Source organism: Paractinoplanes polyasparticus (genome assembly GCF_019710575.1).
In the GTDB taxonomy this organism is placed as follows: Bacteria; Actinomycetota; Actinomycetes; order Mycobacteriales; family Micromonosporaceae; genus Actinoplanes; species Actinoplanes polyasparticus.
Genome location: NZ_JAHWFK010000006.1, coordinates 56483 through 114153, shown reverse-complemented (window position 1 = coordinate 114153; position 57671 = coordinate 56483). Strand labels below are relative to the sequence as shown.

Sequence of the window (57671 nt, the reverse complement as noted above, 5' to 3'; positions counted from 1 at the left end):
GGCGGCGTACCGACGCCAGGAATCGGACAGCCGGGCGCAGCGCGAACAAGCGCGAATCGCGTCAATCCTGTCGGAGGAGTCATCGGCGGCGGTACCGCAGCTCATGGCAGCTCGAGCGGACGCAGTTCCGCCAATGGCGTCGGACAGCCATACGGCCAGGTCGGTAGCCGCAGAAGTGATCACCGCAGCCCGACGGACCCTGCACGCTGGGATCCCGATAACCCCTGGGAAACGGCCGAAGGGGTAGACCCGATTGTTCTTCCGTCGCAACAACGCCGCATCGACCCGGGACCGGCGATCGGACTCAGTTGACTACTTTCCGCAGCTTATCCATAACTGCAGGCATCTTCATCCTGGCAGTTACGGCAGCACCACCCAGCATCGCACACGCTGACGGCGTTCGTGACAGTCAGTGGTACTTGCGCTCGTTGAAAATAGCTCAAGCCCAAGCAATTTCGACCGGCTCGGGCGTAGTGGTCGCCATTGTGGATTCGGGATCCTATCCCCATCCGGACCTCAGGCGGAATTTACTTGATGGAACCGACGAGACGACTGCCAGTCCCGGAAGCGGAAAGATCGACGATTTTGGCCACGGCACAGCCATGGCCTCGCTCGTTGGTGGGCATGGGAAGTCTTCAGGAAGCGGCCTCCAAGGTATCGCGCCATCGTCGAAATTGTTGCCTATCCGGATTACAAGGTCGGGCAAGAATCTCGACCCTGCCCCGATGGCCAAGGGAATCAAATGGGCCACCGAGCACGGCGCCAAGGTCATCAACGTTTCTTCTAGCGTTGGCCCTGCATTTGCCCTACAAGATTCGGTACGCGCCGCACTCACAAATGACATCGTCGTCGTTGCAGCCGCCGCTAATGCGTCATCCGAAACATTGATAGGCTATCCTGGCGCTATAGATGGTGTGCTAACGGTTGGATCCACCGGGCGCGACGGGAAGCATTCCGAAGTATCAGCTCCTGATCCAAAGGTACAGATATGTGCGCCTGGTGTAGATATCGTTACCGCGCTTCCGAAAGCCACGTACCGAAGGTCCAATGGGACGTCTAATTCGACCGCAATAGTGTCCGGCGCTGCCGCACTTATTCGGTCGAAGTTTCCCGAGCTATCCGCAAGGGAGGTAGTTCATCGACTGACCTCCACCGCGGACGATATTGGGCCGCCGGGCCGGGATGATGAATGCGGGTTTGGGCGGCTCAATATTGTTAAGGCGTTGACTGCTGACGTTCCGCCGCTTGAGGGTGGGGGCAATTCAGCGCCCGGCTCCGGTTCGCCGGCTAGCAGCGCGCCCGGTGTCATTCGGCCTGAGGTTGTTGCTCCCAGTACTGGGGCTCGGGCTGATTCGGAACCGTCGGGTGGCGGCTCGGCCTTGGTGTTCGGCGGGGTTGCGGCCGTTCTTGCCGTGGTTGGAGCGCTTACCGCAGTGGGGTTACGGCGTCGGCGGCGACGGTAGGAGCGCGACGCATTATTGCTGTGCCGGTCTCGTTTGGGGACTGAACGCCGGGTTGTGTGCTCCTTCGCACGGTTGGGGCTTGTAGCCTCTTGAGCGTGGAGAAGGACATTGTGTATCGGTTGATTCTTGCTTCGGCCAGTCCGGCTCGGCGAGGGTTGCTCAGTGCGGCCGGGATCGAGGCTGACGTCATGGTCAGCGGCGTGGATGAGTCGACCGTTGAGGCTGCGGATGCGCACTCGCTCTGTCTTGCGCTGGCGCGCATGAAGGCGCGCACCATTGCCGCTCAGTTGAACGCCGACCCGGGGGTTGTCGTGCTCGGGTGTGATTCCGTGCTGGCGTTCGAGGGTGAGATTTTCGGCAAGCCGGCCAACGGCGAAGAGGCCACCGCGCGTTGGAAGCGGATGCGTGGGCGGGCCGGCGTGCTGCACACCGGGCATCACGTGACCAGCCTTGTCACCGGCAAGCAGGCCGAAGCGGTCGGCACCACCACCGTGCACTTCGCCGATATCAGCGATGAGGAAATCGCCGCCTATGTGGCCAGCGGGGAACCGCTGCACGTGGCCGGGTCGTTCACGTTGGACGGCCGCGGGGGCGCCTTCGTCGAGCGTATCGAAGGCGACCCCGGGAACGTCATCGGGCTGTCGCTGCCCCTGCTCCGGAACCTGTTGGCCGAGATGGGCGTGCCCTACATCGCCCTCTGGAAGAAGTAGGGGTCAACGGACGCTTCGGGCGAACTCCCTTGCCGCCCAGCCCACCGCCACGACGGCCAGCACGGCCATGATGAGCAGGCCCTGCCAGACATCCGGCGCTCCCAGATCGCCGCGGAACAACGCCCTCGTGCCGTTGACCGCCCAGGAGAACGGGTTCCAGTCGGCGACGCCCTGGAGCCAGCCGGGGGCGTACGTCAACGGCAGCAGGATGCCGCTGAGCAGCAGCACCGGCTGGGCGACCGTGTTCATCAGCGGGGCCAGCGCATCTTCGCTCTTGACCACGAGAGCCACGCCGTACGAAAGCGCGGACGTCATCAGCGAGATCAGGGCCAGCATCAGGTAGGCCAGCAGCAGGTTGGGCACGAAGACCCGCAGGTCGAACACCAGCGCCAGCAGCGTGATGATGACGGCCTGGGCGATCAGCGACACCACGTCGCGCAGTGAGCGGCCCAGCAGCAGCGCCAGGCGGCTGACGGGGGTCACCCGGGACCGTTCGATGACGCCGGCCCGCAACTCGGCGATGAGGCCGAAACCCTGGAACAGGCCGCCGAAGATGGCCAGGAGCACGAGCAGACCGGGTACGAAGATCTCGTACGCCTCGGCGTTGGTCGGCACCTGCAGGGCCGGCTTGAGGAGTGGGGCGAAAAGCAGCAGGTACATCACCGGCTGGAAGACGCCGACGAGAATCCAGACCGGGTTGCGCAGCAGCAACTGCATCTGGCGGTTGAAGATCAGTGAGGTGTCGCGCAGCAGCTTCATTTCTCAGCTCTCCCGCAGCGATCGGCCGGTCTTGGTGAGGAACACGTCGTCGAGGCTGGGCCGGTGCAACTCGACGGTGCCGAGTGGGACGCCGGCCGCGTCGAGGGCGCGCAGGATCTGCGGGATCGCCACGGCGCCGTCCTCGACGTAGAGGCGCACGTTGTCCTCGTACGTCTCGGTCTTGTAGGAAGTCAGGGCCTGGACCGCCGCCGGGACAGCGTCGACCGGGAGGCCGACCCGCACGACGTCGCCCGAGATCTCGCGTTTGAGTTCGGCCGGCGTGCCGGAGGCGACGATCTCGCCGTTGTCCATGATGGAGATGCGGTCGCAGAGCGCGTCGGCCTCATCCAGGTAGTGGGTCGTGATGAAGACGGTCATGCCCTCCGCGCGCAGCCGTCTGATCTCGTCCCACATGTGGGCCCGGCTCTGCGGGTCGAGTCCGGTGGTCGGCTCGTCGAGGAAGACGACCTTGGGCTCGTGGATGATGCCGAGCGCGATGTCGACCCGCCGCCGCTGGCCCCCGGAGTAGGTCTTGCACTTGCGGTCGGCGTACTCGGTCAGCTGGAACCCCTCGAGGACGCGCGCGGCCCGGGCGAGCGCATCACTCTTGGAGGCGCCGTAGAGGCGTGCCTGGAGAACCAGTTCCTCGCGGGCGGTGGAATCATCCCAGGTGCTGCCACCCTGGGCGACATAGCCGATGCGACGGCGCACCTCGCCCGGATCGGCGCGCAGGTCGGCGCCGGCGATCGTGGCCGAGCCGTCGTCGGGCACGATCAGCGTGGCCAGCATGCGCAGCGTAGTGGTCTTGCCGGCCCCGTTGGGACCGAGGAAGCCGAAAATCTCGCCCTCGGCGACGGTGAGGTCGACACCGCGTACGGCCTCGACCGTCTTTTTCTCGCGCCCCTGGCGCGACACGAACGACTTGCGTAGCCCGCGCGTCTCAATCATGCAGGGGAGCCTACGACCGTCAAGTTTTACTAGTCAAACTTGATTTCGGCGTCGGCAGCGGTCTCCCGCGCCTCGTTCAGGGTCTGCCAGGCGTCCCCCATCGTCTCGATGCGGCGGGCCGTGCGCTCGCACCAGGCGATCTCGGCCTCGGCCATCGCGATGCTGCGCTCCCACATCCACGCCACGAAAGCCGGTTTGTTGTCGGCCCAGTCGGCCTTGGTCGCAGCCTCGAGCTGCTGCACGCCTGCCCGCAGCTGGTTTGCCCGGTTTCGCAGCGCCGCCGCGGACTCCTCGCGGGGAAGCGCGGGCAGAAAGGAGAACGCGGCCATGAAGGGATCGGGCCCCGGCGTCAGGTTCCACCAGCCGTTCCTCAACAGCGCCTGGAACTCCGCTTTGCCCTTGTCGGTGGTTTCGTACGTCGTACGCGCGGGACGGCCACCCACCTGCTCGGTGGCGACCTCCCGCAACAACCCCTCATCGGTCAACTTGCGCAGACCGTGATAGATCGACCCCGGTTGGACGTTGGCCCATTTGTCGGCGCTCCAGCTCAGCAGCTCACGCCTTACGTCATAGCCGTGCACCGGCTCCAGCCACTGCACCAGGCCGAGGATCATCATGCGGGTCGCGGACACTCCGTCAGCGTAAAACTGTCGGCCGCTGCGGCTAGGCTCAGCCCGTGCGCAAGGTATTGATCGCCAACCGTGGCGAGATCGCCGTCCGGGTCATCCGGGCCTGTCAGGACGCCGGACTGACCAGCGTCGCCGTCTACGCCGACAGCGACCGTGACGCGCTGGCCGCCCGGCTCGCCGACGAGGCGTACGCGCTGGTGGGCGAGACCGCGGCCGAGACCTACCTGAGCATCGGCAAGCTGCTCGAGGTCGCCGCGCGCAGCGGCGCCGACGCGGTCCATCCGGGCTACGGTTTCCTCTCCGAGAATGCCGATTTCGCCCAGGCGGTGCTCGACGCGGGGCTGACCTGGATCGGCCCGACCCCGCAGGCGATCCGCGACCTGGGCGACAAGGTCACCGCCCGGCACATCGCCCAGCGGGCCGGCGCGCCGCTGGTGCCGGGCACGGCCGAGCCGGTGGCCGACGCGACCGAGATCGTGGCGTTCGCCGAGCAGCACGGTCTGCCCGTGGCCATCAAGGCGGCGTTCGGCGGCGGCGGGCGCGGGCTCAAGGTCGCGCGCACGATCGACGAGATCCCGGCCCTGTTCGAGAGCGCGACGCGCGAGGCGGTGGCGGCGTTCGGGCGGGGCGAATGCTTCGTCGAGCGCTATCTCGACCGCCCGCGGCACGTCGAGGCACAGGTGCTGGCCGACACGCACGGCACGGTCATCGTGGTCGGCACGCGTGACTGCTCCCTGCAACGGCGGCATCAGAAGCTCGTCGAGGAGGCGCCGGCCCCGTTCCTGAGCGACCAGCAGCGAGCGTCCATTCACGAGAGCGCGAAGGCGATCTGCCGCGAGGCCGGCTATCACGGTGCGGGCACGGTCGAATACCTGGTCGGCCAGGACGGCACGATCTCCTTCCTCGAGGTCAACACCCGCCTCCAGGTCGAGCACCCGGTCAGCGAGGAAACGGCCGGAATTGATCTCGTACGCGAGCAGTTCCGCATCGCCGCGGGCGAGCCGCTGCGGTTCACGAGCGATCCGGTCCCGCGCGGCCACTCCATCGAGTTCCGCATCAACGGCGAAGACCCGGGCCGCAACTTCCTGCCGGCCCCCGGCGCGGTCGAGGCGCTGGTGTGGCCGCTCGGCCCCGGTGTCCGGGTCGACGCGGGGGTCGAGGCCGGCAGCGTCGTCGGCGGAAACTTCGACTCCCTACTAGCCAAGATCATCGTTTCCGGCCGTACGCGGGAAGAGGCCCTGGAACGCTCGCGCCGGGTTCTCGACGAAACAGTCATCACCGGGCTGGCCACGGTGCTGCCGTTCCACCGCGCAGTGGTGCGCGACCCCGCCTTCACGTCCGAGCCGTTCACCGTCCACACCCGATGGATCGAGACGGAGTGGGAAGGCGGCATCGAACCTTTCACCGCGAGCGGCGAGGCCGCGCCGGGCGCCGAAGAGCGCGAGACGGTCGTCGTCGAGGTCGGCGGCAAGCGCCTCGAGGTCAAGCTGCCGTCGAAACTGCTGCGCGCCGGCCCGGGCCCAGCCGCGGCCGCGCGACCGGCTCCGCGCCGCGGCGGCGGGGGCGCCCAGACCCAGGCGAGCGGCGCGGCACTGACCGCCCCGATGCAGGGCACAGTCGTCAAGGTGGCCGTAGCCGACGGCGACAACGTGTCCGAAGGCGACGTGATCGTGGTCGTCGAGGCCATGAAGATGGAGCAGCCGCTCACCGCCCACCAGGCCGGCACGGTGTCCGGCCTGTCGGTAAAGGTCGGAGAGTCCGTCACCGCCGGCTCAGTGGTGTGCAACATCGAGTGACCGCAAGCGGCACGGCAGTGTGGCAGCGACCGCCACGGCAGTGTGGCGGCGACCGGCGCCGGAAAAGCGGCCCCAAGGTGAGCCGGTAGCGGAGCTTCCCTCACGGCAAGCGCGACAGAAGCGGCCCCGTTGGTGGGCCGGTGGCAGAGCTTTCGTCGCCGCGGGACGCCACAGGAGCGGCTCCCCTCGCGCGCCACTGGCGAAGCCTTTCGCGGCCCTCGACGCCAACGAATGGCCTCCGCTCATGAGCCACTGGCGAAGCCTTTGTCGCCACCACAGGAACGGCACTCCTCGCGAGGCACTGGCAAAGCCTGTCGTCGCGGTCGGCGCGACAGGAGGAGCCCAAGGCGGGAGCCGGTCGGCGCCACAGCAGTGACGCCAGGCAGCGAACCGGCCAGCGCCACAGCGACAGCCCCAGACGGCGAACCGGCCACCGCCACAGCGACAACCCCAGACGGCGAACCGGCCAACGCCATACCAGCAGACCCACACGGTGAGCCGGCCGGCGCTACAGCAGCAGCCCCAGACGAGGGAGCCGGCCACCACTCCGGCAGCGGGCTCAGGTGGTGGCCAGCCAGTAGCGGAGCTTTTCGTCGCGGCGGGCGGCCGGGATGCCGCCGTTGCGTTCGATGGTTCGGCGGGATGGCTGGTTGTCGAAGTCGCAGGTTATGAGCACCTTGGGAAGGCCCAGAGCGGCCGCCACCGGCCGTGCCGCGGCCAGCATGGCGGTGGCGTGGCCCTGGCGGCGGGCCGAGGGGCGTACGTCGTAACCGATGTGACCGTTGCGTTCGCCGGCGGGACCGGGCGCGAGGCGGTGGCGGATGTTGAGGCGGCCCAGGTAGACCTCGCCCTCGAGCCACCACAGCACCGTCGTCGGCACGTAGCCAGGCGGCCGGGGTGTCTCTTCCCGGCGCTGCGCAAGCAGGAAGCCGACAAAGTCCGCGAAGCCCGCCGGGCTCGACCAGGTCGACGCGTACGCGCGGAGGTCGGCTCCGATGTTGCTGAAGTCATCCGGACCGCCGCGGCCCTCGGCCACGTATTCGTCCATCGCGGCCAGGAACGACGGCCGGGCATCGACTGTGGGCGGGACCAGCGCAGGCACGCGCACCAGCGTAGGTGAGGCAGGGGTGGGCCGCCCGTACGGGACCTACGGACGGCCCACCGGCCGGCACACCGAGAACGGGGGACCCGGAGTTCCGGCAACTTCACGGTACGCCCGCCGCGCTTCGGCGAAAAATCGCTCGGACAAATGGGGACCGAACGCCCTTACGAGACGGCAGCGTCCCGAAAATGACAGGCACCGCAGGCATCGAGGCCTTACCGTGTCAGGCATCACCGACGACCGGGTCTGATCAGGGAGCATGCTGAACACAGCACATTCTCAGGTGACTCCACGGACAATGTCGTGGGCCCCGATACAAAGCCGCGAGGTGGCGAGACCGATGACCGAACTGTTGACCATGATGGCAACACCGGCATGGGCGTACCTTGCTCTTTTCGGCTTCCTCGCCATCGACGCGCTGATCCCGGTGGTGCCGATCCAGGCGATCATGATCACATCCGGCGCGCTGACTGTCTACGGCAATCTGGATCTTGCTCTGGTCATCCTGGTCGGGGCGCTGGGCATGTTCACCGGCGACGCCATCGCGTTCGTTCTCGGCCGCAGCAGCGCTGACCGGGGCACGGGCCGGCTGGCCGCCTTACGCGCCCGCTACGCCCCCCGGCACGACGACGAAGCCAAAGACCCTTCCCGTACGAAGCTGGCGGCCGCCCGCTTCACCCGCGGCCTCCGCCGGCCGGGCCCGCTCGTCCTGCTGCTCTGCCGGTTCGTGCCGGGCGGGCGCATGGCGGCCGGCTTCCACGCCGGCCGGCGCGGCTACCCGGTCAAGCTCTTCGTCCTGTACGACGGCGCCGCCGCGATCGCCTGGGGTTCGTACGGCGGCCTGGTCGGCCACATCGGCGGCACGGCGATCACCCAGTCGGCCTGGCGGCTGTTCGCCATCGCCGCCACCGCCGCCGTCGTCTTCGGCACCGCCGGCTGGATCCTGGCCCTCTTCGGGGGCCGCAAGGACGAGGCTCGTCAGCTCGCCGTCGCGGCCGAGCAGGCGGCGGCCCTCGACCTCGAGCGGGCTCTCGCCGCCGGGGCCGGGGCCGCCGATTTCCACCAGGCCGCCGAGCCGGACGCTACTGCAGCTCGTGCTGCATCAGCTGACGCGCCGCTTCCGCGATCGACCCCGACAACGACGGGTAGATAGTGATCGTGTGGGCCAGCTGGTCCACGGTCAGGTTGTTCTCGATCGCCATCGTGATCGGCAGGATCAGCTCGCTCGCCTTGGGCGCGACCACCACCCCGCCCACGATCTGACCGGTCGCGGGGCGGCAGAAGAGCTTCACGAAACCGTCGTGCAGGTCGGCCATCTTGGCCCGCGCGTTGCCGGTCAGCGGCAGCATCACCTGGCGCGCCGGCACCCGGCCCGCGTCCACGTCGTTCTGTGAGACGCCCACGGTGGCCAGCTCGGGGTCGGTGAAGACGTTGGCCGAGACCGTACGCAACCGCAGCGGCGCCACCGCCTCGCCCATCGCGTGCCAGATGGCGATGCGGCCCTGCATGGCGGCCACGCTGGCCAGCGGCAGCACCCCGGTGCAGTCGCCGGCGGCGTAGATGCCGGGCACGTTGGTGCGCGACACCCGGTCGACGGTCACATAGCCGCCGTTGCCGACCTGCACGCCGTACTCCTCGAGCCCGAGCGCCGCCGTGTTGGGCACCGCGCCGACCGCGATGAGCGCGTGCGAGCCCTCGACGACCTGGCCGTCGCCCAGCGTGACCTGCACCCCGGAGCCGGTGTTGACCACGGACTTGCCGCGGGACTGGCTGAGAATGGACATGCCGCGCTCGCGGAAGACCCGCTCGATCGCCATCGCGGCGTCGGCGTCCTCGTGCGGCATCACCCGCTCGCGGCTCGAGACCAGGGTGACCTGCACGCCCATGGCCAGGTAGGCGCTGGCGAACTCGGCGCCGGTCACACCCGAGCCGATCACGATGAGGTGGGACGGCAGCTCGGTGAGGTCGTAGAGCTGACGCCAGTCGAGGATGCGCTCACCGTCGGGCTGGGCGGTCGCCAGCACCCGGGGCGTGGCGCCCGTCGCCAGCAGCACAGTGGTGGCCTCCACCGCGTACGTATCCCCGTCGTGAGGCGTGACGAGCACCTGGTGGGTGTGGCCGAGAGTGTCCTCCCCCAGCCGGGCCCGGCCGTGCACCACGTCGACCCCGGCCTTGATCAGCTTGGCGTGGATGTCAGCCGACTGGGCCAGGGCGAGCTTCTTGACCCGCGCGTTGACCGCCACCGCGTCGACCGACACGCCCTCGAGCCCGGCCGAACGGATGCCGAAGCGCTCGTTGTGCCGGTACCCCGTCATGACCTCGGAGCTCGCGATGAAGGTCTTGGAGGGCACACAGTCGGTCAGCACGCAGGCGCCGCCCGGGCCCTCCGCTTCGACGAGGGTGACGTCCGCGTCGAGTTGCGCGGCGACCAGGGCCGCCTCGTACCCGCCCGGTCCCCCACCGATGATCACGATCCGGCTCACAGCGTTCCAACCCTCTTCCCGCATGGCAGTTGTGCCGACACGCACTCCTTGTATTCTCCACGACCGCCCTGTCCGGCTATCGTCATCGCCGTGCGTCATTACGCCGCGTATGGCTCAAACCTCGACCCGGCCCGCATGCGGGCCTACTGTCCGCACTCGCCCATGGTGGGCGTGGGGTGGATAGAAGGCTGGCGCCTGACCTTTGCCGGTGAGGGGGAAATCGGCAGCGAGGGCGCCGTCACGACGATCGTCGAGTCGCCCGGCGACCGCGTCTTCGTGTCGCTCTACGACGTCCACCCGTGGGATGCGTCACAACTCGACGAGGTCGAGGGGGTGACTGCGGGCGCATACCAAAAGGTCACCGTGCGTGTATCGACGCTCGAGGGCGAGTTCAGCGCCTGGGTCTACGTCTTCGCCGGCTACGAGGGCGGCCTGCCCACGGCGTGGTACCTGAGCGAGATCGCCACCGCGGCCGAGAAGGCGGGCGCCCCCGACGACTACGTCGAGGAGCTGCGCCGCCGCCCCACCGGCCCCTCGTCACCCGAGGTCTAAATCCACTTCTGATAGATGTTGGCCTCGTACAGCGGCTTCATGCCGACGGCGAGGTAGAGCCGGGCGGCCCTCGTCGGGTTCGCCATGTCGACGCCCAGCCCCGCCTTGTCGCGTCCCTTCGCGGCGTAGGCGGCAAAGGCGCGGCGCAGCAGAGCCTCGCCCAGACCCTTCTTCCGGTACGACCCCAGCACCGCGAGCCGCTTGACCCAGCCCTCACCGGAGTCCTCGTCGCTGTCGTACGACGACTCGAGCACGCCCGCGACCACGCCGTCCACCTCGGCCACGAACCACTCGTCGAAGACCGGCGCCGGATCGTCGGCGACCTGTTTGCGCCAGTTCTCGTAAGAGGTGCTGCGGTGATCGGAGTCGAGGAACGCCTGCTCGATGACGTGGTGAAACGCGCGCAGGTCGACCTCGTCGCCGGGCCTGACCGTCCGGATCGTGACGCCCGCCGGCGGCTCGGGCGCCACCGCTGACACGCCGGCCAGCGACATCTGCATGCGGGCGTTCAGCTTGAGGAAGGCGAACCCGTGCTCGGTCAGCAGATCGATGTACGCGGTCTCGGTCGGCACGGCGCCGGCCCGCACCTCGTACGTCCCGTGGCCGAATTCGATCTTGCGCTCGGCGACCCGGGCCAGCATGAGCTCGAGCAGCGGGCGCATCGCCGGCACCCCGTCCCCCGGCCACACGTACACCTCGATGAAGTCGCGGTTCTCGCCGGTCGCGTTGCCCGGATAGGCCCAGCCGACGATCCGCCCGCCCGCGTCGCAGGCGACCCAGACGTCGCGCGCCAGGTCGGTGTTGGGCTCGGTGAGCGCCTCACGCACCTCTTCGGCGGTGTAGTCGGGATAGCCGACAGCGGCGATGTCGCTGGCGTGCACCAGCTTCAGGATCGCGGGCGAGTCGTCGAGGGTGGGCCGGCGCACGATCCAGCCGTCGGGAAGCTCAGTCACCCCGGCATCGGATCACGACCCGTGCCCGCCGGGCGAGCCGTTATTGCGCGAGGCGGTGCCGCAGCGATTCCAGCAGGCCGATGAGTTCGATGCGCTCACCCAGGTCGAGGGCCGCGTAGGCCTGACCGGCCATCGCGTCGGCCACCGACTCGGCCCAGATCAGGCGCCGGACGATCGGGCCCGCCGGCGGATAGGGCGGCTGCCAGCCGAAAGCGACCGCGCCGGTCTCGCCCTCGGGGCCGGCGATGATCGCCTGGAGCGGCGTGAGGCCCCCGGCCCGTACGGCCACCAGCTGCACGCCGAGGCGGTGCTCATGCAGCAGGTGCAGCAGCACCGCGGCCTGCGCGCCCGGCGCCTGGTCGGGCACCGGCATGGCCCGCCAGGCGGCGAACAGCGGAAGCCCCGCGTAGTCGACCGCGGTGACCACCCGGCGGGTCAGCTCGTGCAGGCGGGCCAGCCGGGGGAACCCGCCGAGCTGCTCGGCGCCCCAGGTGCACAGCTCGTGCAGGTGCCAGGTGGCCACCTCCATGGGCGCGGAGGTCTTCGCGGTCGCCTCCCAGCCGTCGATGACCGCCTCGGGCGCGATCATGCCGATCGACGCGGCAACAGTTTCGGGACGGACATCGCCGAGCGCACCGGCGCGCGCGGACACGTGATAGGCCCAGCCGGACAGGCCCAAGAGGCGGGCCCGGCGAAGCGTCTGAGGCGACTCCGCGAAGGCGCCCACTATCGTCGCGAGTCCCGTCTTGGCAGTGGCGGCAGCCTGTTCGGGTGTCACCCGCCCGATTCTGCTCCCCCGGGCACGTTCTGGAAAATATTCTTTCCGTTCCGCCGGACGATCCGGATCAATTCGACAAGTCCGATTCGAGGTCTTCCAAGGCCGCCTGAACGTCGCCGACCTGGCGGCGAGCCGCGGCCGCTTCCCGTTCGGCGAGGCGACGGGCCTGCTTGCGGCGAGCCACGTCGGCCTGCGCCTCAGTACGACGGCGCTCCAATTCGGCCAGTTCGGCGTCGAGATCCTCTACAACGTGACCAGCATCACGTTCCGCCGCCTCGGCCTTCTCGAGCTGGGTGTCGGCCCGCTTCTCGGCCGACTGCGCGTTGCTCAACTCGCGGCGCAGTTCCCGGCGGCGCTGCTCCAGCTCCCGCTTACGTCTTTCCTCGGCTGCCCGCTCGCGGGCCGACTGCTGCGGGAACTCGACGACCTCGCCGCCCTCGTCCTCCTCCTCGTCGTGGTCCTCGGCGTCGTCACTGTCGACATCGGCCTCATCGGTGACCAGGCGCAGCCGGGGCCGCGGCACCTCGCCGAAGCCCGCGTAGGTGGCGGCGCGGATCAGCCGGCCGGTGCGCACCTGGGCGGCGATCTCGGGCTCGGCCAGCGCGGCCGTCAGCGTCGCCTCGACCTCCCCGAGCGGCACCTTGACCGACCTGTCCTCGCCCCGGGCCAGCTTGCCGGCCGCCGCGACCAGGGCCGAGACCACCTGACGGCGCTGGGCCGTGAGCTCGCGCAGAGCCGAGCCGTCCAGACCACGCTGGGCGTCGCGCAGCGCGGTGGAGAGCTCGACCAGTTCCTCGATCAGGTCGGGCCGGCGCAGGGCGAGCAGGTTGACCACCCAGGCGGCCACGGTCGGCTTCTTGAGGGCGGCCAGGCGTTTGGCGGTCGCCTTGTCGCCGGCCTGGCGGGCCTGCTCGATCGCGGCCGTGCGGGCCGCGACGAAGCCCTCCGGCGGGGACTCGTACAGCCGCTGGATCAGTTCGTCGGTGGCGCTGGGCACGTCAGGCGATGCTAGTGCCCGGCGCGACGTGCGCGTACTTCGTGCCACCGAGTCGTTCGAGATGTCCGTCCGACACCTTGGCCCCGGTCTCGGTGAGCAGGTAGTCGTGCAGCGCGTAGGCCCGCCCCGGCTTGACGGCGCGGATGAAATCGATGGACTCGGAAAGCTTCATCCAAGGAGCATTCAACGGCGCGAAAAGCGTGTCCACCGTCGTGTCCTCCGGCACGGTGAACGAGTCACCGGGGTGGTAGAGATTCGTGGACCCGTCGCCGATCAGGTAGCCCACGTTCGCGATGCGCGGGATGTCGGGGTGAATGACCGCGTGCTGACCGCCGTACACCCGGACCTGATAGCCGGCGGCCTCGAACGTGCCGCCCGGCTCGACCGCGGTGGCCACGTCGGCGAAGCGCGGGTGCTGCTCCAGCACGTCGGCGTGCGCGAAAAGCCGCAGACCGGGCTGCTTCCCGTTCGCCTCGCCCAGCGCGTCGGGGTCGAGGTGGTCGAAATGCTCGTGGGTGATGAGCACCGCGTCGGCGCCGTCGAGCGCCGCCCGCTCACTGAACGTGCCCGGGTCGACGACGAGAACGCCCGCGCCCTCGACCCGCAGACAGGAATGGGTGAACTTCGTGATGCGCACGGGATCCCTCCGCTGCCGATTCGTAACCGCTCATCTCGCAGTCTGCCGGAACCGGAACGGCTCCGCCGCACGTCCCAGGGGCACACCGAAACTCCGATGGGGAGAAAGCATGCGCGCATTTCGCACGCGAATGACATATCTGCTGGGAACATTCCTTCTGAGCGGCGTCCTGCTCGCCGGCTGCGGGTCCGACGACACGGCGCAGAATTCGTCGGCCGGCGCTCCGGCCATGGACGAGGGCGCGGCCCTACCGGCCGAGGGTGAGGTGGAGACCCAGGCCGGCAAGGGCGCCGACACCGCGGCCAAGGCGCCGGACCTGCGGGTCGAACAGCGCTCGATCATCTATCGGGGCACGGTGACCGTACGGGTCGAGAACGTGGACGCCGCGGCCGGCCAGGCCGGGGGCATCGCCAAGACAGCCGGCGGCTTCGTCAGCGGCGACAACCGCAGCAGCGGCTCCGGGGCCGACACGGCGACGATGGAGCTGCGCATCCCGGCCGAGAAGTTCGACGCCGCCGTCGCCCAGCTGGCCGAGCTGGGCACCGAGGAGCAGCGCCAGATCAGCACCGAGGACGTGACCGAGCAGACCATCGACCTCGATGCCCGGATCACCGTGCAACAGGCCCGGGTCGACAGCGGACGCAAGCTGCTGGCCCAGGCCAAGTCGCTGAACGACCTGGTCATGCTCGAACGCGAGGTGGCCACCCGCGAGGCCGACCTGGCGTCCCTGCAGGCCAAGAAGCGGAACCTGGCCGACCTGACCGCGCTCTCGACGATCACCGTGACGCTGCTCGACCCGCAGGCCGAGGCGATCGCCGACGACGACCCGCCGGGCTTCCTGGGTGGGCTGGGCGCCGGCTGGGACGCGCTGCTGGCGTCGCTGCGGGTGCTGCTGACCGTGCTGGGCGCGCTGCTGCCGTGGCTGATCGCGTTCGGCCTGCCGATCTGGGGCGTCATCTACGCCGTGAAGCGCTACAACCGCACCCGCCGCGCCTCGCATGGGGGCACCCCGGCCTACGTCGTGCCCGGCGCCCAGCTGCCGCACCCGCCCGCGGCGCAGACACCGGTCTCGGCGCCACCAGCCCAGCAGCCGCCGTCGGAGACGCCGTAAGAAATGACGGGATCCCGCGAGTGCGGGATCCCGTCGCCGTTCTCGGTGCCGGTCAGAAAGCCGCGGTGGCCAGGGCGGCCAGGGCGGTGTGGACCATGACGCGGACGCCGTAGCCGATGGAGCGCTCGTCCACGTCGAAGTCGCCCTGGTGCAGGTCGTGCTTGGCGTCCGAGCCCGGCGCCCCGGTGCCCAGCCGGATCATCGCGCCCGGCACCTGGTCGAGGTAGAAGGCGAAGTCCTCGCCGCCCATGCTGATCTCGGCCTCGACCACCCGCTCGGCGCCCAGCGCGGCGCCGGCCGCACCCGCGATCACCGCGGCGGCCATCCGGTCGTTGATCACCGGCGGGACACCGCGGTGATAGCCCACCTCGACCTGCGCCCCGGTCGGCGCGACCACGTCCTTGATCAACTGGGTCACCAGCTCGGGCGCCGTCCGCCAGGCGTCCCGGCTCAGGATGCGCACGGTGCCACGCGCCACGCCCTCGCCCGGGATCGCGTTGAACGCTTCGCCCGCGTGCACCGCGCCCCACACCATCGACAGGCCGGCCCGCGGGTCGACGCGGCGGCCCAGCAGGGCGGGCACGTCCACGATGACCTTGCCCAGCGCGTACACCAGGTCGGCCGTCAGGTGCGGCCGGGCGGTGTGCCCGCCGGGACCGCTCAGCTTGATGTCGACCGTGTCGGCGGCCGCGGTGAACGGGCCGGAGCGCACCCCGATCAGCCCGGCCGGCAACTGCGGGTAGCAGTGCAGCGCGAAGATCGCGGCCACGTCCTTGAGAGCACCGGCGGCGATCAGCTTGGGCGCGCCGGACGGAACCGTCTCCTCGGCGCACTGGAAGATCAGCCGGACCCGGCCCGGGAGCTGGCCGCTCTGGGCGAGCTGCTGCAACGCCAGGCCGAGGCCGAGCATCACGGTGGTGTGCACGTCGTGGCCGCAGGCGTGCGCGACGTTGGGGACCGTGGACTTGTAGGGCACGTCCTTGAGGTCCTGCAGCGGCAGCGCGTCGAGGTCGGCCCGGAACGCGATGACCCGGTCACCCTCGCCGATGTCGCAGATCAGACCGTTGCCCTCGGGCAGCATCTGCGGCGAGAGCCCGGCCACGGCGAGCTCGCGAGCGACCAGGGCCGCCGTCTCGAACTCGTGATAGGACGGCTCGGGGTGGGCGTGGATGTGCCGACGAATCGCTACGAGCTCCGCGCCACGGGTGGCGAGCCAGCGGTCGAGCCGGCCGGGCAGGGGCTCGGCACCGGGCAGCGGCCCGGGCCACTCCGCATGGGCCCCTTCGGGCTCCGTCAGAGTAGTAGTCACGTCGGATTCCGTACTCTCGAAGTTTTGTCAGGTTTTTGCGACGCGCGACAGCTTAGACCGTTTTACGTGACGCTGTGCAACGCCATTCCCGTGCGCAATGGATCGCGCTCGGTGACAAAAGACCTGGGTACGGGAGCTGGTGGCCCCCTCACCCCCTACAACCGGTTACGAAGGCGGAGGTGACGCAGGTTCAACGGTGCCACGCGGTGGTCAGAAACGCTCGACAGGGTGGTGGACGCCCCACACACCGCGCAAGGTGTGGCACACCTCGCCCACAGTGGCACGAAGGCGCAACGCCTCTTTCATCAACGGTAGGACGTTCTCGGTCCCACCGGCGGCCTTCGCCAAATCCGCCAGGGCCGCCTCGACCGCCGCGTTGTCGCGTGCCGACCGCAGGGCGGCCAGCCGGGCCACCTGGGCCGCCTCGATCGCCGGGTCGACGCGGAGCGGCTCGTAGCGCTCCTCCTCGTCGGCCGCGAACCGGTTGACCCCGACCACGACCCGCTCGCCGCTGTCGATCTCGTTGGCGATCCGGTAGGCCGACGCCTCGATCTCCTGCTTCTGGAAACCCTGCTCGATGGCGTCGACCGCCGACCCGTACGAGAAGACCCGCTCGATCAGCTCGGCCGCCTGCCGCTCCACCTCGTCGGTCAGGGCCTCGATCGCGTACGACCCGGCGAACGGGTCGACCGTGCCGGTCAGGCCCGACTCGTACGCCAGGACCTGCTGGGTGCGCAGGGCCAGGCGGGCCGACTTCTCGGTGGGCAGGGCCAACGCCTCGTCGTAGGCGTTGGTGTGCAGCGACTGGGTGCCACCGGCCACCGCGCCCAGCGCCTGGATGGCCACCCGGACCAGGTTGACCTCGGGCTGCTGGGCGGTGAGCTGCACCCCCGCGGTCTGGGTGTGGAAGCGGAGCATCAGCGACTTCGGATCCTGGGCGCCGAACTCGTCCCGCATGATCCGGGCCCACATGCGCCGGGCCGCGCGGAACTTGGCGATCTCTTCGAGTAGGGTCGTGCGGGCCACGAAGAAGAACGACAGCCGGGGCGCGAAATCGTCGACCGCGAGGCCGGCGGCGAGCGCGGCCCGTACGTACTCGATGCCGTTGGCCAGGGTGAAGGCGATTTCCTGCGCGGGTGAGGCGCCGGCCTCGGCCATGTGATAGCCGGAGATCGAAATGGTGTTCCATTTCGGGATCTCGGACCGGCAATAGGCGAATGTGTCGGCGACCAGCCGCAACGACGGTTTCGGCGGGAAGATGTACGTCCCCCGCGCGATGTATTCCTTCAGGATGTCGTTCTGGATCGTGCCCTGCAGGGCCGATCCGGGCAGGCCCTGCTCCTCGGCCACCAGCTGATAGAGCAGCAGCAGCACCGAGCCCGGCGCGTTGATCGTCATCGAGGTGGAGACGCGGTCGAGCGGGATGCCGTCGAACAGCTGGCGCATGTCGTCGAGCGAGTCGATGGCCACGCCCACCTTGCCGACCTCGCCGTGCGCGATCGGGTCGTCGGAGTCGTAACCCATCTGGGTGGGCAGGTCGAACGCCACCGACAGGCCCATCGTGCCCGCCGCCAGCAGCTGGTGATAGCGCGCGTTGGACTCGGCCGCCGTGCCGAAACCGGCGTACTGCCGCATCGTCCACGGGCGTTTCGTATACATCGTCGGGTAGACGCCGCGGGTGTACGGGAACTCACCCGGCTCGCCGATCGGCGCGTCCGGCGGCACGTCCCCGGGTCGGTACACCGGCTTGATCTCGAAACCCGACTCCGCGTTCACATCCGGAATCCTAAGGCTTCGTTCAACCCTGGAGCGTGAGGACTTTCGCACTGTGCGTCCGAATCCTTCGACACAATGCGATTCCATCGTCACCTACCGTCGAGTTCGGCGGAACACGGCGGCAGTGACTTTCAAATAGGGCCCGGGGCACGGCAAGATAGCGGGGTTGGTCGACGGCCCCCTAAACCCCTCGGTGGCATCCTCAGTGACTCAGATTCCGACGTGGAGCGGCGGCAACAACGCTCCCACCAGCGGACGCGCAGCCCCGGGCACGCTCATCGGCGGGCGCTACACCCTGCGTGCCGCGGTGGGCCACGGTGGCATGGGCACGGTATGGCGCGCAGCCGACACGCTGCTGCGACGCGACGTGGCCATCAAAGAAGTCATCCTCCCGCCCGGCCTGGCGCCGAGCGACCGCGACGCGATGTACGAGCGGACCATGCGCGAGGCCCGCGCCGCGGCCGCCCTGCAGCACCCGGCCGTAGTGCAGGTCTACGACGTGGTGCACGAGAACGGCCGGCCGTGGATCGTGATGGAGCTGCTCGACGCGCGCAGCCTGGCCGACATGGTGATCGAGGACGGGCCGGTCCCGGCGCGCGTGGTCGCCAAGATCGGCATCGCGCTGCTGGGCGCGCTCGAGGTCGCGCACGCCCACGGTGTGCTGCACCGCGACGTGAAGCCGGCCAACGTGCTGATCTGCCAGGACGGTCGCTGCGTGCTGACCGACTTCGGCGTCGCCCGCATGCCGACCGACGTGCAGCTGACCACGCCCGGCATGGTGCTGGGCTCGCCCCACTTCATCTCGCCCGAGCGCGCGATGGGCAGCTCGTTCGGCCCGCCGAGCGACCTGTTCTCGCTGGGCGTCACGCTCTACACGGCGATCGAGGGCCGGCCCCCGTTCGACAAGGGCGACCCCATCGAGACCATGCACGCCGTGGTGGAAGACCCGCCGACCCCCGCCGTACGGGCCGGCTCGCTCACCCCGGTGCTGATGGGTCTGCTCGAGAAGGACCCTGACCGGCGGATGGACGTGCAGACCGCGCGCACCATGCTGCGGCAGCAACTCGCCGGCCCGCTGGCCAGCAAGAGCCCGCCGCACATGATGACCGACCCGTACTCGGTCGTCCCCGCGCAGCGCCCGCCGGCCGCCCCGGCCGAGACCCAGCCGATCCCGCCTTCGAAGAACGGGCAGATCGGTGGCCGGGCCATGCTCGCGCCCGGCGACTCCCTGACCGACCACCTCAACCGGGTGCAGCAGGACAACGCGTCCACCCCGGGCACCGCCCGGCGCCGGGCGGCGGAATCCACCCCGACCGGCCTGATGCCGGCGGCCGCCTCGAACGACACCACGAGCATGCTGCCGCCGCGCGGCGCGTGGGACGGCCACCGGGCCGCCCACGACCCGATGCCGGGCACGGTCGTGGCGAGCCCCGCGGCCAAGCGCAACGCTCTGATCGACAAGACGGTGACCACCGTCCGGGAGACCACCGGCAAGGCGGTCACCACCTTCAAGGGCTGGCCGCAGAAGCAGCAGCTGATCGCCGGTGGTGGCGCGCTGGCTGTGGTCGTGCTGCTGATCGTGGTGTTCTCGCTGGTCGGCTCGGGCGGCGACGAACCCGTCACACCCCAGGCCGGGTCCCCCGGCAATGCCGCGGCCAAGCCGGCGGCGCTGCCGACCCAGCAGTACAACGACCGCGGCATCACCGTGGCCGTGCCCAAGGGCTGGACCAAGAAGTCGGGCGGGGTCTGGGTCGACTACGTGGACCCGGACGACGCCAAGCGCAAGGTGCGCATCCTGGTCGAGCCCGCCTCGTCCAAGGCCACCCCGCAGTCGTTCCTGGGCGTCGCCGAGAACACACTGAAGACCCGGTCGGCGAACTGCCCCAAGCCGTACGCGCAGGTGGGCGTGACCGACACCAAGATCGGCGGGCGCGACGGGGCCGTGCTCGAGTACACGTGCGGCACCGGCGACAGCGGCCGGCACGGGCTCTGGGGCGCAGTGATCGCGGGCGGCAAGGCGTACTCGTTCTTCCTCACCGCGAACGAGTCGCAGTTCGCGGCCAGCAAGCCGATCTTCGACCAGATGATCAAGACCTACGCCCTGCAGGCCTCCTGAGCGGTCGCGGCGTGCTATCAATCCCTGATGGCGCCTGACGACGAACTCCGCACCCGCGCGAAGGCCTGGCTGGCCGACGATCCGGACCCGGCCACCCGCGACGAGCTGACCCGGCTGATCGCGGGGCTGCCCGGCAGCGAGGCCGAGCTGCGCGACCGCTTCGCCGGTCCGCTCACCTTCGGCACCGCCGGGCTGCGCGGACGGCTGCGGGCGGGGCCCAACGGCATGAACCTCGCGGTGGTCACCCGGGCGGCGGCCGGGCTCGTCGGCTGGCTGGCCGCGCAGGGCGGTCAGGGGCCGCTGGTGATCGGCTACGACGCCCGGCACGGCTCGAAACAGTTTGCCGAGCAGACCGCCCGGGTCGCCACCGGTTCGGGCCGGGAGGCTCTGGTCATGCCCGGGCTGCAACCGACCCCCGTGCTGGCGTACGCCGTCCGCGCGCTCGACGCCGTGGCCGGGGTGATGGTGACCGCGAGCCACAACCCGCCGCAGGACAACGGCTACAAGGTCTACCTGGGCCGCGAGCTGGGCGGGCCGGCCGGCGACGGGGCGCAGATCGTGCCGCCGGCCGACGCGGGCATCGAGGCCGCCATCCGGGCCATCGGCCCGATCGCCGACATCCCGCTGGGCTCGACGGGGACGCTGATCGACGAGAAGACCATCGACGCGTACGCCCGGAGTGCCGCCGATGTGCTCGAGGCGGGCGGCCCGCGCGACCTCGCCGTGGCCTACACGCCCATGCACGGTGTCGGGGGCGCCACGCTGCTGGCCGCGTTCGCCGCCGCCGGGTTCCCGGCCCCGGCCGTGGTGGCGGCGCAGGCCGAACCCGACCCCGACTTCCCGACCGTCGCCTTCCCCAACCCGGAGGAGCCGGGCGCCATGGACCAGCTGCTCGCGCTGGCCGCCGCCACGGGCGCCGACCTGGCCATCGCCAACGACCCGGACGCCGACCGGTGCGCGGTGGCGATCCCGGTGGCCGGCGGCGGGTGGCGGGCGCTGCGCGGCGACGAGCTGGGGGCGCTGCTGGGTGATCACCTGATCCGGCGGGGCGTTCCGGGGACGTACGCGACCACGATCGTCTCGTCGCAGCTGCTGGGCCGCCTGTGCGCCGCCCGGGGAGTGCCCTACGCCGAGACGCTGACCGGGTTCAAGTGGATCGTGCGGGCGGCCGAGGATCTGGCCTACGGCTACGAGGAGGCGCTCGGCTACTGCGTGGCGCCGGGCCTGGTACGCGACAAGGACGGCATCACCGCCGCGCTCACCGTGGCGGAGCTCGCAGCAAGGCTGAAGGCCGAGGGGCGGACGCTGGCCGACCGGCTCGACGAACTGGCCGCCGAGTTCGGCGTGCACGCCACCGACCAGCTCTCGGTCCGGGTCGACGACCTCGCCGAGATCGGGGCGGCGATGACCCGGGCCCGGCAGGCGCCGCCGGCCACGCTGCTCGGCTCGCCCGCAAGCGTGGCCGACGACGCCGGCAACAACGTGCTGACCTTCCGCACCGGTGCGGTGCGCGCCGTGATCCGGCCCTCCGGCACCGAGCCCAAGCTCAAGGCGTACCTCGAGGTGGTCGAGCCGGTCGCCGGGGGTGACCTGACCGCCGCCCGGGCGCGGGCGGGCGACGGCCTGGCCGAGCTGCGGCGCGAGATCGCGGCCGCCCTCGGGGTCTGATCAGGCCGGCTTGGGCGTGCCCAGCGCGGCCTGGATCGCCTTGCCCAGCGTCGCCACGACCAGTGCCACGCTGGGCCGGACGATCGAGTCCTCCAGGTTGGCGCCGGCCATGAAGCCGGCGCCCGAGGCGATCTGCTCGAGCCGCTCGTGCGCCCGCGCGACCTGGTCGGCCGGCAGCCGCAGGTTGGGCTCCATGCGGCACGCGACCAGCAGGGTGGCCAGCGCGGCGGTGCGTTCGTCGCAGAGGGCGCCGCTGGTCAGCGCCTCGGCGAGCCGACCGCGGATCTCGGCCTCGAAGGCGTGGTCGGTGGTCGGGTAGCGGTGCACGTGAATGACGCCCATCTGGGTCTCGTCCACGTCCTGGATCACGCCCCGGGCCACCAGGTCCTCGAGGACCCGGATGCGCAGGCGGTGCCGCAGGCGCTGCAGCCACTGGGCAGGGGTGTGCGGTTCGTCGTCGGCCGCCTTGGCCAGCACGGCGTCGGCGATCGTGTCTCCGATCGGGCTGGGGTCGATGACCTTGAGGTAACCGTCGACGTACGCGATCCGCCCGGCCAGCGCGAGGTCGACCAGCACGGCCGCGGCCATACCGAGGTCGAGCCCGATGCGGGAGCCGGTCGCCTTGCCGGTCTGGTCGTCATAGGCGAGGAGGAGCAGTTCCTCAGCGAGAGGCATGGAGGTCATGGATCAAAAGATAGTGTCCCCAGTCACGCATTCAGATCGCCAGGTCGGTTATATCCGGGTTGTAACTGGTCCCATAAAGTCGCGGCATGCAAGCGATCATCGCGACCCTCGGGTACGTGCTCTCCCCCGACCACCGCGAGGTCCTGATGGTCCGTCGCGACACCCGGCCCGACGACCTGCACTACGGCAAGTACAACGGCCTGGGCGGCAAGCTGGAACCGGACGAGGACGTGGTGAGCGGGCTGCGGCGCGAGATCCACGAGGAGGCGGGCATCGAGTGCACGGCCGTCGAGCTGGCCGGCACGATCTCGTGGCCCGGCTTCGGCCGCGGCGGCGCCAACTGGTTCGGCTTCCTCTTCCGCGTCACCGCCTGGACGGGCACGCCGCTGGGCGGCAACGACGAGGGCAGCCTGCACTGGGTGCCGGTCACCGACGTGCTGGCCGGCAAGGTGCCCATGTGGGAGTCCGACCGGCACTTCCTGCCCCTGGTCTTCGCCGACTCCCCCACCGTCTTCCACGGCGTCATGCCATTCCAGGACGGCCACGCCCTGAGCTGGTCCTACAGCATGGTTTGACCGCAACCAGAGTCGCACTTCGCCCGTCGACGTGCCGCGAGCGAAGCGAGCCATAGACTCAGAATCTGCGCATGCCGCCGAACTGGCGGTCTCCCGCGTCGCCCAGGCCGGGCACGATGTACCTCTTGTCGTTCAGGCCCTCGTCGATCGAGGCGGTGACCAGGCGCAGCGGCAGGCCGGACTCCTCGAGGCGGCGGATGCCCTCGGGCGCGGCGAGCACGCAGCAGACGATCACGTCGGTGCAGCCGCGGTCGACCAGCAGCCGGCAGCAGTGCAGCAGCGACCCGCCGGTGGCGAGCATCGGGTCGAGCACCAGCACGGGCTGGCCGGAGAGGTCGCCCGGCAGCGATTCCATGTAGGCACGGGGCTCGTACGTGTGCTCGTCGCGGGCCAGGCCGACGAAGCCCATCGACGACTCGGGCAGCAGGGCCAGCGCCGAGTCGGCCATGCCGAGGCCGGCCCGCAGCACCGGGACGATCAGCGGCGGGTTGGCCAGCCGGATGCCCTCGGTGGGGGCGACCGGGGTGCTGATCGGGTAGGTCTCGGTGGCGAACGAGCGCGCCGCCTCGTAGACCACCATCGTGGTCAGCTCGTGCAGGGACGCCCGGAAGACGCCGGAGTCGGTCTCGGCCTTGCGCATCGCGGTGAGCCGGGTCTGAGCCAGCGGGTGATCTACGACGAGTACGTCCACGCGATCAACCTACCGGTCAATCAAGATCAACTGTCGGGGGCCCGCGTAGAATCGTTCTCATGACTGCGACAGCGACGTCAAGGCTGTCCGGCCGGCCCGATTCACCCGCCGATCTCCGGACCTTCCTGCATGGTCTGCCCGGTGTCGACAAGGTGGGCATCGAGGCCAGGGCGGCGGCGCTGGGCACCCGATCGGTGAAGACGAGCAGCAAGGCGCAGGCGATCGACCTGGCCATCCGGATGGTCGACCTCACCACCCTCGAGGGCGCCGACACCCCGGGCAAGGTCCGCGCGCTCTCGGCCAAGGCCCTGCGGCCCGACCCGGCCGACCCCACCTGCCCGCCGGTCGCCGCGGTCTGCGTCTATCCGGCCATGGTGCCGACGGCGGCCGCCGTGCTGGCCGGCTCCGGCGTCCACCTGGCCAGCGTGGCCACCGCCTTCCCGTCCGGCCAGGCGCCGCTCGACGTCAAGCTGGCCGACACCCGTGACGCGGTGGCCGGCGGCGCCGACGAGATCGACATGGTGATCAGCCGCGGCGCCTTCCTGGCCGGCGACTACGCCAAGGTGTTCGACGAGATCGTCGCGGTCAAAGAGGCTGCCGGCCCGGCCCACCTCAAGGTCATCCTCGAGACGGGCGAGCTCGGCACGTACGACAACGTCCGGCGCGCTTCCTGGCTGGCCATGCTGGCCGGGGCCGATTTCATCAAGACCTCGACCGGCAAGGTCCCGGTGGCCGCGACGCTCCCGGTCACGCTGCTGATGCTCGAGGCCGTGCGCGACTTCCGCGACCGCTACGGGCGGCAGGTCGGCGTCAAACCGGCCGGCGGCATCCGTACGACGAAGGACGCCATCAAGTATCTCGTGATGATCAACGAGACCGTGGGCGACGACTGGCTGCACCCCGACTGGTTCCGCTTCGGCGCGTCCTCGCTGCTCAACGACCTGCTGATGCAGCGCACCAAGCTCACGACCGGCCACTACGCCGGTCCGGACTACTTCACCCTGGACTGAGTGAGGCAGTGCCTATCCGAAGCGGCTCCGCCGCACTGCCCGAGGACTGGGGATAAATGTTCGAATACGCTCCCGCCCCCGAATCCCGCTCGATCGTCTCGCTGGCCCCGTCGTACGGGCTGTTCATCGACGGCGAGTTCGGCGAGGCCAAGGACACGTTCAAGACGATCAACCCGGCCACCGAAGAGGTGCTGACCGAGGTCGCCCTGGCCGCTCCGGAAGACGTCGACCGAGCTGTCGCCGCCGCCCGCCGGGCCTTCCAGAGCTGGTCGGCTCGCCCGGGCTCGGAACGCGCGAAATACCTGTTCCGCATCGCCCGAATCATTCAGGAGCGCTCCCGCGAGCTGGCCGTCCTCGAGTCGCTCGACAACGGCAAGCCGATCAAGGAGTCCCGCGACGTCGACCTGCCCCTGGTCGCGGCCCACTTCTTCTACTACGCCGGCTGGGCCGACAAGCTGAAGTACGCCGGCTTCGGCCCCGACCCGCGCCCGCTGGGCGTGGCCGGTCAGGTCATCCCGTGGAACTTCCCGTTGCTGATGCTGGCCTGGAAGATCGCCCCGGCCCTGGCCACCGGCAACACCGTGGTGCTCAAGCCGGCCGAGACGACCCCGCTCTCCGCGCTCTTCTTCGCCGACGTGTGCCGCCAGGCCGACCTGCCGCCGGGCGTGGTCAACATCGTGACCGGCGCCGGCGACACCGGCCGCTACCTGGTCGAGCACCCCGACGTCAACAAGGTCGCGTTCACCGGCTCGACCGAGGTGGGCCGCCAGATCGCCCGCTCGGTGGCCGGCACCGGCAAGCGCCTGTCACTCGAGCTCGGCGGCAAGGCGGCCAACATCGTCTTCGACGACGCACCGATCGACCAAGCCGTCGAGGGCATCGTCAACGGCATCTTCTTCAACCAGGGTCACGTCTGCTGCGCGGGCTCCCGGCTGCTGGTGCAGGAATCGATCGCCGAGGAGCTGCTCGCCTCGCTGCGCCGCCGGATGGCCACGCTGCGGTTGGGCGACCCGCTCGACAAGAACACCGACATCGGCGCGATCAACTCCCGCGCCCAGCTCGACAAGATTGTTGAATTGTCGGAAATCGGTAGTACGGAGGGCGCTGAGCGCTGGTCGCCGCCGTGCGAGCTGCCCGACCGCGGCTTCTGGTTCGCTCCGACGATCTTCACCGGCGTCACCCAGGCCCACCGGATCGCCCGGGAAGAGATCTTCGGCCCGGTGCTCTCGGTGCTGACCTTCCGGACGCCGGCTGAGGCGATCGAGAAGGCCAACAACACCCCGTACGGCCTGTCGGCCGGCATCTGGTCCGACAAGGGCTCCCAGATCCTGGCCGTGGCCGACAAGCTGCGGGCCGGCGTCATCTGGGCCAACACGTTCAACAAGTTCGATCCCACGTCGCCGTTCGGCGGCTACAAGGAGTCCGGTTACGGTCGCGAGGGCGGCCGCCACGGCCTGGAGGCGTACCTTGCCTAAGTCTTCGACTCCGTCCCGCCTGGCGGTGCGGAAGACCTACAAGCTGTACGTCGGCGGGAAGTTCCCGCGCAGCGAGTCAGGACGGACCTATCTGGTGGACGGCGACAACGTGGCCCTCGCCTCCCGCAAGGACGCCCGCGACGCGGTGGTCGCCGCCCGTGCCGCTCAGCCCAAGTGGGCCGGCGCCACGGCGTACAACCGGGGTCAGGTCCTCTACCGCATCGCCGAGATGATCGAGGCCCGGCGGGCCGAGTTCAAGGCGCTGGGAGTGAGCGGCGCCGAGGTGGACGCCACGGTCGACCGCTGGGTCTGGTACGCGGGCTGGTCCGACAAGATCGCCCAGGTGGCCGGCAACGCCAACCCGGTGGCCGGGCCGTTCTTCAACATCTCGGCCCCCGAGCCCACCGGCGTGGTCGGCGTGGTGGCCCCGCCGTCGCTGCTCGGGCTGGTCAGCGTGATCGCCCCGGCCGTCGTCACCGGCAACACGGTCGTCGTCGTCGCGTCCAACCCGCAGGCAGCGATCACCCTGGCCGAGGTCCTGGCCACCTCCGACGTCCCCGGCGGGGTGGTCAACATCCTCACCGGCTCGGGCGCCGAGATCGCTCCGTGGCTCGCCTCGCACGACGACGTGAACGCGCTCGACCTGTCCGGCATCGAGGACGCCGGCCTGGCCACCGACCTCGAACGGGCAGCGGCCGGCACTTTGAAGCGGGTCCTTCGCCCCGTTTCGGGCGTTGACTACACGGAAGACCCGGGCACGGGCGCCATGACCGCTCTGTTGGAGATCAAGACGGTCTGGCATCCCAAGGGTTTCTGACCGTTTCTCACCGGTCAATGGGGAAGTGCGGGGGACGGTCAGCCCTCGCCCAGGCACGCCCATTAGGGTGTGTCGGCAGTATCACCCGTCCCGTCAGTCAGATCGATCCCGGAGGTCACCGTGACCAGCCAGTCCGACGAGCCCGAGGCGTCCGCGCCGGTGGCCGCGAAGTCCGAGGCCGGACTCTCCGGGCGTGACCTCTGGGACAAGGTCGGCATCGAGCCGGTCGAGATCGCGTTGCCCGGCGGCGTAGCCCTGACCCTGCGGGCCTACCGCAAGGCGTCCTCGCTGACCCCGACCGAGATCGCAGTCGACGAGGACGACCCGTTCGAGGCCCGCAAGCGCGCCGCCGTCCGCGACGAGGACGACGACGAGGAAGTCATCGTCGACGACGAGTTCCAGGCGCTGCTGACCGAGGGCGAGGCCGACAAGGACGCCAAGGCAGCCGACGAACCCGATCCGGCCGACTTCGAGGACGAGCCGGAGGACTCCGCCGCCGAGGAGGACGAGGAGGTACCCGCCTTCCTCAGCCACAAGGGCCGGTTGATCGCCTTCAAGTCACCCGAGTCGCTGGTCTCCTTCATTCGTTCGGGTGCTCCGCACGACCTCGCACAACTCGAGTCCTGGGGCACCCTGGCCGAGCAGGTACAGTCGACCGACGTCGACCCGCTGCCGGAAGACCGCTACGAGCTCGACCTCGTGGTCGAGAACCTGCGCGGCGGGCACGACACGTGGGACTTGCCGCTCCTCATCGCCGCCGGCGAGGTGGCGCGTGACCTGGGTCACGCACTCCGGCTCAAGCCGGTGATCCTGGCACTGTCGCCCGGTTCGCCGCTCGACGACCTGGACGAGTCCCTTCGTTCCGCGGAAAGTGGCGGAATGGGTGGTTTCTTCGGTCGGCGTCGATTGAAGAAAATCGGGGCACAACAGGCAAGTCTCGGCTGGCGCTCGGTAATCGGCAAGATCTCTGCAGCTGTGGACTGGCGCGACTGACCCCTCAACAGGGACCATCATCTCTTGGCCATACAGCTGCCTCGGGGAGGAGGACGACGCCGTGGCGCTCGTGCGCGTGTACTGCGGTCTGGCGTCGGCAGATGAAGCGGTGCGTGGGGCCTCGGCCACACAGCTGACCATCGCCGTCGTGGACGACGCAGGACGACTGCTCGGCGTTCACGAGATAGGTGACGATCCCGGCGGTTACGCCGAGCTCGGCGCCCTGCTCGTGGAACGTACGAGTGGATTCACCGACGCCGCGGTCGCCGCCGACAGCGACGACCACCTGGTCACCTCCCTGCTCACCGCGGCCGGCCGGCCGCTGGTCGTGGCCGACGACGACACCGTCGACGACTTCGCCGAGCGCTTCGCCGACGACGACTCCGTCGAGGAGATGCAGGCACCGCCCGCGGCCCGCCGGGCTGTCGGCCTGGCCCGCGCGCTCCAGGCGGGCGCGCTGGTCGCCGGCACCCTGCCGGTCCCACGCGACCTGGTCAGCTACAAGCCGGTCCTGACCGCCCACGTCGCCCTGCTCAGCGGGCGGCACGCGGCCGCCATCGCGCTGCGCGAGGTGCTCCGTGAGCTTTACCCGGCCGCGCTTCGCGCCTACCCCGACCCGTCGCACCCGCTCGCGCTGTCCGTGCTCGACGCGCTGCCCGAGCCGGGTCGCCTCACCGCACAGGGCGAGCCGCAGCAGATCGCCGAGCAGGTCGCTGTCGAGCTCACCCGGGCCGGCGCCGGCTCCGAAGACGAGATCATCGCCGCCGTCACCGCGCTCCAGGTCGCGATCAGCGAGTCGCCCCGCCGCGGCGGGGTCAACAAGTCGCTGGCCCCGGCCGCCGGCGAGACGGTGCGCCAGTCGGTCGCCTCGGTGCGGGCCTGCGATGCCGCCTGCGCATCGCTGGTCGGCACGCTCGCGGCCCGCGCCACCACGTCCGAGGCCGGCCGCCGCAACCGCCGCGCCGAGGCTGCCCCGCTGCAGTCCGTGCCCGGCTTCGGCCGGCGCAACCGGCCCGAGCCCGCCTCCACCGGCACCGGCCCGGTCAGCCCGCAACCGCTGACCACGCCGCCGGTCGCGCCCAGCCCGGTCATGCCGCCGCCGCTGGCGCCCCGGCCGGTCACACCGCCGCCGGCCGCGCCCGCGGCCCTGTTCCCCAACCGCGCTCCCGCCCCGGGCAACCGGCCCGTCTCGGTGCCGCCGCCCCCGCCGGGCATGACGCCGATCACTCCGGGCTCGCGCCCGCCGACCGGCACGCGCACCCCGGCTCCCCCGACCGGCACCGTGTTCCCGGCGGCCTCGGTCTCGCCGGCCGCGGCGGCCCCGTCCTCGGGTGCCCCCAACGGCACCTCACCGGCCGACACCGGCCAGCCGTTCCGGGCGACCCTGACCAACGCCGCGATCAACAGCGTCCGCGCCGAGCGTCAGCGCACGGTCATCCCGCCGCGCCCGACCACCCGCCCCGCGACGCCCGCGGCCGACGCCACCGACTACTCGCTGCCCATGCCCTCGCAGCGCCCGGGCCCCGAGCCCGCCGAGCCCGGCTCACGCGCCAACTGGCCGCTGCTCAACAGCGGCAGCGACGACGCGGCCACCCTGCCCGCCGCGTCGGCCAGCGCCCCGCCGGCCGACGGCCGGGTGCGCCCGCCCTGGCAGGACATGCCCAAGGAGCCGCCGGCCCTGCGCCTGGTCGACACCCAGCTGGCCAACGGCCTCGACAAGACGGTCACCGACCTGCCGCCGGTGGCCGATCCGCCGCCCCTGCGCCTGGTCGACAGCCGCAACGGCCGCCGGTCCCCCGGCCAGACCACCACCAAGCTGACGGCGCTCGACCGCAGCACCACGCCGCCGGTTCCCGCCGACAGCAACGACACCGACCTGCTGATCTTCGCGGCGGCCCGCTCGGCCTGGTTCACCGGCCACAACGAGCAGCCCGACAAGCTCGACTGGACCAACCCGAACGACACCGGCTGGCGCGCCGCCGAAAAGGCGTCGACGCCCGCGGTGGCGGCCGAGACGGCAGCCGGCCTGCCCAAGCGCGTGCCCCAGGCCAACCTGGTGCCCGGCTCCCCGCTGCGCGACGAGCGCCCGCTGCGCATCGTTCGCGACGCGGCCAGCATCGCCGCCCACACCACGGGTTACTTCCGTGGCTGGCGGCGCGGGCAAGAGATCGGCGGCTTCGCCATGGGCGGCCGCCCGGGCCGCGAGGCCGCCGGCGGCTGGGACTTCACCCGCGACCGCGAGGGCGCCGACGATTTCCGCAACAACAACGCCGGCTACGGCTCGCGCTGACCGCATCGCATCGCTTTTCGGCCCGGTCGCTCCGCCATGGAGAGGCCGGGCCGAGTGCTTCCTGCTGGTCCGGGCGCCCCGGGATCGTCGCTCAGTCCTCGGTTATCCACAGTCCCGGGTTATCCACAAGCAGAACCGGCCGGCCCGCCGCGATGTCACCAACTTCGCGATAATGGCTGCGGGTGAACCGCCCCGGGTTTGATATCGGCCTGATCTCTCGGCGGATCGAGTCATGTCACGCCCGTCGCCGTACCCCCGGTACGTGAGCGGGCAGTGCGGATGGTCGCCGAGGTGCGACCGAGCTACGAGTCGGAGTACGCCGCGATCGTCGCCGTCGCCCACAAGCTGGGGATCGGGACGGCTGAGACGCTGCGTAAATGGGTCCGGCAGGACCAGATCGACACCGGCCGGCGGGCCGGGACCACCACCGACGAGACAGCCGAGTTGAAACGGCTGCGGCAGGAGAACGCGGAACTGCGCCGGGCGCACGAGATTTTAAAGTCCGCTTTCTTCGCGGCCGAGCTCGACCGGCCACAGCGACGCTCGTGAAATACATCGACGAGCACAAGCAGAAGTTCGGCGTCGAGCCGATCTGCCAAGTCCTGACCAGCTCGGGATGGCCGATCGCGTCCAGCACGTATCGGGCGGCCTGCCGCCGGTTGCCCTCGGCCCGGACCCGCCGCGATGCTTGGCTGACCGAACGGATCCGGCTGGTCCACGCGGCCCACCACGGCGTCGACGGCGCCCGCAAGATCTGGCTTGTTTGAACCGTGAGGGCGTCGAGGTGGCCCGGTGCACCGTCGAACGACTCATGCGTCAGGCCGGGCTGTGTGCGGTCGTGCGCGGCAGAATCCGCCGGACCACGATCGCGACCAGCGGGCGGCCCGGCCGGCCGATCTGGTCCAGCGCCGCTTCACCGCGGACCCTGGGCTTGGCTTGGCTTGGCTTCAGATTTGTGGCTTGTGTGCCGAACAAGTGCTTGTGAGCAAACCGTTTCTCGTCGCCTGTCTGATCGTGCGGGACGAATCCGCTGAGCTGGCCGGGTGTCTCGAATCGCTGGCCGGGGTGGTCGACGAGGTGCGCGTCCATGACACCGGGTCAGTTGACGGAACCCCTCAGATCGCCTCTGAGTGCGGCGCGATTGTCACCCTGGGCCGGTGGACCGATAACTTCGCCGCGGCCCGCAACGCGGCTCTGGAGGGTTGGAGCGCTCTCTGGGTGCTCAGTGTGGACGCCGACCAGCGGTATGTCGGAGATCCGGGGAAGTTGCGGGATCTGCTGACGGGCGCCACGGCCGAAGTCGTCGAGGTCGAGGTGGACAACGCGCACGACGAGCTGCCCTATACGAACACCGCAGCCCACCTGTTTCGCAAGGACGAGGTCGGCTGGACCGGGCGGGTGCACGAGCGGCTGACCGGACTGGACGGGCGGGTGCCTCGCACGGCGGTCGCGCCGCGGGAAGCCATCTTTCTGGCGCACGGGGGCTGTGCCCGGCCCGAGGTACGTACGGCCAAGGCTCTGCGCAACGCCGAGCTGGCCCGGCGGACGCTCGCGGAGGCTGACGGCGATCGTGCGCTGATCGCGCGAACCCTGCTCGACCTGGGCCGGAGCCTGATCGGCGCCGGGCAGCGGCAGGAGGCGGTCGACACCCTGGAGATGCTGCGGGAACTGTTTCCAGGTACGCCGGAGTGGCTGCACGGCACCGACTTTCTGGCTCGCCTGGTGCTGGCCGCGGGCCTGGACGACGTCTGCCTCGTCCTGGTCGAGCAGATGCGAGCTGCCGGGGCGGCCGGCCCCTACTGCGACTGGCTCGCCGCGCAGGCACTGGCCCAGCTCGGCGGCGTCGCCACCGCCACCCGCCTGCTGGCCGGCGTCACCGAGGTCGTCGACACCGCGGGCCGACGCCACGACCCGCGGGCCCTGCACGAGTTACGCGGCCTGCTGGCCGCCCTGGCCCACGCGGCTTAGCTCCAGTTCCGGCGCCGGGTCGGGTCGCGGCGCCCGGTGCCGAAACGTCAGGAAGCGTTGTTGCGGTCCTGCCAGGTGCAGAGGCACACGCGGTTGCCTTCGGGGTCGGCCAGCACCCAGAAGGCCGGCGCCTCGGCGTCGCTGACCAGTGTGCCGCCCGCGGCCACGGCGGCGTCGATGCGCGGCTGCACCTGGGACGGGTCGAGCCAGATGTCGGGGTGCCAGCGCTGACGCGGCTCCTCACGGCCGGACTGCTGGAACCAGAGCGTGGGGTTGAGGCCGGCCGGGTCCAGGAGGTCGTTCTCGCCCTCCTCCATGGCGAGAAGCGCCTTCCAGAACGGCCGTACGCCGTGGAAGTCGGGACTGTCGAGCGCCCACTCGAACCGGGACACCTCGGCCACCGACAGTCGCCGGGACAGGGCCGACGCCACCGAGGAGATCGCCCGGGCCAGGCGCACGTCGCGTGCCGTCACGCCACCGAGGTCATGGCTGGTCAGGCGGATGTCGACCGCCGGATAGCGCAGCGTGAGGTCGGGGTGGTGGTCCATCTGCGCGGCCACCTCAGCGATGGCGTTGACCAGCGCCAGGCCCGTGGCGAAGTCTCCGGTCTCGATCCTGGTGTACAGGGCGCCGGGCAGATAGACCCAGCCGTCCAGCTTCTCCGCCGCGACCTGCTTGCCGTAGAGCTTCGTCATGAGCCCATCCTGACCCGGTTGTTGCGGATGTGCTCGTAGACGATCGACGTGCGCACATCGGCCACCTCGGGCCGCTGGGTGAGCCGGTCGATGACGAACTCGTAGAGGCTGTCGTTGTCGGGAACGGCCACGTGCACGATGAAGTCGTCGGTGCCGGTCGTCACGTAGAGCCCCAGAGTGTCGGGCAGGGTGGACACCCATTCGCGGAACGCTTCGATGTTCCGGCGTGACGGCGGCCGGATCCGGATGGCGATGAGCGCCTGCACGGGCCGCCCCACGGCCTTGAGATCGACGTCGAGGATCGCCCCGCGGATCACGCCGCGCCGGCGCAGCGCCCGGGTGCGGTCGAGCGCCGTGGTGGGCGAGACGCCGACGGCCGCCGCCACCTCACGGTTGGTCTTCCGTGCATCCAACTGGAGTTCCCGCAGGATCGCCGTATCTAGTTCGTCCAGGTCCACCGATTCGGCCCTCATTCCGATACAAGTACGGATTTGTTGCCGTCGAACCTAACAGCTGCCTAGCATTCCGGTCGCAAGCTGCACAGACGTACGGAGGCCAACATGATCGGATTCGAGCCGGCGGAGATCGACCCGAGCGCGCCCACCCGCGCCGCCCGGCTGAAGTGGGTCGTCGTAGTCGACGGCGACCTGCCCGCCGGACGCGCGGCCAACGCTGCCATCTGCACCGCCGCGGCCACCTCGCAGGCGGTCGCCGGGCTGCTGGGCGACGACGCGGTGGACGCCGACGGCAACGCGCATCCGGGCCTGCCGTGGGCGGGGTGCACGGTGCTGTCAGCCGACCCCGCCACCCTGCGCACGATCCGCGCCAAGGCCGCCGCCCGGGCCGACTTCTTCGTGGCCGACATGCCGGCAGCCGCGCAGCACACCCGCGTCTACACCGAATACCTGTCGTCCGTGGCCGGCACCGCCGCCGACGGCCTCGACTACTACGCGGTCAGCATCGTGGGCCCGCGCAACCCGGTCGACAAGCTGGTCGGCAAGCTCCCACTCCTCGCCTAGGGTCTGTTTCGCAGCGGGGGTGGGAGCGAGGCGCGGTCCAGATTTCGTCTGGTGGTGGCCCACGGAAGTCCGGCTCCCGGTGTTGGAACCGGGCTTTCGCGGGACGCCGCCAGGCGGGATCTGGGCCTCGCCGCAGCCCCGCCCCTGGTGCGAAACAGACCCTAGGCGTCAGCCCAGCCAGGAGACGGCCGCCAGGGCCTTGTTGATGTTCAGCTCGGCGAGGTCGCGCATCCACTGCCCGCGGGGGAAGTCGGTGTCGGCGATCCGCAGCGGGCCCTCGATCAGGCTGATCACCTGCGCGAACCGGTAGAGCTCGAGCCTCGCCGGGTCAAGATCCACAGGTGCCAGCTCCGCGTACGCCGCCTGAAAACGCAACTGCAGGAAGGCGTGCTCCCACTCGGCGTCGAAGTAGGTCACGCCCTCGATGTCGATCATCACCGGCTCGCCCGCGGCCGACATGAACACGTGGTCGGGCCCCAACTCGCCGTGGATCAGCACGTAATTGCGCCGCTGCTCCACCCGTTCGCGCAGCCCGCGCAGATGGTCGTCGATCCGGCTGCGGGCGGCCGCAACCCGCTCGTCCCGGCGCACCACCGCCGCGAGGTGGGCCAGCGCACGGTCCAGGACCATCTCTTCGGGCGGCCTGTTCTGCGACCTCAGCGCGGCGGGCCGCCCCCACTCGGGCCCGGTGGTGGTGTGCATGCGGCGCAGCGACCGCCCCAGCTCAGCCAGTGGCCCGCGGTCATAGCCCATCCGCGCCTCGAGCGTCTCGGCACCGACGTCCTCGACGAGCGCCCGGTCGCCGCCGGCGAAATACAGCTCGGGCACCCGCACACCGGCGCCCGCCAACAGCGCCCGGTTCGTGACGAACAGCTCGGCCCCGGACGCATCGGTGAACGGATCGTCGGGCACGGTCTCGGAAGGCGGCCAGTAGTCCTCGGCCGCCGCCCACACATAGAGGACCACCGAGTGCCCGTCGTCGAGCCGGATCCGGTAGACGCCCTTCTTCGTACCGCCGGTGAGCCGTTCCAGGCCCACCGCCTGCCGGTCGCTGCCCAGTTGTTCCGCCACCAGTTCGGTCACGTCGTCGACCGTCAGAAAGGCACGCATGGCGAGCGATCCTGCCGACGCCGGCTGCCGTCCACAACCGATTAACAGCGCGAAGACACGGCGAAGCCCCGCTCCGGCCTAGCGGAACGGGGCTTCGACCGACTGTCAGGCGGGCGCCACCGCGCGTGTCCGACGCATCGTCAGCACATACTCGACCAGCGAGATGAGGACGTTCTTCGTCGACTCACGGTTGCGCGCGTCGCAGCTCACCACAGGGACGTCACTCGAGATCGCCAGCGCGTCCCGAACGTCCTGGGCGTTGTGATACTGCATACCGTCGAAGCAGTTGATCGCGATCAGGTACGGAAGGCGACGGTGCTCGAAGAAGTCGATCGCGGCGAAGCAGTCGGCGAGACGCCGAGTGTCCACCATCACGACCGCACCGATCGCGCCCCGCACCAGCTCGTCCCACATGAACCAGAAACGCGTCTGGCCCGGTGTTCCGAACAGATAGAGAATCAGGTCGCGGTCGATGCTGATTCGGCCGAAGTCCATGGCGACAGTGGTCGTCATCTTCCCCGGGCCCTGCCGGTTGTCGTCGACACCCACACCCGCCGAGGTCATGATGGCCTCGGTGGTGAGCGGGGTGATCTCCGAGACCGACCCGACCAGCGTCGTCTTACCGACGCCGAACCCGCCGGCGATAACAATCTTCGCCGACGTCACGCGCCCCGCAGAGGGACGGTGCGACATGTCAGAGCCTGCGAAGTCCACTCAGCACCCTTTCCAGCAGTTCCGTGCCTACCGCGTCGGTCTCGTCGTCCAGCGAGGTGGGCTCGTACACCGCGACAAGGCCATCGGTGGCCATGTCGGCGACGATCACTCGAGCCACACCGAGCGGCAGTTGCATGCGTGCGGCGATTTCCGCCAGCGACTGAACTCGGCCGCCGTCGCACATCTCCGCGATGTACTGATGCTCGCTTCCACCCTGTCCGCCGCGCATCATGCCAGATCGGCCACGAACGGTTGTCTCGACCAGCGCTTCCAGCGCTATCTCAAGCTTTGGTCGGGTCCGACCACGAGTCACGGCGTACGGCCTGACCAGCGCGCCGGTCGGCTCATCGCGTTCGGGCATCGTCACCGCTCACCCCTTCCTCGGACCCTAGAAGTGTCTCTTGTTGTCAACTCTTTGAACAGCGGCCGAAGTAACCGGCAAGCTGCCCGTTCAGCCGAGGACTCACTCAGCCCAGAACCCCGGCCGCGGAACGCGGTGCGGGGGTGAGAGCCTCACCGACGCGGTCGACCAGGAGGGCCATCTCGTAGCCCACCTGCCCGACGTCGCAGCTGCGCGCCGCGAGCACCGCGAAGGACGAGCCGTCCGAGATGGACATCAGGAAGAGGAACCCGTTGTCCATTTCGACCACCGTCTGCAGCACGGCGCCACCCTCGAAGCACCGCGCGGCGCCCTGAGTGAGGCTCACCAGGCCGGAAGCGATGGCTGCCAGCTGATCGGCGCGGTCCCGGGGAAGGTCCCGTGACGCCGCCAGGAGCAGACCGTCAGCGGAGACCGCGATCGCATGTGCGACGCCGGGAACGCGGTCGGCGAAGTTGGCCAGCAGCCAACCGAGATCCTGCGTAGATGTCATGCCTCATGCTCCTTGCCAGCCTGCGAGGACTGCTGCCCTCCCGGAGTCTCCTCCGGGTTGGTCGATTCTTTGGTGCGACCGCGCTGAACACCCCGGTGGTAGGCGGACAGCAGACCGCGGACACCTTCGGGGGTACGGCGCTGAACGGAAGTGTCGTTCCGGTCGACACCACCGGGGACGAGCTGCGCCATCGGAGTTCGCTTGGGCAGACCCGCTGTGGTCGTGGATTCGACCGCCACCTCGGACGCCGCCTGAGCGGCCTGCCAGCCTGTGTCGGCCGCGGTCTGCCACGGGCTCGTGGCGACACTGCCGTTCGGGCTGGAGCCGTTCGCGACGGCGCCGTTGGAGGCGCCGGCACCAACAGTAGCCGGGTCTCGGTCGCGTGACTCGGGTGAGACGGCCTGCTGTGGCACACCGACCGTCCGCGACGGCTCCCCGGTGGGGATTCGCTGCGAGCTGACCGGCTCGTCAAGTCCGTTGGTCGACGGTTTGGTGTCAGCCGGACGGGCAGTCGTGAACCAGGCCGACTCGAGCTCCCGGAAGATCGGGAGTTCCATCGTCTCGTCGGCGAACTGGCCCTGGCCGTTGTCCCGCTGGCGGGCCGCGGCCTGCGCGGCCGCGATCTGGGCGGCGGCCGTGGCCTGCGCCTCGGCAGCCTGCGCGGTCGCGGCCTCGTGCGCCGCCTTGGCCGCCGCGGCCGCCCGCTGCGACTCCGACGGCAGACCCGAGGTGGGTGCCGCGGAGACCGGCGTGGCCGGCGGGGCGGAGGACGGGATCGGCGCCGTCTGCGGGTTGGTCGGGCGCTCCACCTGCGGTCGCTGGTCGCCGCGCTGCTCCGGCCGGTAGCGCGGGAGCTCGGCGGTCATGTCGAGCGCGGCCGCCAGGCTCTCGGGCACGTGCGGAGCCGGGTTCTCGCGCTCGGGAGCGACCGGCGGCCAGACCGGAGGCGCGGCCGCGGTCGGCGGCGCGGAGACCGGGGGTTCCGATCCGGGCGGCGACGACATCGGGCGGCCACCGTACGGCGGGGCCGAGGGAACCGGCGGAGCCGAGACCGGCGGCAGCGGCGGAGCCGAGACCGGCGGGACGAACGGGGTGCGGCCCTGGTGTTCCGGGTTGGCCGGCAGCTGGCGCGGAATCGTCGCGCCGTAACCGGTGGCGTCACCGTCGGGACGGCCGGGCTCACCGTTGCGGCGCTGCGGCAGCCCGTCGGGACCGGCGAAGCCCTGCGGCGACGGCTGGCCACCGGGGCCGGACGGCAGCGGCGGGATGGGCTCGTTGCTGCGCGGGCCGTAGAAGCCGTTGCTGCCGTTGCCGTTCCCGTTGCTGCCGTTGGCGCCGTTGAGCGAGCCGTTGGAACCGAAGCCGTTGCTCGGCGCTCCGGTCAGGTCGGACCACGCCGGCACCGAGTGCCCGTTGGTGCCCAGCATGCCGCCGGTGTTCATCGGCGGATTGGGGTCGAACGGACGACCGGTGGGGTAGCTGCCGCTCGGGTAGCCACCGCGGCCACTTTCGAGCGCGAGCGGCTCGGGCATGCCCGGGCGACCCTGCTCGTCGTAGCCGGCGCCGACCTGGGGGCGGCCGCCGCTCGCGACGGCGTTCTGGTTGTGGCTGCCGGTGAGCACCGAGAGCGGAAGGCCGACCTCGGCCACCGTGCCCCGCTCGGTGTCGGCCGGGCGCAGCTCGACCTTGACGGCGTGCCGGTTGGCCAGCCGGGCGACCACGACCAGGCCCATCATGCGGGAGACGGCCACGTCGACCATCGGCGGGCTGGCGAGCCGCTCGTTCAGCTCGCGCAACTGCTCGCGGCTGATGCCGATGCCGCGGTCTTCCACCGAGAGGAGAGCGCCGTCGCCCAGCCGCCGGGCCTCGACGATGACCGTCGAGTTGGGCGGGGAGAAGGCGGTCGCGTTGTCGAACAGCTCGGCGACCAGGTGGACCATGTCGTTGACGGCGTGCGCCGCCACCTCGATGTCCCGGTCGATCATGCCGAACTCGATGCGCGTGTAATGCTCGACCTCGGACTGCGCGGCGCGGAGCACGTCGATCAGGGCGGCCGGCTCGCGTTGCACACGGGTCGAGTCGGCGCCGGCGAGAACCAGGAGGTTTTCGTCGTTACGGCGCATTCGGGTGGCCAGGTGGTCGAGCTGGAAGAGCTCGGCCAGACGGTCCGGGTCCTCCTCGCCGCGCTCCAGCCGGTCGAGGTGACCGATGAGCCGGTCGACCAGGATCTGGGAACGGCGGGCCAGGTTGACGAACATCGTCGCGACGGAGGCCCGCAGGGCGGCCTGCTCGGCCGCGGTGCGCACCGCCTCGAGGTGAACCGCGTTGAACGCCTCGGTCACCTGACCGAATTCATCGCGGCTGCGTACCGGAAGGGGCTCGGCGATCTGGTCGGCGAGCTGGGCCGGGGTGAGCGATGTGGACAGCTGCGGGTCGCGCAGCCGGCTCACCGCGTGGGGCAGGCCGAACTGGGCGACCGAGAGCGCACCCTGTCGCAGCTCGCGCAGCGAGCGGGCCATGGAGCGGGCGACCAGCCAGGCGAAGAGGATGGCGAGCAGCAGCATGCCGAGCAGGATGCTGGTCTCGAGGAAGACCCGCCGATTCACGTCGTTCCGCAGGTCGGTGGCCTCGGCGACGATGTCGGAGTCCATCTTGACCTCGAGCTTGCGGAACTCCGCGCTGTAGCCCGTCATCGCCTTTTCCCAGTTGGCGGTGTTGAACGGGATGTTGCGGGTATTCGCGCCCTGCAGGGCCAGCAGAGGAACCGTGTAGCCGGTGGCGCCGCGGCCGGGCTCAGACTTCTGGATGGCCGCGAAGGAGGCGATGTCGGCGGCGGATCCGACCGACTGGACCGTGGTGCCGGCGAGCACGAAGCCCCGGTCGGCGAGGAGGAAGTCGCGGCGCAGCGGCTCGGTCAGCTGGCGCGCGCTGATGATCTCGTGACCGATGTCGCGCTGCTGGGCGATGAACTCCTTGGCCTGGGCGACGGCGGCGACCGAGCGCAGGTGGTTGCTCAGCTCGGTGTCGCTGGCCAGCTGGGCGGCGGCGTCACGCACGCCGAGCAGGTCGCGGATGAGCGTGGTGTAGCTCTCCTCGACGTCGGTGCCGGGGCGGTTGTTCGCGATCTGGCTGCGCTGGGCCGGCAGGTCTTCCAGGTTGCGGTCGAGGCGCAGGAGCAGCGTGCTGATGTTCTCGGGGACCTCGTCGAGCGCGGCCTTCTGCTGGGCGTAGGGCACCTTGGCCGCGTCGACCTGGGCGGTCTCGGCGGTGTAGGCCTCTTTCGCCTTGATGAAGTCGGGACTCTTCTTGTCCTGGATCGTCGTGACCATCATGCCGTAGGCACGTTCGTTCTGCAGGTGGTCGACGAGACCGCCGGCCGCCTCCGACAGCACCGAAAGGGTGCGCGCACGCTCCGCGTTGTTGGCTTCCTCGATGTGGTCGACCAGGCCGCTGACGCCGACGATGATCGTCGCCAGGGTAGGCACCAACATGATCAAGCCAAGCTTCGACCAGATCGGCAGGTCTCGCAGCCGATCAGCCGGGCGACGGAGACGCGACATGACGCCGGTCGCCGTCTTGGGGCGCTTGCTCACGTCACCGTCCTCCTGTTTCGGGCCCCGGCACTCGGCTTGCCGGGCGCCGCACACGGCCGACTGCCGCGTCGGGCCCCCGAGATTCCATCACGACGAGTGTCAAAGAGAAAGGGCCGCCGGACACGGACCGGTTGTGTGACGCAATGTTGGTCCGCCGGAGCGGGGACGTCGCCGGTCAATATCACGGGATGTAGGGGAACCTTTTCTCAGCGTTACTCAGACCGATCGATCGGCGTGGGGGTTACACCGAACGAACGGGCCCGATCGTAGAGGATCGCGGCAGGAGAGACGATGGCGCGGTCGCGAACGATCGGCAAGGTGAGATGCCCGATTTTGCAATGTTTGTAGGGACCATTCTGACCGAACGGACGATCAGTGCCGCCGAACCGCCAGTGTCGGTTGCCGCAGGGCGACCTGTAACAGCTTCGTAGCGTCAGCCGAGCAGCTTCGCGTAGCCCGGCTTGATCACGTCATTGATGATCGCCAACCGCTCGTCGTACGGGATGAAGGCCGACTTCATCGCGTTGATGGTCAGCCACTGGAACTCGGGCCACCCCCAGCCGAAGGCCTCGGACAGCAGAGTCATCTCGCGGGACATCGACGTGCCGCTCATCAGGCGGTTGTCCGTATTGACGGTGACCCGGAAGCGCAGATCGCGCAGCAGGCCGATGGGGTGCTCGGCGATCGACGGCGCGGCGCCGGTCTGCACGTTGGACGACGGGCAGAGCTCGAGCGGGATGCGCTTGTCGCGGACGTACGCCGCCAGCCGGCCCAGCACGACGTCGCCGCCGGCCACCGTTCCGGTGATGTCGTCGACCAGTCGCACACCGTGCCCGAGCCGATCGGCGCCGCACCACTGGATGGCCTGCCAGATCGAGGGCAGCCCGAAGGCCTCGCCGGCGTGGATGGTGAAGTGGAAATTCTCACGCTGCAGGTATTCGAAGGCGTCCAGGTGGCGGGTGGGCGGGAAGCCGGCCTCGGCCCCGGCGATGTCGAAGCCGACCACGCCCGCGTCGCGGTAACGCACCGACAGCTCGGCGATCTCCTGCGACCGGGCCGCGTGGCGCATCGCGGTCAGCAGCACGCCGATGCGGATCGGGGTGCCCTGGGCGGCCGCCTCGGCCGCGCCCTCGACGAAGCCGGCGTTGACCGCGTCGACCACCTCGTCGAGCGTCAGGTCGCGTTCGAGGTGCTGCTCGGGGGCGTAGCGGACCTCGGCGTAGACGACGCCGTCGGCGGCCAGGTCGAGCGCGCACTCCTTGGCCACCCGGTGCAGCCCCTCGGCCGTCTGCATGACCGCGACCGTGTGGGCGAACGTCTCCAGGTAGCGTTCGAGCGAGCCGGAGTCGGCCGCCGCGACGAACCACTCGCCCAGCGCGGCCGGGTCGGTCGTGGGCAGCTGGTGACCCACGCGATCGGCCAGCTCCACGATGGTGGCGGGGCGCAGCCCGCCGTCGAGGTGGTCGTGCAGCAGCGCCTTGGGCGCCGGAACGATGTCGGAGAAAGCAATGGCGGCCATCAACCGAGCCTAGAGGCAGGGGACCAATGATCGACGGAGCATTGCCGTACCTGCGATGCCCGGTTTGCCGGCAGCCGCTCGAGCGCGCCGGCCGGACGCTGCGATGCCCGCTGCGCCACAGCTTCGACATGGCGAAACAGGGCTACGCCGATCTGACCGCGGGCCGCATGCCGCACGTCGGCGACACCGCCGCGATGATCGCCGACCGCGACGCCTTCCTGACCGCCGGCCACTACGACTTCATCGCCGACGCGCTGGCCGCCGCGGCCGGGCCGGGCTTTGTCACCGACGCGCCGGCCACGGAGGCCGGGCCGGGCTTTGTCATCGACGCGGGCACCGGAACCGGCCACTACCTGTCCCGGGTGCTCGACGCCTCGCCCGACGCGACCGGCCTCGGCCTGGACGTCTCGAAGCCGGCGCTGCGCCGGGCCGCCCGCGCCCACCCGAAAGCGGCGGCTGTCCTGGCTGATCTGTGGCGCCCGCTACCCATCGCGGACAGCGTGGCCGACGTCGTCCTCAACGTTTTCTCCCCGCGCAACGGTCCCGAGTTCCACCGCGTCCTGCGCCCGGACGGCCTGCTGCTGGTCGTGACCCCGCAGCCGGATCACTTGCGGGAATTGATCGCCGCCCACGAGATGATCCAGGTCGACCCCGACAAGGCCGCCCGAGTCCAGGAGTCCCTGGGTGATCATTTCAAGTCCGGCGAGCCGATCCCCCTGCGCCGCGAGATGACCTTGACCGCCGGCGAGACCCGCACGCTGATCGGCATGACCCCGAGTGCCCACCACGCCTCGGCCATCGAAGCCGCATCGGCCACCGTGACGGCGTCGGTGCTACTGACGGCGTATCGCCCGGTTTGAGCGCAACCGCTCACGCACGTCGCCGTGGCGCGGTGAGCGCTCTGGACGCGCCAGCGGCCAGCTCACCGCGTCGCGGCCCTCGGCGGGAGCAGCGATCCGTACCCACCACCCCGCCACGACATGGATCTTGACCTGAGTTCTTCATACAGAAAGATCCACCTCCTCCCATTCGGCCGGCTTGTCGTGATAGGGCCCATGGAAGATCACTGCCCATTCCAAGGCCCACCGCCGCTGGCCGATGGCGTTGGCGTCGATCTCGCCCGGCAGGGTCAACCCCACCCGCTCCGCCTCCTGGAACGCCCAGTCCAGGCAGTAGTAGAGGTCCAGCAGAACAGCAGCCTCGACGGGATCACGCGGTGACATCAGCGACCGCGACCGCCACTGCCCGAAAGTCTCTCCTGCCGGCAGATCCGGCATCTGCGACATCATCCGCCCCTCGGGCGGCGCCGTCGGGTCGAGATGCCGGCTCAGCCCGAGCACCCAGGCCAGCGCGAACACCGCGTCGTGATGCAGCACGAACGACCGGTGGTCCCCCTTGGCGCCGATCACGAACTGCCATTCCGGCGGGGTGACCAGGTCGACCAGGCGCGATCCGAGCAGCCAGCTCATCGCCGCCTCGGTGGGCATGCCGAAGCAGCGGGCCACCACCACATGCAGCACCGCCGCGCGCGCCTCCAGCTCGGCCGTGGGACGCAGCTCGACCGAGTCGCCCGGCTCCCACACCAGGGGGAAGCCGGGCGGCGGCAGCGGCAGCCCGAGCCGGGCCACCTCGTCGAAGCTGGCCTCCCGGACTGCCCGTGGGTCGGGTACTGCCTTCTGCATGGTGCGTCAGGCTATGCGGTCGAGCACCAGATTGGTAAGAGTCGGCCGTTCCGTACCGATGACGACCGCTTCGGCGGCAGTCGCGCGGGCCACCGGGATGCGGGCCGGATCGTCGGCGCGCAGCTCGAGCAGCACGTCGCCGGCACGCACCGGGTCGCCCGGCTTGACCTTGAGGACCACCCCGGCGCCGAAGCTGACCGGATCCTCCTTGCGGGCCCGTCCGGCGCCGAGCCGCCAGGCAGCCAGGCCTATGCCGTACGCGTCGACGCTGCTGACGACGCCGTCGGCGGTCGCCCGCAGCACCTCGGTCTCGCGCGCGACCGGCAGCGGGGCCTCCGGGTCGCCGCCTTGGGCCCGGATCATCGCGCGCCACGTGTCCATGGCCGCCCCCGACTCGAGCACCTTGGCCGGGTCGGCGTCGATGCCGGCCGCGGTCAGCATCTCGCGGGCCAGGGCCAGGGTCAGCTCGACCACGTCGGCCGGGCCGCCGCCGGCCAGCACCTCGACCGACTCGGCGACCTCGATCGCGTTGCCGACGGTCAGGCCGAGCGGGGTGCTCATGTCGGTCAGCAGCGCGATGGTGGTGACGCCGCTGTCCTGGCCCAGGCGCACCATCGTGCTCGCCAGCTCACGGGCGCTGTCCAGGTCTTTCATGAAGGCGCCGGAGCCGACCTTGACGTCCAGCACCAGCGCGCCGGTGCCCTCGGCGATCTTCTTGCTCATGATCGAGCTGGCGATCAGCGGGATGGCCTCGACCGTGCCCGTGACGTCGCGCAGGGCGTACAGCTTGCGGTCGGCCGGGGCCAGGCCCTCGCCGGCCGCGCAGATGACCGCGCCCACGTCCTCCAGCTGCCGCTTGAAGTCGTCGTTGCTGATCGATGCCCGCCAGCCGGGGATCGACTCGAGCTTGTCCAGCGTGCCGCCGGTGTGGCCGAGCCCGCGGCCGGAGAGCTGAGGCACGGCCGCCCCGCACGCTGCGACCAGCGGGGTCAGCGGCAACGTGATCTTGTCGCCGACGCCGCCGGTGGAATGCTTGTCGGCGGTGGGGCGGGTGATCGCGGAGAGGTCCAACCGCTCCCCGCTGGCGATCATCGCGGCCGTCCAGCGGGCGATCTCGGCCGGCGTCATGCCGCGCAGCAGGATGGCCATGGCCAGGGCCGACATCTGCTCGTCGGCCACCGCCCCGCGGGTGTACGCGTCGACGACCCAGTCGATCTGGGCGTCGCTCAGCGTGTGCCCGTCCCGCTTGGCCCGGATGACATCGACCGCGGCGAACTCACTCATCGCCGTCCTCCTTCCACGAAGCCGGGATGCCCTCGGGAGGCGCCCCGTCGCCGGCCCAGGCGAGCGATCCCTCGGCGTCCACGACCACGATCCGCGGGGTGCGGAGCCGTCCCCAGGCCACCGCCGCGCTCGCGCTCGGGAAGTTCGGCCCCTCCTCGAGCACGCCCTTCTCGGCGTCGCTCTCGGCCGGGCTGCCGGCGGACCGCTCCCAGTAGCCGGTCCAGACAGTCTCGCCGCCGGAGAGGTCGGGATGCACGAAAACGGTGCCCCGGCCGCGCCATTTGGCGAGCTCGGCCGGCACCTCGGGGGTCTTGGAGGCGCCGTTGACGCGTTCCAGGTCTTCGAAGCCGAACGCATGCGGCAGCAGTTCGGCCAGCCGCAGCGGCCCGGTGTGCCACTCGACCAGCATCTCGGGGCCGCCGTTCTCCCACAGCAGCTGGCGGCAGCGGCCGCACGGCATCAGCGGGTTGCCGGTGGCGTCGACGCACGAGAACGCCACCAGCCGTCCGCCGCCGGTCATGTGCAGCTGGCTGACCAGTCCGCACTCCGCGCACAGCCCCACGCCGTAGGACGCGTTCTCCACGTTGCACCCGACGACCACCCGGCCGTCGTCCACCACCGCCGCCGCTCCGACCGGAAAGTCGGAGTACGGGGCGTACGCGTGCCGCATCGCTTCGATGGCGGCCGCGCGCAACCCAGCCCAGTCGATCTGCATGGTGCAGATTGTGCCTGACGTGCCCGACGTCAGCTCTTGACGTAGGGCACACCGTCAGCCGCGGGCGCCCGCACCCGTCCCACCAGACCGGCCACCGCGATGATGGTCGCCAGGTAGGGCAGCATGTTGAGGAACTGGTTGGGCACCGGGCTGCCGACCGCGCTCAGGTAGTTGGCCAGCTTCTGGGCGAAGCCGAAGAACAGGGCCGCGCCCAGCGCCCCGAACGGGGTCCACCGTCCGAAGATCAGGGCCGCCAGCGCGATGAAGCCGGCGCCGGCCGTCATGTTCTTGTTGAAGGCCCCGGTCGAGACCAGCGTGAAGTACGCGCCACCGGCGCCCGCCACGACGCCGCCGAGCAGCACGTTCATGTAGCGCAGGCCGCGCACCCGGATGCCGACCGTGTCGGCCGCCGTGGGGTGCTCGCCGACCGCGCGGGTGCGCAGGCCCCAGCGGGTGCGGGTGAGGGCGAGGTGGATGACCACGACCAGCGCCAGCGCCAGCCAGACCAGCAGGTTGGTCTCGAACAGCACGGGGCCGACGACCGGGATGTCGGCCAGGCCCGGGATGCGCCACTCGGGCAGCCGCGGCGGCGAGTTGTACTTCATCGCGTCGGGCTGCATGAGCCGCTCGTACAGGAAGCCGGTGACGCCCAGCGCGAGCAGGTTGAGCACGATGCCGACGACCACCTGGTCGACCAGGAAGCGGATGGCCAGCACGGCCAGCAGCGAGGCGATGATGACACCGCCCACGACCGCGCTGATCAGACCGGCCCAGACGCTGGTGGCCAGCGTGCCGACCAGGGCGGCGCCGAACGCGCCCATCAGGAACTGGCCCTCGATGGCCACGTTGACCACGCCCGAGCGCTCGCACAGCACGCCGGCCAGGGCGCCCAGGATCAGCGGCAGCGCGAGTTCCAGCGAGCCGCTGGCCGTGTCGACCAGCGGAAGGAACTTGCCGGCCACCTGCCAGCACAGGAACGAGAAGACGAAGGTCACGATGCCCAGGGTGAGCAGCGTGGTCTGCCAGCGCTTGGCCACGCCGGCCAGGAGGGCGGCGCCGGCGGCGATCGTGACGATGCCGAACAGGATGGCGCCGAACTGGCCGTTGATCGAGAGCGCGGCGCCCTCGGCGTCCTCGCTGAGGGTGAAGCGGGCGGTCGCCGAGTCGGCCACCGATCCGAAGATCACGGCCGCGATCAGGCCGATGACGACCAGGCCGGCGCCGAGCCGGCGCTGCCGGTTCCAGAACCTCTTGGGGGCGGTGGCTTCGGTCAGGTCTTCCACCGTTGCGGTCGACACGCCGCTCACCAACCCTTCGCCATGGACGTGCCGAGCCGCGCGGTGCGCGCATCGCGGAGCTGGAAGATGGACTTCACCAGGGCGGGGGCCGCGATGAAGATCACGATGAGGGCCTGCAGCACGGTGACCAGCTCGAGCGAGACACCCACGTCGACCTGCATCAGGTTGCCGCCCGCGCGCAGCCCGCCGTAGAGGATCGCGGCGAACAGCGTGCCCCACGGCTTGTTCCGGCCGAGCAGGGCCACCAGCAGGCCGTCGAAGCCGATGTTGCCGGCCACCTGGCCGGTCAGCCGGTCGGCCGTGCCGAGCACCTGCACCGCGCCGCCCAGGCCGGCCAGGCCACCGGCAACGACCATGAGCATGATGTAAGTGCGGGCCACGCTCATGCCGGCGGTGCGGGCGGCCGGCGGGTTGACGCCCACGGCGCGTAGCTCGAAGCCGAACGACGAGCGGTTGATCAACCAGGCGACCCCGGCCGTGGCCAGCACCGCGAGCACGATGCCCAGGTGCACGCGCAGCGGCGCGGGCAGGCCGGGCAGCGCGGCGGTCGACTCGATCGTCTTGCTGACCGCGTCGGTGCGGTCCGGGTCCTGCACGCCGTTCTGCAGGATCAGCCAGCCGAGGAAGAGCGTCGCCGTGTAGTTGAGCATGATCGTGGTGATCACCTCGTGGGCGCCGGTGCGGGCCTTGAGCAGGCCGGGCACGAAGCCCCAGAGCGCGCCACCGATCAACCCGGCGGCCAGCGCGACGATCAGGTGCAGGCCGGCCGGCAGTCCGATGGCGAAGCCGGCCACCCCGGCGGTGACGCAGCCGATGACCGCCTGGCCCTGGGCGCCGATGTTGAACAGGCCGCCACGGAACGCGAGCGCCACCGACAGGCCGGTGAAGACCAGCGGGGCGGCGTAGGTGAGCGTCTCGGAGAGCGGGTTGAGCGCCGTCTTCCAGTCGCCGGTGCCGCTGAACCACGCCTGCACGGCAGCCGGGTCGAAGATCGCGCCCTTGAACAGGTCGGCGTACGCCCGGCTGATCAGATCCCAGCTGGCGTTGAGTGCGTCGCTCGGCCGGGCCGTGAAGTACGAGAACGTCGAGAGCACCGCGGAGTCGGACACGACGATCAGCACCGCGCCGATGACCAGCGCCAGGAAGATCGACAGAATCGTCACCGTGACGGTGTTGGCCGACCAGAGGTTGTGCAGGAAGAGGCCGAAGAACGACTCCTCCTTCTCCTCCTTCTTCGCCGGAGCCTTGGGCGCCTCGGGGGCTTCGGTGGTCACTCCGTGTCCTCTGCTTCTCGCGTCACGACGCCGGCCATGAGCAGGCCGATCTCCTCACGCGGCGTGTCCGGGGAGACGATGGCCAGGATCCGCCCGCGGTACATCACCGCGATGCGGTCGGCCAGGCCGAGCACCTCGTCCAGCTCGCTCGAGACGACCAGCACGGCGGTGCCGACGTCCCGCTCGTGGATGATCTGGTTGTGGATGAACTCGATCGAGCCGACGTCCACACCGCGGGTCGGCTGCGCGGCGATCAGCAGCTTGAGCGGGCGGGACATCTCGCGGGCGACCACGACCTTCTGCTGGTTGCCGCCGGAGAGCGTGCCGACCGTCGACTGAGGTGACGAGGTGCGGATGTCGAACTGGCTCACCCGCTCCCGGGCCGAATCGGCGATCGGCCCGGGATTGAGCTTGAACCCGTTGCCGAACGGCGCCTGGTCGTAGATGTCGAGCACGAGGTTCTCGGCGACGGTGAAGTCCTTGACCACGCCGTCGAGGCTGCGGTCCTCGGGGACGTAGCCGACGCCCGCCCGCAGCACCTGCTTGGTGGTGCGGCCGGCGAGGTTCTTGTCCTCGAGCTCGATCAGGCCCGCGCGGGACTCCCGCAGGCCCATGATCGCCTCGACCAGCTCGGTCTGGCCGTTGCCCTGCACGCCCGCGATGCCCAGCACCTCGCCGGAGCGGACGACCAGGTCGACACGGTCGACGGCCCGCGTCCCGCGGTCGTCGTCGACGATCAGGCCGGAGACCTTGAGCACCTCGCGGCCGGGGTCGGACGGGGTCTTGGTGACCTCGAGGCTGACGTCGCGGCCGACCATCAACGCGGCCAGCTCGTCGGTCGAGGTGTCGGGACTGGCCGTGGCTACTGTGCGCCCGCGGCGGATCACCGTGATCCGGTCGGCGATGGCCTTGACCTCACGCAGCTTGTGCGTGATGAAGACGATCGACTTTCCGGTCTCGGCCAGCGACCGCATGACCGCGAGCAGCTCGTCGGTCTCCTGCGGGGTGAGCACGGCCGTCGGCTCGTCGAGGATGAGCAGGTCGACGTCGCGGGTCAGGGCCTTGACGATCTCGACCCGCTGCTGCGAGCCGACCGGCAGGTTCTCGACCAGGGCGTCAGGGTCAACCGGCAGGCCGTAGCGCTTGGACGTCTCGAGCACGTCACGCCGGCTGCGGCGGCGGTCGAGCCAGCCGAGCGGGCCGCCGCGCACCTCCTCGGCCCCGAGTGCGATGTTCTCGGCCACGGTGAAGACGGGGACCAGCATGAAGTGCTGGTGGACCATGCCGATGCCGGCCGCGATGGCGTCGCGGGGACTGCGGAAGACCTTGGGCTCCCCGTCCACCAGGATCTCGCCCTCGTCCGGCTGGAGCAGACCGTAGAGCTGGTTCATCAGCGTCGACTTGCCGGCGCCGTTCTCGCCCAGCAGGGCGTGCACCTCACCGGGCTCGACCGTGATGTCGATGTGGTCGTTGGCCACCAGGTCGCCGAAGCGCTTGGTGATGCCGCGCAGTTCGAGTCTCAGCGGAATCTCCCGACTTCGGCTTCTTTGTGAGTTTTACCCGAGAACTGGAACCGCCGCTCGACCACGAGAAATTCTCGCGGTCGGGCGGCGGCCGGAATGTTACCCAGTGAATCGTCAGGCCGGAGCGCTGGGCGATTCAACCTTGATCGTGCCGGCGATGATGTCGGTCTTCAGCTTCTCGACCTCGTCCTTGAGACCCTGGTCGATCTTGCTGTCGAACTGGTTGTACGGCGCCAGCGAGACACCGTTGTTCTTGAGCGTGCCCAGGTAGCCCGGGGTGGCGGTCAGCGGCTGACCGGTGGCGCCGGCGACGACCGCCGTCTCGACCGCGTCGGTGATGTTCTTGACCACGGTGGTCAGGAAGACGTCACAGTCCTGAGCCGCGCTCTTGCAACCGTCCTGGTCGACCCAGACGATCGAGACCTTGCCGCTGGAGCTCTTGGCGACCTCGGCCGCACCGAGGCCGGTGCCACCGGCGACCGGCATGATCACGTCGGCCCCCTGAGCGACGAACGTGCTGGCCAGCGCCTTGCCCTTGGCCGGGCTGGCGAAGTCCTCGGCGAAGCTGCCGTTCTGCTTGGCCTTGTCCCAGCCGAGCACCTGGACGTTCTTGCCCTTGGCCTTGTTGTACTGCGCGACGCCGTCGGCGAAACCGTCCATGAAGATGGTCACCGGCGGGATCTTGAGGCCGCCGAACGTGGCCACCTTGCCGCTCTTCGAGTAGCCCGCGGACAGGTAGCCGGCCAGGAAGGCCGCCTCCTGGGTGGCGAACTGCATCGGGTAGACGTTCGCGGCGCCCTGGATCGCGCTGTCGACGATGCCGAACTGCTGGCTCGTGTTCTGCGCCGCGACGGCCTTGGTGGCGTCACCCATGAGGCCACCGACCGACAGGATGAAGCTGCACTTCTGGGTCACGAAGCCGCGCAGGTTGGGCTCGTAGTCGGCCTCGGCGGTCGACGCGACGTACTTCGGGTCGACACCGGGCGCCTGAGCCTTGGCGGCCTGGAGTCCGGCCCACGCAGATGCGTTGAAGGACTTGTCGTCGATGCCCCCGGTGTCAGTAACCATGCAGGCCTTGTAGGCCGCGGCGGCGGCGCTCGAGCTGCCGCCGGCGGGGGTCTCGTCAGGCGCGTCGCTGCAGGCCGCGGCGGCGAGCGTCAGCCCACCTGCCGCGAGCAGCGCAACGAGCCGGTTCCCACGTACTGGGCGCAAGACGCCCTCCTTCCAACGCGCACCGACACTTGTCGGTGAGTCTTCACCGCGGGAGCGTAGCCGCAGGCCAGAGCGCGGGCGGCACTTTGGACCGGACTGTTGGCGCACCGTTATCTGCCCGCAACCGGGGAACACTCGCGGCGTCGCTTCTATCCGTTAGTGCGGCAAATCATCGGCCTGCGTGGTAATCAGCCAGAAACCTTGCGGCCGGGTCAGGACTTTCGCCAGGCTTTTACGCCGAGGACGCCCACGGTCGTGCCGATGACCAGCGAGGCGCCGATCAGCACGGCGTGGATCAGCAGGAACGACGTGGGCCGCCCGTCAGCGAAAGAGCGGCCGTCCTGCCAGATGGCCAGGCCGAACCGGGGCCAGATGACCCAGGTCCAGACCCCGACCGCCGTCAGGAAGACCGCCCACCGCTTAGTGATGACCATTTCGCCATGGTCGCAGCGATTGCTCAGGCCGCCGGAACCAGGTCGGGCCGGGCCGAGCCGGGCTGCGAGGCCGGCGCCTTCTCCGACGCGAGCCCGCGGCGTCCGATCAGGGTCAGAAGCAGACCCCCGGCCGCGTACGCCGAGAGCAGGGCCACCGCGAAACCGGCTCCCCCACCGTCGAAGTAGGCGACCGACCGCAGCAGCGACGCGCCCGCACCGATCGGCAGCCACTGACCGATCTCGCCCCACGGCTGCGGCAGCAGTTCGGGTGCGGCCGAGATGCCGGCCAGCGCGTTGCCGACCAGGAACATGACGAGCGCGCCGAGAGCGAGGCCGCCCCGGTCGAGCACGGCCGCGAGCCCGGTCATCGCCGCCGCCACGGCCAGCGCGAACAGACCCAGCGCAGCCGCCACGGCGAGGTAACCGCCCGGGAGGATGCCCAGCCATTCCTGCTGCACCGCGGCGACCGAGAACCCGGCCAGAACGCCGTAGCTGAGCAGGGCGAGCAACCGGGCGGCGCGCTGCCGCACGAGCAGGAACACCAGGACGCCGGCGAGCAGGCTGGTGATGGCCAGCGGCAGGAAACCGCCCGCGAACCCGGCGCCGCGTGCGTCGTCAGGGTCGAGCGGCACGACGTCACGCACCGGCACCTGCGGGCCGAGCTCGGCCGCGGCCTGGGTGAGCAGCGCAGCCACGGTGGGCGAGGCAGCCGAGGCAATGTGCACCTCGGGGCCGGTCGGCGAGACGAGGATCGCCCCGTACACCTCGCGGTCCTTTATGGCGGCGTCGGCGGCGGCCGCGTCGGCCACCGGGTGCACCTCGAAGGCGCCCGGGCGTTCGGCCTCGAGCTGAGCGGCCAGCGCGGGTGGTCCGGCGACCGCGATGGGCAGGTCGCGCGGCGCGATATTGGCCGCCGGGGCGGCAAAGAGCGGGACGAGGAGCGCCTGGACGGCCACCACGATCACCGCGATGAGCACGCCGAGGGCGAGAGCCTTGCGCTGCATGTTTCCTCCTAAAAACGAATGCTCGTTCTTTTATGTTCACAGCGTGCTCCGCGCCACGCGGCCGTGTCAAGAACGAGCGTTCGTTTATGATGTGGGGCGTGCCACGTGTATCCGAAGACCACCTGACCGCCCGCCGAGAGCAGATCCTCGCCGCGGCCCGTACCTGTTTCCTGCGCAAGGGGCTGCACAACACGTCGATGCAGGACCTCATCAAGGAGGCCGGGCTGTCGGTCGGCGCCGTCTACCGGTACTTCAAATCCAAGGACGAGATCATCGCCGCCATCGCCGGCGGGGTGGTGGGCGGCATCAGCCGGCGGATCGACGAGATCGCGACCCAGCAGTTGCCGCTGTTGGAATCGCTGTCGGAGCTCCTCGACGTGATCGACGAGCAGACCGGAGCCGACGGTGCATTCCCGATCGCGCTGCAGGTGTGGGCCGAGTCGACAGTCGACCCGGCCATCCAGACGATCGTGTACGAGCGCTACACGGGGCTGCGGGCCAGTGTCCGGGTGCTCGTCGCACAGGCGGCCGAGCGGGGCGAGCTGCCGCCCGGCGCCGACCTCGACGATGTCACCAGCGCCTTCTACGCGCTGATCCCGGGTTACGGCCTGCAACGGATGCTCATCGGCACTCCGGACCGCGACGGCTTCCTGCGGGGCGTGCGGGCGCTCTACAACCGCTAGACGGCGGTGAGGCGGGCGGCTATCCGCGACCAGCCCTCGCGCACCTCGGCCTCGGTCGGCGGGCGGCCCGGGCGTACGCGGCGGGTCTCGTACTCGTCGTCGGTCTCGACGTCGCCGGTGGGTTCTTCCAGGGCGGCGCGGGCCAGGTCGATCTCGTCGCGGATGGATTCCGCGTCGGGGCGGGGCAGCAACGGCTCGACGACGGCCATCAACTGCTCGTCGGCGACCACGGCCTGAGCCAGGGCCAGGGCATGGGCGCGCTCGTAGGGGCCGCAGACCACCGGCTCCCAGTCCTCCTCGTCGCCGATCGATCCGATCGTGATGACCCAGGGGAGGTCGGCCACCGGCGAGCCGGTCGGCAGATCCAACGTCACGAGTGTGCCCACGGGCTCATCATTCCGGGCTGGTGTGCCGAATCCAGGTATTTTGCCCCACGGGGGCAGTTTTATCGTCGGCTGAGAGGTCGATGACGCGCCCGTGCGGGCTGGTGGCCGCCCAGGCCGCTCCGAACAGCAGCAACTGGTTGAAGACGTACAGGTAGACCAGCACGCCGACGGCCGAACCGACCAGGCCGTAGGCGGGATTGCGTGTCACCAGGCCCACGAAGGACTTGCCCACCGTGTTCAGCAACGTGATGCCGATGCCGACCTGAAGCACCGGCGGGGCCATCCGCCGGACGGTCATGCGCAGCCGAGGCACCGCGGCCAGTAGCGCCGCCGCCAGAAGCATGTTGACCGCCACGGTGAGCAGCAGGCCGGCCGTCGAGCGGACGATGCCGTGGGCGATCCAGTCCAGCAACAGGTTCAGGCCGTACACGGCAAGCTGGGACATCGCCAGCAGCACCAGGATGCCGAGCAGCACGAGCAGGTCGAGTGCCTGCCGGACGCCGATGTAGCCGGGCTGCTCGTTGAGCCGCCAGATCAGTCGCTGCGACGAGCGGATGGCCTCGACCCAGGCGATGCCGGTGAAGGTCAGGCCCAGGATGCCGACGATGCCGACCGTCCGGCCGCTGGCGAGGATCGCCCCGATGTCGAGGAAGGGCAGGTTGACCCGCAGGAAGTCGCGGACGATGTCGAACAGGTCCTGATTGTTGGTGAGCAGGATGCCGAAGATCGAGTAGCCGATGAGCAGCAGCGCGAACACGGCGAAGAAGCCGTAGTAGGCGATCGCGGCGGCCAGGCGCCCGCCCTGCACGTCGATGTAGCGCACGACGGCCCGGCTCAGATGATCGAAGTACCGGGACCTGTGGCGCAGCCACATGACACGGGCCTCGGCCGCGTCGTAGGCCCGATCGATCGGATTCACGCGCCGACCGTAACCGAAGTCACGTCCTGCCGAGCGGATAGTCGCGCCGGCGCCGCCAGGGCCCCTCGCCACCGTGGGAGAACAGCGTGAACGCCGGCACACCGAACTTGGCCGAGAAGCCGGCCAGGTCGTCGAACGCCGCGTCCAGCGCCTCGGCCGGCACGTCCTGGGCGATCGTGACGTGCGGGTGGTAGGGGAAGCGCGAGCCGCGGTGGATGTCGCCGGAGCTCACGATCGCCTCGGCCAGCAGCTCGCACTCGCTGATGCCGGCCGCGAGGGTCACGAAGACCACCTCGGTGATCGGCCGGAAGGTGCCCGTGCCCCGCAGGTGGATGGTGAACGGCTGTTGCGCGGCAGCGACCGCGGCGAGGTGCTTCTCGATGCGCGGCAGCGCCTCGGTGGCGACCTCGGTCGGACCGAGCAGCGTGACGTGGGCCGGGGTGTACGCAGCCTGCGGGTCGCCGGCGGCGGCCCGGCGCTGGGTGAGCTGCTCGCCCCAGGGCTCGGGGATGTCGATCGCGACACCGATGCGCGTCAGCCCGCCTTCGGGCGGCGGCGGGGTGGTCGGATGGGGCGTCACCTCGGGGTCAGACGCCGCGGGCCGGGCTGAGGAAGCCGATGTTCCGGTACGCCTCGGCCAGCGTCACCGAGGCGACCGCGCGGGCCTTCTCGGCGCCGATCGCGAGCACCTTGTCGAGGTGGTCGGGGTCCTCCAGGTAGGCGCGGGTGCGCTCCTGGATCGGCTTGACGAAGTCGACCACGATCTCGGCCAGGTCTTTCTTGAGGTCGCCGTAGCCGCGGCCGTCGTACTGCTCGAGCAGCTCGTCTATGGTCCGCGTGGTCAGCGCGGCGTAGATGGTGAGCAGGTTGCTGACGCCGGGCTTGTTCTCCTCGTCGTAGAGGATCTCGCGACCGGTGTCGGTGACCGCCGACTTGATCTTCTTGGCCGAACGGGCCGGGTCTTCCAGCAGCTCGATGATGCCGTTGGGCGAGGAGGCCGACTTCGACATCTTGGCCGTCGGGTCCTGCAGGTCGGTGATCTTGGCCGTGTCCTTCAGGATGTAGGCCGAGGGGATCGTGAACGTGGGCCCGAAGCGCGTGTTGTAGCGCTGGGCCAGGTCGCGGGTGAGCTCGAGGTGCTGCCGCTGGTCTTCGCCCACCGGCACCTGGTCGGCCTGGTAGAGCAGGATGTCGGCCGCCTGCAGGATCGGGTAGGTGAACAGACCCACCGTCGTCGTATCGGCCGCCTTGGCCGACTTGTCCTTGAACTGCACCATGCGGCCGGCCTCGCCGAAGCCGGTGATGCAGCTCAGCACCCAGCCCAGCTGGGCGTGCTCGGGCACGTGGGACTGGACGAACAGCGTGCACCGCTCGGGGTCGAGCCCGAGGGCCAGCAGCTGGGCGGCCGACACGCGGGTGCGCTGGCGCAGAGCGGCCGGGTCGTGCCCCATGGTGATCGCGTGCAGGTCGACGACGCAGTAGTAGGCGTCATGCGTCTCCTGCATCGCCACCCAGTTGCGAACGGCGCCGAGATAGTTGCCGAGGTGGAACGAGTCGGCGGTCGGCTGAATGCCGGAAAGCACGCGGGGGCGGCGGGCGACATCGGACATGACGACCATTGTGTCAGCCGTCGAGAAGCCTTCGCGAACGACCCGTGGGGTCGGGTCGAATGTTTGAAGATGTTGACTTTTGAGCGAAGTTGGTGGAACTATGAAGGCCTAATCTGCGGAAGGGTAACGCCGTGAAACTGCTCGTCACGGGGGGCGCCGGCTATGTCGGCAGCGTCACCAGCCGGCTCCTGCTGGACGCCGGCCACCAGGTCACTGTCCTCGACAACCTGGTCACCGGCTTCCGCGAGGCGGTTGCGCCCGACGCCACCTTCGTCGAGGCCGACATCCGCGACGCCGCCCAAGTGCTCACGCCCGGCTCCGGTTTCGACGCCGTGCTGCACTTCGCGGGCCTGATCGCGGCGGGCGAGTCGATGGTCAAGCCCGAGCTGTACTGGCACGACAACGTGGTGAAGTCGCTCGCCCTGCTCGACGCGGTGCGCGCCGCCGGGGTGCCGCGGTTCATCTTCTCCTCCACCGCCGCTGTCTACGGCAACCCGGTCGAGCTGCCGATCACCGAGTCCGCGGTCAAGGCTCCCACCAACACGTACGGGGCCACCAAGCTCACCTTCGACCACGCGCTCACCTCCGAGGCGTTCGCGCACAACCTGGCCGCGGTCTCGCTCCGCTACTTCAACGTCGCGGGAGCCTACATCTCGGGCGACCACGAGATCGGCGAGCGGCACGACCCCGAGACCCACCTCATCCCGATCGCCCTGCAGGTGGCCGCCGGCAAGCGCGAGAAGCTGCAGCTCTTCGGCGACGACTACCCCACGATCGACGGCACGTGCGTGCGCGACTACATCCACGTCGAAGACCTGGCCCGCGCCCACCTGCTCGCGCTCGACGCGGCGACGGCCGGCGAGCACCGCATCTACAACCTCGGCAACGGCAACGGCTTCTCCAACAAGCAGGTCGCCGAGGTGGCCCGCGAGGTCACCGGAACCGAGCTGCCGGTCGAGATCGCCCCGCGCCGCGACGGTGACCCGGCCACCCTGGTCGCGTCGTCCGAGCGAGCCCGCGACGAGCTGGGCTGGGTGCCCGCGAAGAACACGCTCCAGGCGATGATCGGCGACGCCTGGACCTTCTACCGCAAGCACGTCGCATGATCGTCGACGATGCCGTCGGCGCCTTCCGCAAGGCGTACGGCGCCGAGCCCACGGGTCTGTGGGCCGCGCCGGGCCGGGTCAACCTGATCGGCGAACACACGGACTACAACGAGGGCTTCGTCCTGCCGTTCGCCCTGCCGCAGCGCACGATCGCGGCAGTCGGGCCGGCCCCGGCCGGTGAGTGGACGGTGTGCTCGACCTTCGAGGACGAGCCGGTCAGCTTCGGGCTCACCGAGCCCGGCGCGGTCACGGGCTGGGCGGCGTACGTGGCCGGGGTCGTATGGTCGCTGGCCGACGCGGGCCACGAGGTGTCCGGCGCACGCATCGCGATCGCCTCCGAGGTGCCGCTGGGCTCCGGCCTGTCGTCGTCGGCCGCGCTCGAGTCGTCGGTGCTGACCGCGCTGATCGACCTCGGCGGCCTCGACGTGCCGCTCGAGAAGCGCCCGGCGATCGCCCAGCGGGCCGAGAACGTCTACGTCGGCGCGCCCACCGGCATCCTCGACCAGTCCGCGTCCATCCGCTGCGAACAGGGCCGGGCGCTGTTCCTCGACTGCCGGTCGTACGAGGTCGAGCAGATCCCGTTCGACCTGGCGGCCGCGGGCCTGGCCATCCTGGTCATCAACAGCAACGCCCCGCACCAGCACGTCGACGGGGAGTACGGCGCCCGCCGCAAGTCGTGCGAGGACGCGGCCCGCCTGCTGGGGGTGCGCGCGCTGCGTGACATCACCG

54 protein-coding genes, 1 pseudogene and 1 other annotated feature (1 of these 56 cut by a window edge) are annotated in these 57671 nt (G+C 70.2%); of the genes and pseudogenes, 21 read left to right on the top strand and 34 right to left on the bottom strand.

Annotation, left to right across the window (positions count from 1 at the left end; all coding sequences use genetic code 11):
• Window positions 1–473 precede the first annotated feature (473 nt).
• Together KXC43_RS53210 and KXC43_RS09290 are read left to right on the top strand one after the other, a co-directional pair.
• Window positions 474–1463, top strand: coding sequence for a S8 family serine peptidase (locus KXC43_RS53210; RefSeq protein ID WP_369076949.1), 990 nt, complete (start codon window positions 474–476; stop codon window positions 1461–1463).
• Window positions 1464–1558: 95 nt separating this feature from the next.
• Window positions 1559–2173: a Maf family protein gene (locus KXC43_RS09290; protein ID WP_221375570.1), complete on the top strand. Its 615-nt coding sequence runs from the start codon at window positions 1559–1561 to the stop codon at window positions 2171–2173.
• A gap of 3 nt (window positions 2174–2176) precedes the next feature.
• Here the strand turns inward: KXC43_RS09290 and KXC43_RS09285 are convergent, their stop codons facing one another.
• Genes KXC43_RS09285 through KXC43_RS09275 form a run of 3 tightly spaced genes read right to left on the bottom strand, consistent with a single transcriptional unit; the run spans window position 2177 to window position 4512 of the window.
• Window positions 2177–2932, bottom strand: a complete 756-nt coding sequence (locus KXC43_RS09285) for an ABC transporter permease (protein ID WP_221375569.1) — start codon at window positions 2930–2932, stop codon at window positions 2177–2179.
• Between the two features lie 3 nt (window positions 2933–2935).
• Entirely contained in the window at window positions 2936–3880 is a 945-nt protein-coding gene (locus tag KXC43_RS09280) for an ATP-binding cassette domain-containing protein (protein ID WP_221375568.1), read from the bottom strand.
• Between the two features lie 29 nt (window positions 3881–3909).
• Window positions 3910–4512, bottom strand: a complete 603-nt coding sequence (locus tag KXC43_RS09275; protein WP_308129020.1) for a PadR family transcriptional regulator — start codon at window positions 4510–4512, stop codon at window positions 3910–3912.
• A gap of 44 nt (window positions 4513–4556) precedes the next feature.
• On the opposite strand from KXC43_RS09275, the gene KXC43_RS09270 reads away from it, so the two are divergent.
• Entirely contained in the window at window positions 4557–6305 is a 1749-nt protein-coding gene (locus KXC43_RS09270; protein WP_221375567.1) for an acetyl/propionyl/methylcrotonyl-CoA carboxylase subunit alpha, read from the top strand.
• 559 nt (window positions 6306–6864) lie between these two features.
• Here KXC43_RS09270 and KXC43_RS09265 read toward each other — a convergent pair.
• Entirely contained in the window at window positions 6865–7407 is a 543-nt protein-coding gene (locus KXC43_RS09265) for a GNAT family N-acetyltransferase (RefSeq protein ID WP_438870862.1), read from the bottom strand.
• Between the two features lie 340 nt (window positions 7408–7747).
• On the opposite strand from KXC43_RS09265, the gene KXC43_RS09260 reads away from it, so the two are divergent.
• The gene (locus KXC43_RS09260) at window positions 7748–8560 is read left to right on the top strand and encodes a DedA family protein (protein ID WP_221375566.1); all 813 of its coding nucleotides are present in this window, start codon (window positions 7748–7750) and stop codon (window positions 8558–8560) included.
• On the opposite strand, the gene KXC43_RS09255 is transcribed toward KXC43_RS09260, so the two are convergent.
• Window positions 8490–9890, bottom strand: coding sequence for an NAD(P)H-quinone dehydrogenase (locus KXC43_RS09255; protein ID WP_221375565.1), 1401 nt, complete (start codon window positions 9888–9890; stop codon window positions 8490–8492). The genes KXC43_RS09260 and KXC43_RS09255 overlap by 71 nt on opposite strands.
• A 90-nt stretch (window positions 9891–9980) precedes the next feature.
• Between KXC43_RS09255 and KXC43_RS09250 the strand changes: the two genes are divergently transcribed.
• On the top strand, window positions 9981–10442 hold the full coding sequence (locus tag KXC43_RS09250; protein ID WP_221375564.1) for a gamma-glutamylcyclotransferase: 462 nt from the start codon (window positions 9981–9983) through the stop codon (window positions 10440–10442).
• Here the strand turns inward: KXC43_RS09250 and KXC43_RS09245 are convergent.
• From KXC43_RS09245 to KXC43_RS09230, 4 genes are all read right to left on the bottom strand, one after another.
• Window positions 10439–11395, bottom strand: coding sequence for a GNAT family N-acetyltransferase (locus KXC43_RS09245; RefSeq protein WP_221375563.1), 957 nt, complete (start codon window positions 11393–11395; stop codon window positions 10439–10441). The genes KXC43_RS09250 and KXC43_RS09245 overlap by 4 nt on opposite strands.
• A gap of 40 nt (window positions 11396–11435) precedes the next feature.
• Window positions 11436–12173 carry an SCO6745 family protein gene (locus tag KXC43_RS09240; protein ID WP_221375562.1) on the bottom strand — a complete coding sequence of 246 codons (738 nt, stop codon included), beginning with the start codon at window positions 12171–12173 and terminating at the stop codon, window positions 11436–11438.
• A gap of 67 nt (window positions 12174–12240) precedes the next feature.
• Window positions 12241–13170 (bottom strand): hypothetical protein, encoded by a 930-nt coding sequence (locus tag KXC43_RS09235; protein ID WP_221375561.1) that lies wholly within the window; start codon window positions 13168–13170, stop codon window positions 12241–12243.
• A gap of 1 nt (window position 13171) precedes the next feature.
• A complete protein-coding gene (locus tag KXC43_RS09230; protein WP_221375560.1) occupies window positions 13172–13807 on the bottom strand; it encodes an MBL fold metallo-hydrolase in 636 nt (211 codons plus the stop codon).
• Window positions 13808–13916: 109 nt separating this feature from the next.
• Here KXC43_RS09230 and KXC43_RS09225 point away from each other — a divergent pair, with 109 nt between their 5' ends.
• Window positions 13917–14918, top strand: coding sequence for a DUF4349 domain-containing protein (locus KXC43_RS09225; protein ID WP_255643775.1), 1002 nt, complete (start codon window positions 13917–13919; stop codon window positions 14916–14918).
• Between the two features lie 52 nt (window positions 14919–14970).
• Here the strand turns inward: KXC43_RS09225 and KXC43_RS09220 are convergent, their stop codons facing one another.
• Together KXC43_RS09220 and KXC43_RS09215 are read right to left on the bottom strand one after the other, a co-directional pair.
• Window positions 14971–16227: an amidohydrolase gene (locus KXC43_RS09220; RefSeq protein WP_221375559.1), complete on the bottom strand. Its 1257-nt coding sequence runs from the start codon at window positions 16225–16227 to the stop codon at window positions 14971–14973.
• Between the two features lie 210 nt (window positions 16228–16437).
• The gene (locus KXC43_RS09215) at window positions 16438–18003 is read right to left on the bottom strand and encodes an acyl-CoA mutase large subunit family protein (RefSeq protein WP_221375558.1); all 1566 of its coding nucleotides are present in this window, start codon (window positions 18001–18003) and stop codon (window positions 16438–16440) included.
• Between the two features lie 205 nt (window positions 18004–18208).
• On the opposite strand from KXC43_RS09215, the gene KXC43_RS09210 reads away from it, so the two are divergent.
• Entirely contained in the window at window positions 18209–20119 is a 1911-nt protein-coding gene (locus tag KXC43_RS09210; RefSeq protein ID WP_221375557.1) for a serine/threonine-protein kinase, read from the top strand.
• A 27-nt stretch (window positions 20120–20146) separates the two neighbouring features.
• A complete protein-coding gene (locus tag KXC43_RS09205; protein ID WP_221375556.1) occupies window positions 20147–21787 on the top strand; it encodes a phospho-sugar mutase in 1641 nt (546 codons plus the stop codon).
• On the opposite strand, the gene KXC43_RS09200 is transcribed toward KXC43_RS09205, so the two are convergent.
• Window positions 21788–22471: a GOLPH3/VPS74 family protein gene (locus tag KXC43_RS09200; protein ID WP_221375555.1), complete on the bottom strand. Its 684-nt coding sequence runs from the start codon at window positions 22469–22471 to the stop codon at window positions 21788–21790. It abuts the gene before it with no gap.
• An 86-nt stretch (window positions 22472–22557) separates the two neighbouring features.
• On the opposite strand from KXC43_RS09200, the gene KXC43_RS09195 reads away from it, so the two are divergent.
• Window positions 22558–23046: an NUDIX hydrolase gene (locus tag KXC43_RS09195; RefSeq protein ID WP_221375554.1), complete on the top strand. Its 489-nt coding sequence runs from the start codon at window positions 22558–22560 to the stop codon at window positions 23044–23046.
• 58 nt (window positions 23047–23104) lie between these two features.
• On the opposite strand, the gene upp is transcribed toward KXC43_RS09195, so the two are convergent.
• A complete protein-coding gene (upp, locus tag KXC43_RS09190) occupies window positions 23105–23737 on the bottom strand; it encodes a uracil phosphoribosyltransferase (protein ID WP_221375553.1) in 633 nt (210 codons plus the stop codon).
• A gap of 59 nt (window positions 23738–23796) precedes the next feature.
• On the opposite strand from upp, the gene deoC reads away from it, so the two are divergent.
• The 7 genes and pseudogenes from deoC (at window position 23797) to KXC43_RS09145 (ending at window position 32290) form a co-directional block, all read left to right on the top strand.
• Window positions 23797–24747 carry a deoxyribose-phosphate aldolase gene (deoC, locus tag KXC43_RS09185; RefSeq protein ID WP_221375552.1) on the top strand — a complete coding sequence of 317 codons (951 nt, stop codon included), beginning with the start codon at window positions 23797–23799 and terminating at the stop codon, window positions 24745–24747.
• A 56-nt stretch (window positions 24748–24803) separates the two neighbouring features.
• Complete coding sequence (locus KXC43_RS09180; protein WP_221375551.1) at window positions 24804–26222, top strand: aldehyde dehydrogenase family protein; 1419 nt, start codon at window positions 24804–24806, stop codon at window positions 26220–26222.
• Window positions 26215–27039, top strand: a complete 825-nt coding sequence (locus tag KXC43_RS09175) for an aldehyde dehydrogenase family protein (protein ID WP_221375550.1) — start codon at window positions 26215–26217, stop codon at window positions 27037–27039. Before KXC43_RS09180 ends, KXC43_RS09175 begins: the two co-directional genes overlap by 8 nt.
• Before the next feature lie 120 nt (window positions 27040–27159).
• Window positions 27160–28032, top strand: coding sequence for a SatS C-terminal domain-containing protein (locus KXC43_RS09170; RefSeq protein WP_221375549.1), 873 nt, complete (start codon window positions 27160–27162; stop codon window positions 28030–28032).
• Window positions 28033–28093: 61 nt separating this feature from the next.
• The gene (locus KXC43_RS09165; protein WP_308129019.1) at window positions 28094–30322 is read left to right on the top strand and encodes a transposase; all 2229 of its coding nucleotides are present in this window, start codon (window positions 28094–28096) and stop codon (window positions 30320–30322) included.
• A gap of 273 nt (window positions 30323–30595) precedes the next feature.
• Window positions 30596–31237, top strand: a pseudogene (locus KXC43_RS50660) (IS3 family transposase); the annotation flags it as partial.
• Window positions 30826–30954: a sequence feature (AL1L pseudoknot), on the top strand. (Overlaps the previous pseudogene by 129 nt.)
• A gap of 66 nt (window positions 31238–31303) precedes the next feature.
• Window positions 31304–32290, top strand: a complete 987-nt coding sequence (locus tag KXC43_RS09145; protein WP_221375545.1) for a glycosyltransferase — start codon at window positions 31304–31306, stop codon at window positions 32288–32290.
• 47 nt (window positions 32291–32337) lie between these two features.
• Here the strand turns inward: KXC43_RS09145 and KXC43_RS09140 are convergent, their stop codons facing one another.
• Complete coding sequence (locus KXC43_RS09140; protein ID WP_221375544.1) at window positions 32338–32985, bottom strand: 4a-hydroxytetrahydrobiopterin dehydratase; 648 nt, start codon at window positions 32983–32985, stop codon at window positions 32338–32340.
• Entirely contained in the window at window positions 32982–33443 is a 462-nt protein-coding gene (locus tag KXC43_RS09135; protein WP_308129018.1) for an Lrp/AsnC family transcriptional regulator, read from the bottom strand. The genes KXC43_RS09140 and KXC43_RS09135 overlap by 4 nt, the downstream gene beginning before the upstream one ends.
• Before the next feature lie 102 nt (window positions 33444–33545).
• Between KXC43_RS09135 and KXC43_RS09130 the strand changes: the two genes are divergently transcribed.
• A complete protein-coding gene (locus tag KXC43_RS09130; protein WP_221375543.1) occupies window positions 33546–34004 on the top strand; it encodes a DUF2000 domain-containing protein in 459 nt (152 codons plus the stop codon).
• A 168-nt stretch (window positions 34005–34172) separates the two neighbouring features.
• Here the strand turns inward: KXC43_RS09130 and KXC43_RS09125 are convergent, their stop codons facing one another.
• The 6 genes from KXC43_RS09125 to KXC43_RS09100 form a co-directional block, all read right to left on the bottom strand.
• Window positions 34173–35114 carry an aminoglycoside phosphotransferase gene (locus KXC43_RS09125; protein WP_221375542.1) on the bottom strand — a complete coding sequence of 314 codons (942 nt, stop codon included), beginning with the start codon at window positions 35112–35114 and terminating at the stop codon, window positions 34173–34175.
• Between the two features lie 105 nt (window positions 35115–35219).
• Entirely contained in the window at window positions 35220–35807 is a 588-nt protein-coding gene (locus tag KXC43_RS09120) for a GTP-binding protein (protein ID WP_221375541.1), read from the bottom strand.
• 1 nt (window position 35808) lies between these two features.
• Window positions 35809–36189, bottom strand: coding sequence for a DUF742 domain-containing protein (locus KXC43_RS09115; RefSeq protein WP_221375580.1), 381 nt, complete (start codon window positions 36187–36189; stop codon window positions 35809–35811).
• A 106-nt stretch (window positions 36190–36295) separates the two neighbouring features.
• Window positions 36296–36700: a roadblock/LC7 domain-containing protein gene (locus tag KXC43_RS09110; protein ID WP_014447580.1), complete on the bottom strand. Its 405-nt coding sequence runs from the start codon at window positions 36698–36700 to the stop codon at window positions 36296–36298.
• Window positions 36697–40293, bottom strand: a complete 3597-nt coding sequence (locus KXC43_RS09105) for a sensor histidine kinase (protein ID WP_221375540.1) — start codon at window positions 40291–40293, stop codon at window positions 36697–36699. Before KXC43_RS09105 ends, KXC43_RS09110 begins: the two co-directional genes overlap by 4 nt.
• 433 nt (window positions 40294–40726) lie before the next feature.
• Window positions 40727–41812, bottom strand: coding sequence for an adenosine deaminase (locus KXC43_RS09100; RefSeq protein WP_221375539.1), 1086 nt, complete (start codon window positions 41810–41812; stop codon window positions 40727–40729).
• A 26-nt stretch (window positions 41813–41838) separates the two neighbouring features.
• On the opposite strand from KXC43_RS09100, the gene KXC43_RS09095 reads away from it, so the two are divergent.
• A complete protein-coding gene (locus KXC43_RS09095) occupies window positions 41839–42672 on the top strand; it encodes a putative RNA methyltransferase (protein ID WP_221375538.1) in 834 nt (277 codons plus the stop codon).
• A gap of 141 nt (window positions 42673–42813) precedes the next feature.
• On the opposite strand, the gene KXC43_RS09090 is transcribed toward KXC43_RS09095, so the two are convergent.
• The 9 genes from KXC43_RS09090 to KXC43_RS09050 form a co-directional block, all read right to left on the bottom strand.
• Window positions 42814–43494: a DUF4272 domain-containing protein gene (locus KXC43_RS09090; RefSeq protein ID WP_221375537.1), complete on the bottom strand. Its 681-nt coding sequence runs from the start codon at window positions 43492–43494 to the stop codon at window positions 42814–42816.
• A gap of 6 nt (window positions 43495–43500) precedes the next feature.
• Entirely contained in the window at window positions 43501–44778 is a 1278-nt protein-coding gene (locus KXC43_RS09085) for a thymidine phosphorylase (protein ID WP_221375536.1), read from the bottom strand.
• Window positions 44771–45493, bottom strand: a complete 723-nt coding sequence (locus KXC43_RS09080) for a cytidine deaminase (protein WP_221375535.1) — start codon at window positions 45491–45493, stop codon at window positions 44771–44773. The genes KXC43_RS09085 and KXC43_RS09080 overlap by 8 nt, the downstream gene beginning before the upstream one ends.
• Before the next feature lie 29 nt (window positions 45494–45522).
• Window positions 45523–46791: an ABC transporter permease gene (locus KXC43_RS09075; RefSeq protein ID WP_221375534.1), complete on the bottom strand. Its 1269-nt coding sequence runs from the start codon at window positions 46789–46791 to the stop codon at window positions 45523–45525.
• A gap of 5 nt (window positions 46792–46796) precedes the next feature.
• Window positions 46797–48065 carry an ABC transporter permease gene (locus KXC43_RS09070; protein ID WP_221375533.1) on the bottom strand — a complete coding sequence of 423 codons (1269 nt, stop codon included), beginning with the start codon at window positions 48063–48065 and terminating at the stop codon, window positions 46797–46799.
• A complete protein-coding gene (locus KXC43_RS09065) occupies window positions 48062–49543 on the bottom strand; it encodes an ABC transporter ATP-binding protein (protein WP_308129017.1) in 1482 nt (493 codons plus the stop codon). Before KXC43_RS09065 ends, KXC43_RS09070 begins: the two co-directional genes overlap by 4 nt.
• A 159-nt stretch (window positions 49544–49702) precedes the next feature.
• Entirely contained in the window at window positions 49703–50800 is a 1098-nt protein-coding gene (locus KXC43_RS09060) for a BMP family lipoprotein (protein WP_221375532.1), read from the bottom strand.
• A gap of 212 nt (window positions 50801–51012) precedes the next feature.
• Entirely contained in the window at window positions 51013–51234 is a 222-nt protein-coding gene (locus tag KXC43_RS09055; RefSeq protein ID WP_221375531.1) for an SCO4848 family membrane protein, read from the bottom strand.
• 23 nt (window positions 51235–51257) lie between these two features.
• Window positions 51258–52238: a hypothetical protein gene (locus KXC43_RS09050; protein ID WP_221375530.1), complete on the bottom strand. Its 981-nt coding sequence runs from the start codon at window positions 52236–52238 to the stop codon at window positions 51258–51260.
• 98 nt (window positions 52239–52336) lie between these two features.
• Between KXC43_RS09050 and KXC43_RS09045 the strand changes: the two genes are divergently transcribed.
• Window positions 52337–52921 carry a TetR/AcrR family transcriptional regulator gene (locus KXC43_RS09045; RefSeq protein WP_221375529.1) on the top strand — a complete coding sequence of 195 codons (585 nt, stop codon included), beginning with the start codon at window positions 52337–52339 and terminating at the stop codon, window positions 52919–52921.
• Here the strand turns inward: KXC43_RS09045 and KXC43_RS09040 are convergent.
• The 4 genes from KXC43_RS09040 to trpS are packed head-to-tail and all read right to left on the bottom strand — an operon-like array spanning window position 52918 to window position 55836.
• Window positions 52918–53307 (bottom strand): hypothetical protein, encoded by a 390-nt coding sequence (locus tag KXC43_RS09040; RefSeq protein WP_221375528.1) that lies wholly within the window; start codon window positions 53305–53307, stop codon window positions 52918–52920. The two genes, KXC43_RS09045 and KXC43_RS09040, sit on opposite strands and share 4 nt — an antisense overlap.
• Before the next feature lie 7 nt (window positions 53308–53314).
• Window positions 53315–54226, bottom strand: a complete 912-nt coding sequence (locus tag KXC43_RS09035) for a YihY/virulence factor BrkB family protein (RefSeq protein ID WP_221375527.1) — start codon at window positions 54224–54226, stop codon at window positions 53315–53317.
• A 19-nt stretch (window positions 54227–54245) separates the two neighbouring features.
• On the bottom strand, window positions 54246–54806 hold the full coding sequence (locus KXC43_RS09030; RefSeq protein ID WP_221375526.1) for a 2'-5' RNA ligase family protein: 561 nt from the start codon (window positions 54804–54806) through the stop codon (window positions 54246–54248).
• A 7-nt stretch (window positions 54807–54813) separates the two neighbouring features.
• Window positions 54814–55836, bottom strand: coding sequence for a tryptophan--tRNA ligase (gene trpS, locus KXC43_RS09025; protein WP_221375525.1), 1023 nt, complete (start codon window positions 55834–55836; stop codon window positions 54814–54816).
• 131 nt (window positions 55837–55967) lie between these two features.
• On the opposite strand from trpS, the gene galE reads away from it, so the two are divergent.
• Together galE and galK are read left to right on the top strand one after the other, a co-directional pair.
• Window positions 55968–56942 (top strand): UDP-glucose 4-epimerase GalE, encoded by a 975-nt coding sequence (gene galE / locus KXC43_RS09020; protein ID WP_221375524.1) that lies wholly within the window; start codon window positions 55968–55970, stop codon window positions 56940–56942.
• On the top strand, window positions 56939–57671 hold the 5' portion of the coding sequence (gene galK, locus KXC43_RS09015) for a galactokinase (protein WP_221375523.1). 407 nt of this gene lie beyond the right edge of the window; only the first 733 of its 1140 coding nucleotides appear in the window; the start codon lies at window positions 56939–56941; its stop codon lies off the right edge, out of view. The genes galE and galK overlap by 4 nt, the downstream gene beginning before the upstream one ends.

Excerpts from the sequence above, each read along its gene's own strand:
- KXC43_RS09195 (WP_221375554.1), top strand. The coding sequence starts at position 22,558 with ATGCAAGCGATCATCGCGACCCTCGGGTACGTGCTCTCCCCCGACCAC.
- KXC43_RS09280 (WP_221375568.1), bottom strand. The coding sequence starts at position 3,880 with ATGATTGAGACGCGCGGGCTACGCAAGTCGTTCGTGTCGCGCCAGGGG.
- KXC43_RS09180 (WP_221375551.1), top strand. The coding sequence starts at position 24,804 with ATGTTCGAATACGCTCCCGCCCCCGAATCCCGCTCGATCGTCTCGCTG.
- KXC43_RS09115 (WP_221375580.1), bottom strand. The coding sequence starts at position 36,189 with ATGCCCGAACGCGATGAGCCGACCGGCGCGCTGGTCAGGCCGTACGCC.
- KXC43_RS09110 (WP_014447580.1), bottom strand. The coding sequence starts at position 36,700 with ATGACATCTACGCAGGATCTCGGTTGGCTGCTGGCCAACTTCGCCGAC.
- KXC43_RS09125 (WP_221375542.1), bottom strand. The coding sequence starts at position 35,114 with ATGCGTGCCTTTCTGACGGTCGACGACGTGACCGAACTGGTGGCGGAA.
- KXC43_RS09095 (WP_221375538.1), top strand. The coding sequence starts at position 41,839 with ATGATCGACGGAGCATTGCCGTACCTGCGATGCCCGGTTTGCCGGCAG.
- KXC43_RS09090 (WP_221375537.1), bottom strand. The coding sequence starts at position 43,494 with ATGCAGAAGGCAGTACCCGACCCACGGGCAGTCCGGGAGGCCAGCTTC.
- KXC43_RS09100 (WP_221375539.1), bottom strand. The coding sequence starts at position 41,812 with ATGGCCGCCATTGCTTTCTCCGACATCGTTCCGGCGCCCAAGGCGCTG.
- KXC43_RS09200 (WP_221375555.1), bottom strand. The coding sequence starts at position 22,471 with ATGACCTCCATGCCTCTCGCTGAGGAACTGCTCCTCCTCGCCTATGAC.
- trpS (WP_221375525.1), bottom strand. The coding sequence starts at position 55,836 with ATGTCCGATGTCGCCCGCCGCCCCCGCGTGCTTTCCGGCATTCAGCCG.
- KXC43_RS09055 (WP_221375531.1), bottom strand. The coding sequence starts at position 51,234 with ATGGTCATCACTAAGCGGTGGGCGGTCTTCCTGACGGCGGTCGGGGTC.
- KXC43_RS09085 (WP_221375536.1), bottom strand. The coding sequence starts at position 44,778 with ATGAGTGAGTTCGCCGCGGTCGATGTCATCCGGGCCAAGCGGGACGGG.
- KXC43_RS09225 (WP_255643775.1), top strand. The coding sequence starts at position 13,917 with ATGCGCGCATTTCGCACGCGAATGACATATCTGCTGGGAACATTCCTT.
- KXC43_RS09140 (WP_221375544.1), bottom strand. The coding sequence starts at position 32,985 with ATGACGAAGCTCTACGGCAAGCAGGTCGCGGCGGAGAAGCTGGACGGC.
- deoC (WP_221375552.1), top strand. The coding sequence starts at position 23,797 with ATGACTGCGACAGCGACGTCAAGGCTGTCCGGCCGGCCCGATTCACCC.
- KXC43_RS09130 (WP_221375543.1), top strand. The coding sequence starts at position 33,546 with ATGATCGGATTCGAGCCGGCGGAGATCGACCCGAGCGCGCCCACCCGC.
- KXC43_RS09285 (WP_221375569.1), bottom strand. The coding sequence starts at position 2,932 with ATGAAGCTGCTGCGCGACACCTCACTGATCTTCAACCGCCAGATGCAG.
- KXC43_RS09050 (WP_221375530.1), bottom strand. The coding sequence starts at position 52,238 with ATGCAGCGCAAGGCTCTCGCCCTCGGCGTGCTCATCGCGGTGATCGTG.
- KXC43_RS09120 (WP_221375541.1), bottom strand. The coding sequence starts at position 35,807 with ATGTCGCACCGTCCCTCTGCGGGGCGCGTGACGTCGGCGAAGATTGTT.
- KXC43_RS09080 (WP_221375535.1), bottom strand. The coding sequence starts at position 45,493 with ATGCAGATCGACTGGGCTGGGTTGCGCGCGGCCGCCATCGAAGCGATG.
- KXC43_RS09260 (WP_221375566.1), top strand. The coding sequence starts at position 7,748 with ATGACCGAACTGTTGACCATGATGGCAACACCGGCATGGGCGTACCTT.
- KXC43_RS09205 (WP_221375556.1), top strand. The coding sequence starts at position 20,147 with ATGGCGCCTGACGACGAACTCCGCACCCGCGCGAAGGCCTGGCTGGCC.